55 protein-coding genes, 1 tRNA gene and 2 pseudogenes (2 of these 58 cut by a window edge) are annotated in these 55,505 nt (G+C 70.6%); 29 read left to right on the top strand and 29 right to left on the bottom strand.

Annotated features, from left to right (window positions below; translation table 11 throughout):
- The 3 genes in view from AC5Y4Z_RS24050 to AC5Y4Z_RS24040 are tightly spaced (each overlapping or abutting the next) and all read right to left on the bottom strand, a layout consistent with a single transcriptional unit that may run on beyond the window.
- Nucleotides 1-128 carry the beginning of an acyl-CoA carboxylase subunit beta gene (locus tag AC5Y4Z_RS24050; RefSeq protein ID WP_499967415.1) on the bottom strand. 1,468 nt of this gene lie to the left of the window's left edge, so 128 of the gene's 1,596 nt are visible here — the first part of the coding sequence; the start codon lies at nt 126-128; the stop codon falls past the left edge of the window.
- Nucleotides 125-1,273, bottom strand: a complete 1,149-nt coding sequence (locus AC5Y4Z_RS24045; RefSeq protein WP_499967414.1) for an acyl-CoA dehydrogenase family protein — start codon at nt 1,271-1,273, stop codon at nt 125-127. Before AC5Y4Z_RS24045 ends, AC5Y4Z_RS24050 begins: the two co-directional genes overlap by 4 nt.
- Nucleotides 1,270-2,991 (bottom strand): acyclic terpene utilization AtuA family protein, encoded by a 1,722-nt coding sequence (locus AC5Y4Z_RS24040; RefSeq protein ID WP_499967413.1) that lies wholly within the window; start codon nt 2,989-2,991, stop codon nt 1,270-1,272. The genes AC5Y4Z_RS24045 and AC5Y4Z_RS24040 overlap by 4 nt, the downstream gene beginning before the upstream one ends.
- Nucleotides 2,992-3,251: 260 nt before the next feature.
- On the opposite strand from AC5Y4Z_RS24040, the gene AC5Y4Z_RS24035 reads away from it, so the two are divergent.
- From AC5Y4Z_RS24035 to AC5Y4Z_RS23995, 9 genes are all read left to right on the top strand, one after another.
- Nucleotides 3,252-3,422, top strand: coding sequence for a hypothetical protein (locus AC5Y4Z_RS24035; protein ID WP_499967412.1), 171 nt, complete (start codon nt 3,252-3,254; stop codon nt 3,420-3,422).
- 22 nt (nt 3,423-3,444) lie between these two features.
- Nucleotides 3,445-3,765 carry a DNA-binding protein gene (locus AC5Y4Z_RS24030; protein WP_499967485.1) on the top strand — a complete coding sequence of 107 codons (321 nt, stop codon included), beginning with the start codon at nt 3,445-3,447 and terminating at the stop codon, nt 3,763-3,765.
- Between the two features lie 158 nt (nt 3,766-3,923).
- Entirely contained in the window at nt 3,924-4,097 is a 174-nt protein-coding gene (gene rpmF, locus AC5Y4Z_RS24025) for a 50S ribosomal protein L32 (protein ID WP_007168835.1), read from the top strand.
- Nucleotides 4,098-4,166: 69 nt separating this feature from the next.
- Entirely contained in the window at nt 4,167-4,853 is a 687-nt protein-coding gene (gene mprA / locus AC5Y4Z_RS24020; RefSeq protein ID WP_499967411.1) for a two-component system response regulator MprA, read from the top strand.
- Nucleotides 4,853-6,397 (top strand): HAMP domain-containing sensor histidine kinase, encoded by a 1,545-nt coding sequence (locus AC5Y4Z_RS24015; protein ID WP_499967410.1) that lies wholly within the window; start codon nt 4,853-4,855, stop codon nt 6,395-6,397. The genes mprA and AC5Y4Z_RS24015 overlap by 1 nt, the downstream gene beginning before the upstream one ends.
- Before the next feature lie 73 nt (nt 6,398-6,470).
- On the top strand, nt 6,471-7,970 hold the full coding sequence (locus tag AC5Y4Z_RS24010; protein WP_499967409.1) for a S1C family serine protease: 1,500 nt from the start codon (nt 6,471-6,473) through the stop codon (nt 7,968-7,970).
- Nucleotides 7,970-8,530 (top strand): MogA/MoaB family molybdenum cofactor biosynthesis protein, encoded by a 561-nt coding sequence (locus tag AC5Y4Z_RS24005; RefSeq protein WP_499967408.1) that lies wholly within the window; start codon nt 7,970-7,972, stop codon nt 8,528-8,530. The genes AC5Y4Z_RS24010 and AC5Y4Z_RS24005 overlap by 1 nt, the downstream gene beginning before the upstream one ends.
- A gap of 16 nt (nt 8,531-8,546) precedes the next feature.
- Nucleotides 8,547-8,690, top strand: a complete 144-nt coding sequence (locus tag AC5Y4Z_RS24000) for a hypothetical protein (RefSeq protein WP_499967407.1) — start codon at nt 8,547-8,549, stop codon at nt 8,688-8,690.
- A gap of 143 nt (nt 8,691-8,833) precedes the next feature.
- Nucleotides 8,834-9,268, top strand: a complete 435-nt coding sequence (locus AC5Y4Z_RS23995) for a large conductance mechanosensitive channel protein MscL (protein ID WP_499967406.1) — start codon at nt 8,834-8,836, stop codon at nt 9,266-9,268.
- Nucleotides 9,269-9,275: 7 nt separating this feature from the next.
- On the opposite strand, the gene AC5Y4Z_RS23990 is transcribed toward AC5Y4Z_RS23995, so the two are convergent.
- The 3 genes from AC5Y4Z_RS23990 to AC5Y4Z_RS23980 all read right to left on the bottom strand — a co-directional run bounded on the left by AC5Y4Z_RS23990 (nt 9,276) and on the right by AC5Y4Z_RS23980 (nt 11,027).
- On the bottom strand, nt 9,276-9,941 hold the full coding sequence (locus AC5Y4Z_RS23990; protein WP_499967405.1) for an SAF domain-containing protein: 666 nt from the start codon (nt 9,939-9,941) through the stop codon (nt 9,276-9,278).
- A 66-nt stretch (nt 9,942-10,007) separates the two neighbouring features.
- Nucleotides 10,008-10,358: an FmdB family zinc ribbon protein gene (locus tag AC5Y4Z_RS23985; RefSeq protein WP_499967404.1), complete on the bottom strand. Its 351-nt coding sequence runs from the start codon at nt 10,356-10,358 to the stop codon at nt 10,008-10,010.
- Nucleotides 10,359-10,433: 75 nt separating this feature from the next.
- Nucleotides 10,434-11,027: a 5-formyltetrahydrofolate cyclo-ligase gene (locus tag AC5Y4Z_RS23980; protein ID WP_499967403.1), complete on the bottom strand. Its 594-nt coding sequence runs from the start codon at nt 11,025-11,027 to the stop codon at nt 10,434-10,436.
- 77 nt (nt 11,028-11,104) lie between these two features.
- Here AC5Y4Z_RS23980 and AC5Y4Z_RS23975 point away from each other — a divergent pair, with 77 nt between their 5' ends.
- The 5 genes from AC5Y4Z_RS23975 (at nt 11,105) to AC5Y4Z_RS23955 (ending at nt 15,312) form a co-directional block, all read left to right on the top strand.
- On the top strand, nt 11,105-12,016 hold the full coding sequence (locus AC5Y4Z_RS23975) for a UTP--glucose-1-phosphate uridylyltransferase (RefSeq protein WP_499967402.1): 912 nt from the start codon (nt 11,105-11,107) through the stop codon (nt 12,014-12,016).
- A gap of 56 nt (nt 12,017-12,072) precedes the next feature.
- The gene (glp, locus tag AC5Y4Z_RS23970; RefSeq protein WP_499967401.1) at nt 12,073-13,362 is read left to right on the top strand and encodes a molybdotransferase-like divisome protein Glp; all 1,290 of its coding nucleotides are present in this window, start codon (nt 12,073-12,075) and stop codon (nt 13,360-13,362) included.
- A 16-nt stretch (nt 13,363-13,378) separates the two neighbouring features.
- Complete coding sequence (locus AC5Y4Z_RS23965; protein ID WP_499967400.1) at nt 13,379-14,032, top strand: GNAT family N-acetyltransferase; 654 nt, start codon at nt 13,379-13,381, stop codon at nt 14,030-14,032.
- Between the two features lie 150 nt (nt 14,033-14,182).
- The gene (sepX, locus tag AC5Y4Z_RS23960; protein WP_499967399.1) at nt 14,183-15,187 is read left to right on the top strand and encodes a divisome protein SepX/GlpR; all 1,005 of its coding nucleotides are present in this window, start codon (nt 14,183-14,185) and stop codon (nt 15,185-15,187) included.
- A gap of 49 nt (nt 15,188-15,236) precedes the next feature.
- Nucleotides 15,237-15,312: transfer RNA gene (locus AC5Y4Z_RS23955), tRNA-Ala, on the top strand.
- 77 nt (nt 15,313-15,389) lie between these two features.
- Here AC5Y4Z_RS23955 and AC5Y4Z_RS23950 read toward each other — a convergent pair.
- The 4 genes and pseudogenes from AC5Y4Z_RS23950 to AC5Y4Z_RS23935 form a co-directional block, all read right to left on the bottom strand.
- Nucleotides 15,390-15,801, bottom strand: a pseudogene (locus AC5Y4Z_RS23950) (PIN domain-containing protein).
- On the bottom strand, nt 15,792-16,013 hold the full coding sequence (gene vapB, locus AC5Y4Z_RS23945; RefSeq protein WP_499967484.1) for a type II toxin-antitoxin system VapB family antitoxin: 222 nt from the start codon (nt 16,011-16,013) through the stop codon (nt 15,792-15,794). The pseudogene AC5Y4Z_RS23950 and the gene vapB overlap by 10 nt, the downstream one beginning before the upstream one ends.
- 21 nt (nt 16,014-16,034) lie before the next feature.
- Complete coding sequence (locus tag AC5Y4Z_RS23940; RefSeq protein ID WP_499967398.1) at nt 16,035-16,922, bottom strand: TauD/TfdA dioxygenase family protein; 888 nt, start codon at nt 16,920-16,922, stop codon at nt 16,035-16,037.
- Between the two features lie 76 nt (nt 16,923-16,998).
- Entirely contained in the window at nt 16,999-17,841 is an 843-nt protein-coding gene (locus tag AC5Y4Z_RS23935) for a cutinase family protein (RefSeq protein ID WP_499967397.1), read from the bottom strand.
- A gap of 264 nt (nt 17,842-18,105) precedes the next feature.
- Here AC5Y4Z_RS23935 and AC5Y4Z_RS23930 point away from each other — a divergent pair, with 264 nt between their 5' ends.
- A complete protein-coding gene (locus AC5Y4Z_RS23930; RefSeq protein ID WP_499967396.1) occupies nt 18,106-19,380 on the top strand; it encodes an amidohydrolase family protein in 1,275 nt (424 codons plus the stop codon).
- Nucleotides 19,381-19,453: 73 nt separating this feature from the next.
- Here AC5Y4Z_RS23930 and AC5Y4Z_RS23925 read toward each other — a convergent pair whose 3' ends face one another.
- From AC5Y4Z_RS23925 to AC5Y4Z_RS23915, 3 genes and pseudogenes are all read right to left on the bottom strand, one after another.
- A complete protein-coding gene (locus tag AC5Y4Z_RS23925) occupies nt 19,454-19,783 on the bottom strand; it encodes a helix-turn-helix domain-containing protein (protein WP_499967395.1) in 330 nt (109 codons plus the stop codon).
- Nucleotides 19,780-20,132 (bottom strand): annotated as a pseudogene (locus tag AC5Y4Z_RS23920) (type II toxin-antitoxin system RelE/ParE family toxin). Before AC5Y4Z_RS23920 ends, AC5Y4Z_RS23925 begins: the two are co-directional and overlap by 4 nt.
- 216 nt (nt 20,133-20,348) lie before the next feature.
- Nucleotides 20,349-21,254 carry an IclR family transcriptional regulator gene (locus AC5Y4Z_RS23915; RefSeq protein ID WP_499967394.1) on the bottom strand — a complete coding sequence of 302 codons (906 nt, stop codon included), beginning with the start codon at nt 21,252-21,254 and terminating at the stop codon, nt 20,349-20,351.
- Nucleotides 21,255-21,321: 67 nt separating this feature from the next.
- Between AC5Y4Z_RS23915 and AC5Y4Z_RS23910 the strand changes: the two genes are divergently transcribed.
- The 10 genes from AC5Y4Z_RS23910 to AC5Y4Z_RS23865 all read left to right on the top strand — a co-directional run bounded on the left by AC5Y4Z_RS23910 (nt 21,322) and on the right by AC5Y4Z_RS23865 (nt 30,652).
- Nucleotides 21,322-22,254, top strand: a complete 933-nt coding sequence (locus tag AC5Y4Z_RS23910; RefSeq protein ID WP_499967393.1) for an SDR family NAD(P)-dependent oxidoreductase — start codon at nt 21,322-21,324, stop codon at nt 22,252-22,254.
- The gene (locus AC5Y4Z_RS23905; protein ID WP_499967392.1) at nt 22,251-23,054 is read left to right on the top strand and encodes an acetoacetate decarboxylase family protein; all 804 of its coding nucleotides are present in this window, start codon (nt 22,251-22,253) and stop codon (nt 23,052-23,054) included. The genes AC5Y4Z_RS23910 and AC5Y4Z_RS23905 overlap by 4 nt, the downstream gene beginning before the upstream one ends.
- Nucleotides 23,055-23,058: 4 nt before the next feature.
- Nucleotides 23,059-24,273, top strand: coding sequence for an amidohydrolase family protein (locus tag AC5Y4Z_RS23900; RefSeq protein WP_499967391.1), 1,215 nt, complete (start codon nt 23,059-23,061; stop codon nt 24,271-24,273).
- Between the two features lie 13 nt (nt 24,274-24,286).
- The gene (locus tag AC5Y4Z_RS23895; protein ID WP_499967390.1) at nt 24,287-25,555 is read left to right on the top strand and encodes an amidohydrolase family protein; all 1,269 of its coding nucleotides are present in this window, start codon (nt 24,287-24,289) and stop codon (nt 25,553-25,555) included.
- Nucleotides 25,556-25,639: 84 nt separating this feature from the next.
- On the top strand, nt 25,640-26,209 hold the full coding sequence (locus tag AC5Y4Z_RS23890) for a type IV toxin-antitoxin system AbiEi family antitoxin domain-containing protein (protein WP_499967389.1): 570 nt from the start codon (nt 25,640-25,642) through the stop codon (nt 26,207-26,209).
- A gap of 74 nt (nt 26,210-26,283) precedes the next feature.
- Nucleotides 26,284-26,946 (top strand): nucleotidyl transferase AbiEii/AbiGii toxin family protein, encoded by a 663-nt coding sequence (locus AC5Y4Z_RS23885; RefSeq protein ID WP_499967482.1) that lies wholly within the window; start codon nt 26,284-26,286, stop codon nt 26,944-26,946.
- 133 nt (nt 26,947-27,079) lie between these two features.
- Nucleotides 27,080-28,201: a M42 family metallopeptidase gene (locus AC5Y4Z_RS23880; protein WP_499967388.1), complete on the top strand. Its 1,122-nt coding sequence runs from the start codon at nt 27,080-27,082 to the stop codon at nt 28,199-28,201.
- A 68-nt stretch (nt 28,202-28,269) separates the two neighbouring features.
- Nucleotides 28,270-29,286, top strand: a complete 1,017-nt coding sequence (gene pat, locus AC5Y4Z_RS23875) for an acetyltransferase Pat (RefSeq protein WP_499967387.1) — start codon at nt 28,270-28,272, stop codon at nt 29,284-29,286.
- 6 nt (nt 29,287-29,292) lie between these two features.
- The gene (locus AC5Y4Z_RS23870) at nt 29,293-29,967 is read left to right on the top strand and encodes a DUF5642 family protein (protein ID WP_499967386.1); all 675 of its coding nucleotides are present in this window, start codon (nt 29,293-29,295) and stop codon (nt 29,965-29,967) included.
- Nucleotides 29,968-29,995: 28 nt separating this feature from the next.
- Complete coding sequence (locus tag AC5Y4Z_RS23865; RefSeq protein ID WP_499967385.1) at nt 29,996-30,652, top strand: DUF5642 family protein; 657 nt, start codon at nt 29,996-29,998, stop codon at nt 30,650-30,652.
- A gap of 4 nt (nt 30,653-30,656) precedes the next feature.
- Here the strand turns inward: AC5Y4Z_RS23865 and AC5Y4Z_RS23860 are convergent, their stop codons facing one another.
- A complete protein-coding gene (locus AC5Y4Z_RS23860; protein ID WP_499967384.1) occupies nt 30,657-31,253 on the bottom strand; it encodes an alpha-ketoglutarate-dependent dioxygenase AlkB in 597 nt (198 codons plus the stop codon).
- A gap of 58 nt (nt 31,254-31,311) precedes the next feature.
- Between AC5Y4Z_RS23860 and arcA the strand changes: the two genes are divergently transcribed.
- Nucleotides 31,312-32,526, top strand: a complete 1,215-nt coding sequence (gene arcA / locus AC5Y4Z_RS23855; protein ID WP_499967383.1) for an arginine deiminase — start codon at nt 31,312-31,314, stop codon at nt 32,524-32,526.
- Between the two features lie 47 nt (nt 32,527-32,573).
- Here the strand turns inward: arcA and AC5Y4Z_RS23850 are convergent, their stop codons facing one another.
- On the bottom strand, nt 32,574-33,416 hold the full coding sequence (locus AC5Y4Z_RS23850) for a type IV toxin-antitoxin system AbiEi family antitoxin (RefSeq protein ID WP_499967382.1): 843 nt from the start codon (nt 33,414-33,416) through the stop codon (nt 32,574-32,576).
- A gap of 109 nt (nt 33,417-33,525) precedes the next feature.
- The gene (locus tag AC5Y4Z_RS23845) at nt 33,526-35,079 is read right to left on the bottom strand and encodes a dolichyl-phosphate-mannose--protein mannosyltransferase (protein WP_499967381.1); all 1,554 of its coding nucleotides are present in this window, start codon (nt 35,077-35,079) and stop codon (nt 33,526-33,528) included.
- Between the two features lie 25 nt (nt 35,080-35,104).
- Here AC5Y4Z_RS23845 and rsmI point away from each other — a divergent pair, with 25 nt between their 5' ends.
- Nucleotides 35,105-35,941, top strand: a complete 837-nt coding sequence (gene rsmI / locus AC5Y4Z_RS23840; RefSeq protein ID WP_499967380.1) for a 16S rRNA (cytidine(1402)-2'-O)-methyltransferase — start codon at nt 35,105-35,107, stop codon at nt 35,939-35,941.
- Nucleotide 35,942: 1 nt separating this feature from the next.
- On the opposite strand, the gene AC5Y4Z_RS23835 is transcribed toward rsmI, so the two are convergent.
- The 5 genes from AC5Y4Z_RS23835 to AC5Y4Z_RS23815 form a co-directional block, all read right to left on the bottom strand.
- Entirely contained in the window at nt 35,943-36,980 is a 1,038-nt protein-coding gene (locus AC5Y4Z_RS23835; protein WP_499967379.1) for a hypothetical protein, read from the bottom strand.
- A 112-nt stretch (nt 36,981-37,092) separates the two neighbouring features.
- A complete protein-coding gene (locus AC5Y4Z_RS23830; protein WP_499967378.1) occupies nt 37,093-38,340 on the bottom strand; it encodes an aminodeoxychorismate synthase component I in 1,248 nt (415 codons plus the stop codon).
- Between the two features lie 16 nt (nt 38,341-38,356).
- Nucleotides 38,357-39,262, bottom strand: coding sequence for an RNA polymerase sigma-70 factor (locus tag AC5Y4Z_RS23825; RefSeq protein WP_499967377.1), 906 nt, complete (start codon nt 39,260-39,262; stop codon nt 38,357-38,359).
- Nucleotides 39,259-40,446 carry an NAD(P)/FAD-dependent oxidoreductase gene (locus tag AC5Y4Z_RS23820; protein WP_499967376.1) on the bottom strand — a complete coding sequence of 396 codons (1,188 nt, stop codon included), beginning with the start codon at nt 40,444-40,446 and terminating at the stop codon, nt 39,259-39,261. Before AC5Y4Z_RS23820 ends, AC5Y4Z_RS23825 begins: the two co-directional genes overlap by 4 nt.
- Before the next feature lie 97 nt (nt 40,447-40,543).
- On the bottom strand, nt 40,544-41,338 hold the full coding sequence (locus tag AC5Y4Z_RS23815) for an FkbM family methyltransferase (RefSeq protein WP_499967375.1): 795 nt from the start codon (nt 41,336-41,338) through the stop codon (nt 40,544-40,546).
- 189 nt (nt 41,339-41,527) lie between these two features.
- Between AC5Y4Z_RS23815 and AC5Y4Z_RS23810 the strand changes: the two genes are divergently transcribed.
- Together AC5Y4Z_RS23810 and AC5Y4Z_RS23805 are read left to right on the top strand one after the other, a co-directional pair.
- Complete coding sequence (locus tag AC5Y4Z_RS23810; RefSeq protein WP_499967374.1) at nt 41,528-43,393, top strand: putative bifunctional diguanylate cyclase/phosphodiesterase; 1,866 nt, start codon at nt 41,528-41,530, stop codon at nt 43,391-43,393.
- Between the two features lie 16 nt (nt 43,394-43,409).
- The gene (locus AC5Y4Z_RS23805; RefSeq protein WP_499967373.1) at nt 43,410-45,095 is read left to right on the top strand and encodes a hypothetical protein; all 1,686 of its coding nucleotides are present in this window, start codon (nt 43,410-43,412) and stop codon (nt 45,093-45,095) included.
- Here AC5Y4Z_RS23805 and AC5Y4Z_RS23800 read toward each other — a convergent pair.
- The 8 genes in view from AC5Y4Z_RS23800 to AC5Y4Z_RS23765 are tightly spaced (at most 3 nt apart) and all read right to left on the bottom strand, a layout consistent with a single transcriptional unit that may run on beyond the window.
- Nucleotides 45,078-46,181, bottom strand: a complete 1,104-nt coding sequence (locus AC5Y4Z_RS23800) for a glycosyltransferase family 4 protein (RefSeq protein WP_499967372.1) — start codon at nt 46,179-46,181, stop codon at nt 45,078-45,080. The two genes, AC5Y4Z_RS23805 and AC5Y4Z_RS23800, sit on opposite strands and share 18 nt — an antisense overlap.
- Complete coding sequence (locus AC5Y4Z_RS23795; protein WP_499967371.1) at nt 46,178-47,638, bottom strand: O-antigen ligase family protein; 1,461 nt, start codon at nt 47,636-47,638, stop codon at nt 46,178-46,180. The genes AC5Y4Z_RS23800 and AC5Y4Z_RS23795 overlap by 4 nt, the downstream gene beginning before the upstream one ends.
- Nucleotides 47,635-49,176, bottom strand: coding sequence for a tyrosine-protein kinase domain-containing protein (locus AC5Y4Z_RS23790; protein WP_499967370.1), 1,542 nt, complete (start codon nt 49,174-49,176; stop codon nt 47,635-47,637). The genes AC5Y4Z_RS23795 and AC5Y4Z_RS23790 overlap by 4 nt, the downstream gene beginning before the upstream one ends.
- A gap of 3 nt (nt 49,177-49,179) precedes the next feature.
- Entirely contained in the window at nt 49,180-50,295 is a 1,116-nt protein-coding gene (locus AC5Y4Z_RS23785; RefSeq protein WP_499967369.1) for a glycosyltransferase, read from the bottom strand.
- Nucleotides 50,292-51,389, bottom strand: a complete 1,098-nt coding sequence (locus AC5Y4Z_RS23780; RefSeq protein ID WP_499967368.1) for a class I SAM-dependent methyltransferase — start codon at nt 51,387-51,389, stop codon at nt 50,292-50,294. Before AC5Y4Z_RS23780 ends, AC5Y4Z_RS23785 begins: the two co-directional genes overlap by 4 nt.
- Complete coding sequence (locus AC5Y4Z_RS23775) at nt 51,386-52,627, bottom strand: methyltransferase domain-containing protein (protein ID WP_499967367.1); 1,242 nt, start codon at nt 52,625-52,627, stop codon at nt 51,386-51,388. The genes AC5Y4Z_RS23780 and AC5Y4Z_RS23775 overlap by 4 nt, the downstream gene beginning before the upstream one ends.
- Nucleotides 52,608-54,047: a hypothetical protein gene (locus AC5Y4Z_RS23770; RefSeq protein ID WP_499967366.1), complete on the bottom strand. Its 1,440-nt coding sequence runs from the start codon at nt 54,045-54,047 to the stop codon at nt 52,608-52,610. Before AC5Y4Z_RS23770 ends, AC5Y4Z_RS23775 begins: the two co-directional genes overlap by 20 nt.
- A protein-coding gene (locus AC5Y4Z_RS23765; protein WP_499967365.1) for a glycosyltransferase crosses the window boundary here: on the bottom strand, nt 54,044-55,505 show its 3' portion. 572 nt of this gene lie beyond the right edge of the window; 1,462 of the gene's 2,034 nt are visible here — the last part of the coding sequence; its start codon lies off the right edge, out of view; its stop codon occupies nt 54,044-54,046. Before AC5Y4Z_RS23765 ends, AC5Y4Z_RS23770 begins: the two co-directional genes overlap by 4 nt.

The raw sequence follows: 55,505 nt of genomic DNA, 5'->3' as shown, positions 1-55,505 counted from the left end.
TTGGGGCCGCCGCCCGCAAGCGCTTTGGCGAGTTCGGCGTCGATCTCCTCGAGCCGCGAGGCCGCCGCCGCAGCCGCGTCGGCGTAGGCGGGGGAACTGGGGTCGAGGGTGGACTGCAAGGCGGTCATGATTGGAATCCCAGCGTTTTGGCGGCCAGCGCGGTCAGGATTTCGGTGGTGCCGCCGCCGATGCCCAGGATCCGCATGTCCCGGTATTGGCGCTCGACTTCGGACTCGGCCATGTAGCCCATGCCGCCGAACAGCTGGACGGCCTGGTTGGCGACCCATTCGCCGGACTCGACGGCGGTGTTCTTGGCGAAGCACACCTGCGCGATCAGGTTGGTCTCCCCGGCGAGCTGGCGCTCCACCACGTTTCGGGTGTAGACCCGCGCGACGTCGATGCGGCGCGCCATCTCGGCCAGCGTGTTCTGCACCGACTGGCGCGAGATCAGCGGCCGGCCGAACGTCTCCCGGTCGCGGCACCAGGCCACGGTGATGTCCAGGCAGCGCTGCGCGCTCGAATACGCTTGCGCGGCAAGGCCGACCCGCTCGGCGACGAAGGCCTGTGCGATCTGGGCGAAGCCGCTGTTCTCGGCGCCGACGAGGTTGGCGGCCGGCACCCGCGCGTCGGTGAACGACAGCTCCGCGGTGTCCGAGGAGCGCCAGCCCATCTTGTCCAGCTTGCGGCTGACCTCGAATCCGGGCGTGCCCTTCTCGATCGCCAGCAGCGAAACCCCCGCCGCCCCAGGGCCGCCGGTGCGCACCGCCGTGACGACGTAGTCGGCGCGGACGCCGGAGGTGATGTAGGTCTTGGCGCCGTTGACGACATAGTGGTCACCGTCGCGGACCGCGGCCGTGCGCAGGTGCCCGACGTCGGAACCTCCGCCGGGCTCGGTGATCGCCAGTGCGCCGATCTTCTCGCCGGCCAGCGTCGGGCGCACGAACTCCTCGATCAGCCGGGCGTCGCCGGAGGCGATCATGTGCGGGACCGCGATGCCACAGGTGAACAGCGACGCGAAGACGCCGCCGGGCGCGCCGGCCTGATGCACCTCCTCGCAGATGAGCAGCGAGTCGGCGCCGTCCCCGCCGCCGCCGCCGACGGCCTCGGGAAAGCCCGCGCCGAGCAACCCGGCCGCCCCGGCGCGACGGTGCAACTCGCGCGGCAGGTCGCCGGTGCGTTCCCACTCGGCGGCGTTGGGCAGGATCTCGCGTTCGGTGAACGAGCGCACCGTTTTTCGCAGCTGCTCGCGCTCGGGCGTGCTCCAGATACTCACATCAGCCTTTCCGGGATGTCGACGTGGCGGCCGCGCAGCCATTCGCCCAGCCCCTTGGCCTGGGGGTCGAATCGCGCCTGATACGCGACGCCCTGGCCCAGGATGCCGTCGACGACGAAGTTCACCGCGCGCAGGTTGGGCAGCACGTGGCGGACGACGTCGAAGTCGGCGGCCTCGGGAAGCAGCTCTTTGAACAGCTCGACGGTCAACGTGTTGGCGAGCCAGCGCCATTGGTCGTCGGTGCGCACCCAGACGCCGACGTTGGCCGAGCCGCCCTTGTCGCCGCTGCGGGCCGCCGCGATGCGACCCAGCGGCACGCGCCGGGTCGGCCCGTCGGGCAGGGGCTCCGGGAGCGGTGGCGCGGCGGCGGGGGATAGCTCCAAAGTGTCCGTGGCGCAGGGGATTTCGACGCGCGTCCCGTCGGCGCGCACCGCGACGTGCGGGACGTTTCGGGCGTCGACGTAGCCCGCGGTGAACACGCCGTAGACCTGCCCGTCGCCGGGCGGGGCGGTCACATGGAAGCCGGGATAGCTGGCGAGCGCCAATTCCACCGCCGCCGAAGAGAATTGGCGCCCGACGTTGGCGGGGTCGGGGTCGCGGACCACGCAGTGCAGCAGCGCGCTGGCGGCTTCCTCGGTGTCGGCGTCGGCGTGGTCGGTGCGGGCCAGCGTCCACTGCAGCTCGGCGGGCTTGACGGTCAGCGCCGCCTCGAGCTGGCGGCGCACCAGCTCGGCCTTGGCCTCGATGTCCAGGCCGGTCAGCACGAACGTCATCGCGTTGCGGAACCCGCCGATGCTGTTCAGCGACACCTTGTAGGTGGGCGGCGGCGGCTCGCCGCGCACGCCGGCGATGCGCACCCGGTCGGGGCCGTCGTCCGACAGCTCGATGCTGTCCATCCGGGCGGTGACGTCGGGGTTGGCGTAGCGCGCGCCGGTGATCTCGTACAGCAGCTGCGCGGTGACGGTGTCGACGCTGACCACTCCGCCGGTGCCGGGGTGCTTGGTGATCACCGACGAGCCGTCGGCGTGGACTTCGGCCAGGGGGAAACCGGCGTGGGTCAGATCGCCGATTTCGGTGAAGAACGAGAAGTTGCCGCCGGTGGCCTGGACGCCGCATTCGATGACGTGGCCGGCGACGACGGCGCCGGCGAGCCGGTCGTAGTCGGTGCGGCCCCAGCCGAAGTGCGCGGCCGCCGCCCCGACGATCACCGACGCGTCGGTGACCCGGCCGGTGACGACGACGTCGGCGCCGCCGGCCAGGCAGTCGACGATGCCCCAGGCGCCCAGGTAGGCGTTCGCGGTCAGCGGCGTGCCTAGCCCGAGTTCGGCGGCGCGCGGCTGCAGGTCGTCGCCCTCGACGTGGGCGACGCGGGCCGGGACGCCCAGCCGCTCGGCCAGCGCGCGGATCGCGTCGGCCAGCCCCGCCGGGTTGAGGCCGCCGGCGTTGGCGACGATGCGCACCCCGCGGTCGCGGGCCTCACCCAAGCAGTCCTCGAGCTGGGTCAGGAAGGTTTTGGCGTAGCCGCGCTCGGGGTGCTTCATCCGGTCGCGGCCCAGGATGAGCATCGTAAGCTCGGCCAGGTAGTCACCGGTCAGGTAGTCCACGTCGCCGCCGGTGAGCATCTCGCGCATCGCCGACAGCCGGTCGCCGTAGAACCCCGAGCAGTTCGCGATGCGGACGGCGCCGGCGGTGCCAGCAGCCCCGGAAATAGAGGTCATGCGCGCCCTCCATCCGTGGGAATGCCGGTAACCCCGAACCAACCAACCGACCGGTAGGTGACGATACCGCTAGCGCCCTGCAGCGTGAAGCGTGGGTTGTTGACCTGTCGGTGTTCCGAAGGGGTTCGCCAGAAATATCCGGATATGCAATACATACTCGCGTTATTGTCGGACATGGGCTGCACAGTGGGTAGCTGCAGGCGCGGATCACGCGATCGGCTCGCAAGCATGGCATCGCGGCCGGACGCATCCGGGAGGCGATGTCGAATGCCGTCTTGGTTTCCGAAGACGGCGACTTCGCGACGTACGTCGGCACGGATGCGCGCGGCCTGGAGTTGGAGATCGGAATCGTGCCCGACGACCGCTTTCCCGACCGGTTCGCGGTGATCCACTGCATGCCGGCCCAGTGGCGCGAGCAAACCAGGGATTGAACCGAGATACGGAGTGACCGACATGGGAAAATTCCCGAAGTCCTTGTCAGGGGCCGAGGTAACGGAAACTGATCTCGACCAGGACGACTTCGAGTTCCAGGGCGACCGGCTAACGGAAGAGCGCGCTAGGGAGATCGCTGAGGAGCGCTGGGAGAAAACCGCCAATTTGATCCCCGGCGGCAAGTCGCTGTCCGGCGGCCAGACACACTCGCCGGTGGTCCAGGTACGCGTCTCGGTGACGACCCGGGACAAGCTCGAGGCGATCGCGAAAGCGCGCAAGATGAGCGTGTCGAAGCTTTCGCGCCAAGTACTCGACGAATTCGTCAAACATGCGACGGCCTGAAGTCGGACCAGACGCATCGAGCGGAGTTCGAGCGCCGTTTTGGCGACCGGCTGGTCACCGACTATCCTGATACCCAATCGTCGCACGTCGGCCGGACCGGCCACGTCGCGCGACATGCCCGAAGAAGCCCCCGAACGAGGAGTTAGGCCCCCAAAACCATGGCCGTACCCAAGCGCAGGATGTCGCGCGCGAACACCCGTAGCCGCCGCGCCCAGTGGAAGGCCACCAAGACCGAGCTCGTGGGCGTGACGGTGGCGGGCCAGAAGCACAAGGTGCCGCGCCGGCTGCTCAAGGCGGCCCGCCTCGGTCTGATCGACCTCGACCGCCGCTAGCGGACATCTCGGCAAACACGCGGCGCGTCTCTCAGGCCGCTCTCAGGCGCTAGGGCGAAACTAGTGGCCGTGCGGATTCTTGTCGTCGACGACGATCGTGCGGTACGCGAGTCGCTGCGCAGGTCGCTTTCCTTCAACGGCTATTCGGTCGAGTTGGCCCACGACGGGGTCGAGGCGCTCGACATGATCGCCAGCGACCGGCCCGACGCGCTCGTCCTGGACGTGATGATGCCGCGGTTGGACGGCCTCGAGGTGTGCCGCCAGCTCCGCAGCACGGGCGACGACCTGCCGATCCTGGTGCTCACCGCGCGTGATTCGGTCTCCGAGCGGGTCGCCGGCCTGGACGCCGGCGCCGACGACTACCTGCCCAAGCCCTTCGCCCTCGAAGAGCTGCTGGCCCGCATGCGCGCGCTGCTGCGCCGCACCAAGCCGGAGGATGACGCCGAGTCGGTGGCGATGAGCTTCTCCGACCTCAGCCTGGACCCGGTGACCCGCGAGGTGACCCGCGGGCAACGCCGGATCAGCTTGACCCGCACCGAGTTTGCGCTGCTGGAGATGCTGATCGCCAACCCGCGCCGGGTGCTCACCCGCAGCCGCATCCTCGAGGAGGTGTGGGGATTCGACTTCCCCACCTCCGGCAATGCGCTCGAGGTCTACGTCGGCTACCTGCGCCGCAAGACCGAGGCCGAGGGCGAGCCGCGGCTGATCCACACCGTGCGCGGGGTGGGCTACGTCCTTCGGGAGACGCCGCCCTGATGATCCGGATCCGTCCGCGCCGGCACGCACCGCTGCGAGCCACCAGCTCGCTGTCGTTGCGGTGGCGGGTGATGCTGCTGGCGATGTCGATGGTGGCGATGGTCGTCGTGCTGATGTCGTTCGCCGTGTACGCGGTGATTTCGGCCGCGCTCTACAGCGACATCGACAACCAGCTGCAGAGCCGGGCGCAGCTGCTGATCGCCAGCGGCTCCCTGGCCGCCGACCCGGGCAAGGCCATCGAGGGCACCGCCTACTCCGACGTCAACGCGATGCTGGTGAACCCGGGCCACTCGGTCTACACCGCCAACCAGCCGGGCCAGATCCTGCCCGTCGGATCCACCGAGAAGGCCGTCATCAGCGGCGAACTGTTCATGTCGCGGCGCACCGCGGCCGACCAGCGAATCCTGGCCATCCATCTGCCCAACGGCAGCTCACTGCTGCTGTCCAAGAGCCTTAAGCCCACCGAGGCGGTGATGACCAAGCTGCGCTGGGTGCTGCTGATCGTCGGCGGGATCGGTGTCGCGGTCGCCGCGGTGGCCGGGGGCATGGTCACCCGGGCCGGGTTGCGTCCGGTGGCCCGGCTGACCCAGGCCACCGAGCGGGTGGCGCGCACCGACGACCTGCGGCCCATCCCGGTGTTCGGCAGCGACGAATTGGCCAGGCTCACCGAGGCTTTCAACCTGATGCTGAGGGCGCTGGCCGAGTCGCGCGAGCGGCAGGCGCGGCTGGTGACCGACGCCGGACACGAACTGCGCACCCCGCTGACGTCGCTGCGCACCAACGTCGAGCTGCTGATGGCCTCGATGGAACCGGGGGCGCCGCGGCTACCCGAGCAGGAGATGGTCGACCTGCGCGCCGACGTGATCGCCCAGATCGAGGAATTGTCCACGCTGGTCGGCGATTTGGTGGACCTCACCCGCGACGACGCCGGCCAGGTGGTGCAGGAGACGGTCGACATGTCGGAGGTGATCGATCGCAGCCTGGAACGGGTCAGGCGGCGGCGCAACGATATTCACTTCGACGTCGAGGCGATCGGGTGGCAGGTCTACGGCGACGCCGCCGGGCTGTCGCGCGCCGTGCTCAACCTGATGGACAACGCGGCCAAGTGGAGCCCGGCCGGCGGCCGCGTCGGCATCACGTTGCGCCAGCTCGACCCGTCGCACGCCGAATTGGTGGTGTCCGATCACGGGCCCGGCATCCCGCTGCACGAGCGCCGCCTGGTCTTCGAGCGGTTCTACCGGTCGACGACGGCGCGGGCGATGCCAGGCTCGGGGCTCGGGCTGGCGATCGTCAAGAAGGTGGTGCTCAACCACGGTGGGTTGCTGCGCGTCGAGGACACCGTGCCCGGTGGCCAGCCCCCGGGCACCTCTATCTATGTGCTGCTGCCCGGCCGCCCGATCCCGGTGTCGCCTTACCCGGGGGCCGGCTCCGACACCGAAAGCCTCAAGACCGACCCCGCCATGCCCGTGACGGGCCACTCGGCGAACTCTCGGGAACCGGCGAACGTTATCTCAGTGGACTCTCAGTCCGCGCAGGCAAGGTAGGTCTGCAGTTAGTGTTGGACTCGAGCCCGATCGAGCCCGACGTACCGATATACAGGAAGAGCGACCTAGCGCCATGACGAATGACCCGAGGTATTCGCCACCGCCGCAGCAGCCGGGATACCGTACCGGGCCTAATCAGCCTGTTCCGCCCGCTTATGCCCAGGGGCGCCAGCAGCCGTACAACCCGCAGTACGACTGGCGCTACCAGCAGGCCCAGCCCACGACGCAATACCGTCGGCCCTACGAGCCGTACACGGGCACGGGGCCGGTCCGGGCGCCCGGCGGCACCGGGCCCGGCCCGATCCCCGGCGGCACCGGGGCGGGCCCCATCCCCGGCGGGACGGGGACGGGCCCCATCCACATGCTGCCGCCGATGGGCCCGGGCGGTCCGGCGCCGATGCCCCAAAAGCGTTCCCGCGCAGGGTTATTGACCGCGGGTGCGCTGGCGATCGCGGTGGTGTCGGCGGGTATCGGCGGTGCGGCCGCGACGGCCGTCGAGCTGGGCACGCACGCCACGGGCGGCAACGGGCACAGCATCATCCCGGGCGTGGCCCCCAGCGTTCCGGCCGCGAACATGCCACCGGGCAGCGTCGAACAGGTCGCCGCCAAGGTGGTGCCCAGCGTCGTCATGCTCGAGACCGACATCGGCCGCCAGTCCGAAGAGGGTTCGGGCATCGTCTTGTCGACCGACGGGCTGATCCTGACCAACAACCACGTCGTCGCCGCCGCGGCCAAGCAGCCGGGCGGCCCCGGCGGACCACCCGGCGCTCCGGGCGGTCCCGGTGGTCCGGGGGGTCCGGCTGGTCCGCAACCGAAAACGACGGTGACCTTCTCCGACGGTCGCACCGCGCCGTTCACGGTGGTCGGTGCCGACCCGACCAGCGACATCGCCGTGATCCGCGTGCAGGGCATCTCCAACCTGACCCCGATTTCGCTGGGCTCCTCCTCGGATCTGCGGGTCGGCCAGCCGGTGGTCGCGGTCGGGTCGCCCCTGGGCCTGTCGGGCACGGTGACCACCGGCATCATCAGCGCGATGAACCGCCCGGTGTCCACCACCGGCGAGACGGGCAACCAGAACACCGTGCTGGACGCGATCCAGACCGACGCCGCGATCAACCCGGGTAACTCCGGCGGCGCGCTGGTCAACATGAGCGGCCAGCTGGTGGGCGTCAACTCGGCGATCGCGACCCTGGGCGCCGACTCGCCCGATTCGCAGAGCGGCTCGATCGGCCTGGGCTTCGCGATCCCGGTGGATCAGGCCAAGCGCATCGCCGACGAGCTGATCAGCACCGGCAAGGCGACGCACGCCTCGCTCGGTGTCCAGGTGACCAGCGACAAGGGCACGCCGGGCGCCAAGGTGGTCGAGGTGGTGCCGAACGGCGCGGCCGCGACGGCCGGGGTGCCCAAGGGCGTCGTCGTCACCAAGGTCGACGACCGCCCGATCAGCAGCGCCGACGCGCTGGTGGCCGCGGTGCGGTCCAAGGCGCCGGGCGACAAGGTGTCGCTGACGTTCCAGGATCCCGGCGGCGGCAGCCGCACGGTTCAGGTCACCCTCGGCAAGGCGGATCAGTGATGAGAGTCGATGAGCCCTCGGCGGCCGGATTGTCCGACCTCGGATATACGGTGGCACCCATGGAAACGGGTGCGGAGTTGGTGGTCGGCCGGGCGCTGGTCGTGGTGGTCGACGATCGCACCGCGCACGGCGACGAGGAGGACCACAGCGGACCGCTGGTCACCGAGCTGCTGACCGAGGCGGGATTCGTCGTCGACGGTGTGGTGGCGGTCGCGGCCGACGAGGTCGAGATCCGCAACGCGCTCAACACCGCGGTCATCGGCGGGGTGGACCTCGTGGTCTCGGTCGGCGGCACCGGCGTCACCCCGCGCGACGTCACGCCGGAGGCCACCCGCGAGATCCTGGACCGCGAGATCCTGGGAATCGCCGAAGCCATCCGCGCCTCGGGGCTGTCGGCGGGCATCACCGACGCCGGGCTGTCCCGCGGGCTGGCCGGGGTATCGGGTAGCACGCTGGTGGTCAACCTCGCCGGTTCCCGCTACGCGGTGCGCGACGGAATGGCGACGCTGAACCCGCTCGCCGCGCAGATCATCGGCCAGCTGTCGAGCCTGGAAATCTGACCGCCCAGGTTTTTGGGTGAGCACGCCGTCGGAGCGCGACCGGGCCGGGGCCGGCGCCGAATCGTTTTGGGCAGTCCCGGAGCCGCGCGACGCGGATGACCCGGACGCCCGCGACCATGAGCAGTGGTTGCGGGACAACGTCCCCCCACACCACGGCTGAGCTCACGCTCCGCCGTATCACGGCGCGGTCAACCTTTGGTGACTAATTGCCCGGGGATGTGTGCTAGCCCACAATGGGGCCATACCTTTTGTCTCGGGCGGCACCGCGCTGCCCTGGCATTCGGCGCTACGGGAGGTGTGCGCATGTTCAAGGGATTCAAGAGTTTTGTGATGCGCGGTGACGTGATCACCGTGGCCATTGGTCTGGTGGTGGCCCTGGCCTTCTCGAACCTCGTCAAGGCGTTTACCGACAGCGTGATCAACCCGCTGGTCGCGGCCGTCCAGCCGGGCACCAAGTTCGGACTGGGCTGGCAGCTCGGCGACGACGGCAACAAAGCGACGTTCCTCGACATCGGATCGCTGATCTCGGCGTTCATCTACTTCGTCGTCTTCATGGCGGCCGTGTACTTCATGATCGTGGTGCCCTACAAGCACATTCAGGCCCGCCGCGGGGTCACGGTATTCGGAGAAGAACCGGCGACCAAGGCATGCCAGGAGTGCATGTCGGACATCCCCGAGGCCGCGCACAAGTGCAAATACTGCGCCAGCCCCCAGGGCACGCCGGCGCCGTCCGCCTGATCGCGAATCAATGCAGGGTCAGCGTCACCGCCTGGCCCAGCGTCGACCCCGCCACCGGGTTCGCCACGCGCGCCGGCAGCGCAACCAATACGACGCGGTCGCTGTCCGCGGCCTGAGCCTTCGGCTTGGCTGAAACGAGCACGACGACGGCGTCGGTCGCCACCACTTTGGTGACGGCCGGGGCGCCCGGCGCGTCGGTGGCCGGCGCGGCCAGCACGTCCACCACGTCGCCGACCCGGACCAGGTCGATCAGGGCGCCGTCCGCCAGGTGCAACGGCACGATGCGCGCGCCGGGGCCCGCGGTCGACTCGGCCAGCCGGCTGCCGAGCAACCGCACATCGGTGAGCACCTCCCCCCGGCGCGCGGGACTGGCCAGCGTCGCACCCACCACCGCGGCCAGCTCGGTCGGCGCTCCTTCGGGAACCGTTGTCACAGAACGCCTTTCGAGCCGGACGTCGTCGGCGGTCAACGCGGCGCCCGGGCGCAGGTCGCGCGCGGCCACCACCACGTCGGCGGAGTCAGCGTCGGGGTTCGAGCGCAGCGTCGCGATGCCGGCCAGCACGACGAGCCCACCGGCGGCCACCCGCCGCGCCAGCACGGTGCGGGTCCAGTCGGGGCGCAGCGACGCCGAGATCCGGCGCAGCAGCGCCGGATTCAGCGATGGTTCGCCCACGGCGCAACGGTAACCGCGGGCCGGTGCCGGCGGTGTGGGTCAACAAGCGGGGTTGTGGATAACCGGTCAGCTCGAGGCGGCCGCGGTGGCCGGGGCGGCGGTGCTGGTCGACTTCTCGCTGGAGCCGCCCTTGTCGGTCGAGGCCTTCGTGTCCCCGGACGCGGCCTTGTCGCTCGAGCCGGAGCTCGACGCTGCGGTGTCGGTGGATCCGGTGCCGGAGCTCTTCGACTTCTTGCCGTCCTCGCGGCTGTCGGTGCGGTAGAAGCCGCTGCCCTTGAACACCACGCCCACGGAGTTGAACAGCTTGCGCAGCCGGCCGGAGCACTTCTCGCACGTGGTCAGCGCGTCGTCGGTGAAGGCCTGCACAACGTCGAAGCGGTCGGCGCACTCGGTGCACGCGTAGCTGTAGGTCGGCACGAAAACCTCCGAGAATCTGTCGGGCTGCATTAGCACTCTACCGTCTTAAGTGCTAGAACCGCCACGTGATCGCGATCATTCCCGGCTGAAAAGCGCGATCAGGCCCCGTTCGGGCGTCAGCGCATGGGTCATCGGCACGTCGTGCGGCTCGGCGGGCAGCTCGTCGACGAACTCCGCGTCGCGCACCACCGCGATCAGCCGCGCGGCCGGGTCGCGGGCGTCCAGCGAGCGGTCGTAGAACCCGCGGCCGCGGCCCAGCCGCACGCCCCGGCGGTCTACGGCCAGCGCCGGCACGAGCATCACCGCGGCCTCGGCCAGGGCCGCCGCCGGCAGCAGTGGCTCGGGCGGCTCGAGCAGCCCCCACGGCCCCGGGACGAGCGCGCCCGGCCGGTATTCGCCCCATTGCAGCGGCAAGGGTTCGTCGCTGTCACTGGTCCGCGCGACCGGCAGCAGCACCCGCCCGCAGCGGCGCAGCAACGTGCCGAGCATCTCGATCGACCCCGGCTCGGTGCCCACCGGCACGTACGCGCAGACCGTGGCCGCGCCGTCGACCACCGCCTCCAGCCGCTCGCTGAGGGCGCGCGCCTCGGCCGCCCGCACGTCGTCAGCAACGCGCCGCCGCGCGGCCAGCAGCTGCCCGCGCCACTCGGCCTTGTTCGCGGCTGCCATGCCGTCCACCATGTCAGGCCCGGCGCGCGCGCCGCCACACCGCCTCGGCGCACCTGACGAGGGTTATCGTTTGAACAATGTCCCGCCCAGAAGTTCCGATCCCCTTCACGGCGATCGTCCCCGCGGCCGGCCTGGGTACGCGCTTTTTGCCCGCGACCAAGACGGTGCCCAAGGAGCTGCTGCCGGTCGTCGACACCCCCGGCATCGAGCTCGTCGCCGCGGAGGCGGCCGGGGCCGGCGCGGAGCGCCTGGTGATCGTCACCTCCGAGGGCAAGGACGGCGTCGTCGCGCACTTCGTCGAAGACCTGGTGCTGGAGGGCACGCTCGAGGCGCGGGGCAAGAAGGCCATGCTCGACAAGGTGCGCCGCGCGCCGCAGCTGATCAAGGTGGAGTCCGTGGTGCAGGCCGAGCCGCTCGGGCTGGGGCACGCCATCAGCTGCGTCGAGCCCACGCTGGCCGCCGACGAGGACGCCGTGATGGTGCTGCTGCCCGACGACCTGGTGCTGCCCACCGGCGTCCTGGACACGATGGCGAAGGTGCGGGCCGACCACGGCGGCACGGTGCTGTGCGCGATCGAGGTGGCGCCCGAGGAGATCAGCGCCTACGGGGTTTTCGACGTGGAGGCCGTGCCGGACGACGACAACCCCGATGTGCTGCGGGTCAAGGGCATGGTCGAAAAGCCCAAGGCCGAGGACGCCCCGTCGCTGTATGCCGCTGCCGGCCGCTACGTGCTCGACCGCGCGATCTTCGACGCGCTGCGCCGCATCGACCGGGGCGCCGGCGGCGAAGTCCAGCTCACCGACGCGATCGCGCTGCTGATCGACGAGGGCCACCCGGTGCACGTCGTCGTGCATCACGGATCCCGACACGACTTGGGAAATCCCGGCGGCTACCTGAAGGCTGCGGTTGACTTTGCATTGGATCGTGACGACTATGGCCCGGATTTGCGGCGATGGTTGGTGGCGCGGTTGGGCCTGACCGAGCAGTAACGCCGGTACCCGCCAGGGCCCATGGGGCGGCGCCATGAGGGCAGAGAGGCGCGCTTGTGCGTTCTGTGGAGGAGCAGCAGGCCCGGATAACGGCGGCCGCGGTGGCTCCGCGGCCGATCCGGGTGGCCATCGCCGAGGCGCAGGGGTTGATGTGCGCCGAGGAAGTCGTGACCGAGCGGCCCATGCCGGGCTTCGACCAGGCCGCCATCGACGGCTACGCGGTGCGCAGCGTCGACGTGCTGGGCGTGGGCGAGGTCGGCGCCGACAGTCTCGGTGAGCCACCCGACGAGGGCCCGGGCGACGAAGACCGGCGCGACGGGCTGGTGCTGCCGGTGATGGGCACGATCGAGGCCGGCTCGCGCACGCCCAGTCGGCTGCAGCCGCGACAGGCCGTGCGGGTGCAGACCGGCGCGCCGCTGCCCACCCTGGCCGACGCCGTCCTGCCCATCCGGTGGACGGACGGCGGGACGTCGCGCGTGCGGATCTACCGGGGGGCGCCGTCGGGTGCCTACGTGCGCCGCACCGGCGACGACGTGCAGCCCGGCGATGTCGCCGTGCGCGCCGGGACGATCATCGGCGCGGCGCAGGTCGGGCTGCTGGCGGCGGTGGGCCGCGACCGGGTCCTGGTGCATCCGCGCCCGCGGCTGTCGGTGATCGCCGTGGGCGGCGAGCTGGTCGACATAACGCGCAGCCCGGGCAACGGGCAGGTCTACGACGTCAACTCCTACGCGTTGGCCGCCGCGGCCCGCGACGCCGGCGCGGAGGTCAATCGCATCGGCATCGTCAGCAACGATCCCAGGCAGCTGCGTGAGGTCGTCGAGGGCCAGATCAACCGGGCCGAGGTGGTGGTGATCGCCGGCGCGGTCGGGGGCGCGGCCGCCGAGGCGGTGCGCTCGGTGCTGGCCGAGCTCGGCGAGATGGAGGTCGTGCGCGTCGCCATGCACCCGGGGTCCGTGCAGGGCTTCGGGCAGCTGGGCCGCGAGGGTGTTCCGACGTTTTTGCTGCCGGCCAACCCGGTCAGCGCGCTGGTGGTCTTCGAGGTGATGGTGCGGCCGCTGATCCGGCTGTCGCTGGGCAAGCGCCAGCCGATGCGCCGCATCGTGCAGGCCCGCGCCCTGTCGCCCATTACCTCGGTGGCCGGCCGCAAGGGCTACCTGCGCGGCCAGTTGATGCGCGACCAGGACAGCGGCGAGTACCTGGTGCAGGCGCTGGGCGGCGCGCCGGGGTCGTCGCACCTGCTGGCGACGCTGGCCGAGGCGAACTGTCTGGTCGTGGTGCCCAGCGGCGCCGAGCAGATCCGCACCGGGGAGATCGTCGACGTCGCGTTCCTGGCCCAGCGCGGCTAGGCGCCACCGGCTGCTTATGAACCTGTTGCGCAATAGTTCTCGCCATCCCGGTTGGCCGTTGAATGTCGGCCCGCTGCGGGTGCCGGCCGGCGTCGTCCGGCTGCGGGCGGTGCGGATGCGCGACGGCACGCAGTGGAGCCGGATCCGGTTGGCCGACCGCGCGCACCTCGAGCCGTGGGAGCCCAGCGCCGACGGCGATTGGACGATCCGGCACACGGTCGCCGCGTGGCCCGCGCTTTGTTCGGGCCTGCGCGCCGAGGCCCGCAAGGGCCGGATGCTGCCGTACGTCATCGAGCTCGACGGGCGGTTCTGCGGCCAGCTGACCATTGGCAACGTCACCCACGGGGCGTTGCGCTCGGCGTGGATCGGCTACTGGGTGCCGAGGTCGGCCACCGGCGGCGGGGTGGCGACGGCCGCGTTGGCGCTGGGTCTTGATCATTGCTTCGGTCCCGTCATGCTGCATCGCGTCGAGGCCACCGTGCGCCCGGAGAACGCCGCGAGCCGCGCGGTGCTGGCAAAGGTCGGGTTCCGGGAGGAGGGCCTGCTGCAGCGCTATCTCGAGGTGGACCGGGCCTGGCGCGACCATCTGCTGATGGCGATCACGGTGGAAGAGGTGCAGGGATCGGTGGCGTCGACGCTGGTCCGCGCCGGTCAGGCCAGCTGGGCCTGACGCAGGGTGCGCCGAGTGTGGCTAGCGCGACACGAGTGACACTTGGTGCTTGTGAGAGGGAAATTACAGGTGTGTAATTGTGCTGGTCACTTGGCCCGACCGCGCCGATGAGCCTCGCGGGGGTCAGGAACCAGTGAGGAGCAAGTCATCATGCCAAGCATCCCGCAGTCGCTGTTGTGGATATCCCTCGTGGTGCTCTGGCTGTTCGTGCTGGTTCCGATGCTCATCAGCAAACGCGACGCCGTGCGGCGCACCAGCGACGTGGCGCTGGCGACCCGGGTGCTCAACGGCGGTGCCGCCTCCCGGCTGCTCAAGCGCGGCGGCCCCGCGGCCGGTCATCGCAGCGATCCGCACTGGCAGCCCGAGGAAGACGCGGCCGATGACGAGCTGGTCGAGGACGTTCGGCAGGACGACCAAGACGAGGACACCGACGCCCTGCCGGCGCGTCCCGTCGTCGTGAAGGCCGCCGCCACCGAGGAAATCGAACCCGACTACCTCGACGTCGACGTCGTCGAGGACTCCGGCGCGCTGCCCGCCGGCGCCGGCGCGGAGGTGGCCGAGCCGGAGGAGGCCGACGAGGCCGAGACCGAGGCCGTCGCGCAGCACAGCGAGGACGAGGACGAGTACGAATACGTCGAGGACTCTTCGGGTTTGGAGCCCGAGGACGACCGCGAGGAGGACGAGGACCCGCGGGCGTTCGTCCCGCAGGGCGCCTCCCGGCGGCGCCGGTTCGACCCGAAGACCGCGGCGGCGGTCAGCGCGCGCAAGTACGCCTTCCGCAAGCGGGTGCTGATGGTGATGGCGGTCGTGTTGGTGGGAACGGCCACCGCCGCGTTCGAGATCTCGCGGACGGCCTGGTGGGCGTGCGGCGCCGCCACCGCGGTGACCCTGCTGTACCTGGCCTACCTGCGCCGGCAGACGCGGATCGAGGAGAGGGTGCGCCGGCGCCGGATGCAGCGGATGGCCCGCGCGCGCCTGGGCGTGGAGAACGCCTACGACCGCGAATACGACCTGGTCCCGTCGCGGCTGCGGCGCCCCGGTGCCGTCGTGCTCGAGATCGACGACGAGGACCCGATCTTCGAGCACTTGGACTACGCGATGCCGATGCGCACGTTCGGCTGGCCGCGCGACCTGCCGCGCGCCGTCGGCGAGTAGCCGGCGGTTCGGCTTGTCGCTGTCGAGGCTGGTAGCCTGCTAGCGATCAGGGGCTATGGCGCAGTTGGTAGCGCGTCTCGTTCGCATCGAGAAGGTCAGGGGTTCGAATCCCCTTAGCTCCACCAGGTTTGAGCAGGTCAGAACCCGTCTGATGACGACGGTTCATCCGTGTCAGTTGGGCGTGCTGAGCTAGGAAGTTGGCCTAGAGACGCAGTCTCTCTACGGGCTGCCCGGTAACCGAAGCGATGAGGTCGAAGTCCTTGCCGAGTGCGAGGACGGTTAGGTTTGGCGATCTCAGCGGTCGCGGCTACCAGCAGGTCCGAAATCGCCGGCGCCCGATGCTGGCCGCGATCGGCGAGCATCATCTGCACCTCGACGGCGCGATCCTCGATGGACGGGGTCACGTATTCCACCGGCATCATCGCCAGTGGTGGTGCGGCCGATTCCATTCGAGCTTGTTCGCCAGTCCGAAATGAATACCCGAGCTCCAAGCGCGTGATGGTGCTGATGCGAATCAAGCCCCGGTCGATGCGGTCCACCCAGTCGTGGGCGTTTAGTGCTGCCGCCAGTCGCGTGTAAGCCGACTTGTCGATCAGCCACACGGTCAGCGCCACGCATGCTCCATGACACCGGGGTCGTGGAGGTCGCCGGCCGCGGAGGCCGCGCGACGCAGATCGCCGACGGTCAGGCGAGGCCGATCGGAGAATGGAACGCCACCTTCGGCTTCGAATCGTTGGCGCAAATACTCTTGGCGGGACAGGCCACGAGCAGTCGCATCAGCATCGATACGAGCGAGGGCCGCCTCGGACAAACCCCGGATGACCACGTCTCCCACGCCGGCCACCTCCTAGCGGCTTCTGCTGCGGGCGGGCGCACGCATGGTCTCGACACCGTCTGACTCTGTCGCGGAAATCGTGGTCCGCACCATGTGCCGCGGCTCCGACGTCGGCCAGGGACGGCCGCGGTGCATAGTCGCGCGGTTGTCCCACATCACCACGTCGCCCTCGCGCCACGAGTGCAGATAGCTTTCCCGGGGGGCGGTCGCCGCCTCGACCAGCCGCGCGAGCAACTCCTGCGCCGCTTTGCGCTCCATGCCCTCGATGGCGTAGGCGTGCGAGGCGATGTAGAGCGCCTTGCGGCCATTGACGGGGTTCTTCCAGACAAGACGCCAGCATTGCGCGGGCAGCGCCGCCCGCTCGGCCGGGGTGGCGAGGTCGGGCGCGATTTTGCCGCGCGAGTAGGCGTACTCGTGCCAGGCGAAGGAATTTTCCAGCCGGCCTTGCAACGCCGGATCGAGGCGCTCAAAGGCGAGCCGGGTTGAGACATACTCGGTCTCGCCGCCCCGCCCCGGGATGATGCGTGACGACAGCACCGAAGCCAGCGCCGGCACCGCTTTGAACGAACTGTCGGTATGCCAGAGCTGGTTCGCCTTGTTCTCCAAGGCGATCCGATCATCCTCCGGCACAACGTTGTTCGCCTCGTCGAGGGTCTTGAGGATCACAAGGTTGCTGCCGTGGCCCGCCGACCCCACCTTGGTGACCTCGAGCGGACCGAAGCGGCGCGAGAAGGCAAGCTGCGTGTCATCGGTGACGTCCTGGTCGCGAAGGACCAGAACCGAGTGCTCCTCGAAGGCCGCGCGCACGGCCGCGTATGCGGCCTGGCTTGCCGCAACGTCGTGGATGGTTACCCCACGCAGTTCGGCGGCAAAGCCTGGGCCCAACGGCACGATTTCCATCGGCGACTCCATCGCATTCCGCGTTTGAGCACGACTTTCCACCACAAACGAGCCGCTGACAAGCAAGCCGGCCCAACTAAACCTGATCGGTGACGAACGGCGGCGTTTGTTGGCCCGCCAAGGCGATGAAGTTATATACCGGTGTCGTGTCGTAGGTGTAGTGGGCTGCATTGGGGCCGGCCGCCAAGAACATTCCGCCGTTGACGATCGCTTCTGTGATGGAAATGATTTCGTCAACCGAAGTGGTTGGGTTCACGAGTTTCAATGCGTCACGAAGGATCGCGAAAACGTTTGCACTGGTCGCGTTTTGGACAATATTGTAGATCTGTGTCTCGATTACGCCCGGCCCCGCTTCGGCAGTCCACGGGTCGGTACCGACGGGCGCATCCGCGTAGATGTCGTTACCGACTCCTATCGTGTTGACGAAGTCGCCCCAGAAATGCGTGACCGGCGTGAGTAGGTGGGGTGCCACGTCTGCGGGTGTCATGCACGCCGGACCCGAAATGCCGCCGGTGACAACACCGTCGACGTCGGCTGGCATCGGCCATCCTGCGAACTGGTTGCCCGAAGCGAACCCCGGCAGCCTGAGGGGGTTTCCCCAAACACCGACCGCGACAATGCGATTCGCGATCTGCGGATTCTGCCACGCAATCGTGTGCAGGAACTGACAGACGACGATTGCACCCTGCGAATAGCCGAGCAGGATGATCGAACTTTCCGGATATGACGGCGCGCCCCCTGGCGGGTTGATTTGCGTGCAAAGCCTATTCAGCTCGGCGACACCAGCGTCCACGCTTGGACCCATGGGGAACACGCTGGCCGGGTAGTTACCGACCGGCTGCCAGTAGAACAGATCGGGAAATGCCGCCGCCAGTGCGGCAGCCACGCCGGCGGGTTGCGGTGGTGCGGTGTTCCACATGTCGACATTGGACCCCGAGACCGTCATCACTATGTGCGGCATCATGCACCTCTCACTTGTTCTGACACGCCGAACCAGCGCTCAAAGGTGGCCTTGTGATCGGTCTAATGAGGATCACCACGACGGACCCAACGCCGTGACCGTGCTCTTTCCAGACTACGCGTTCGACGACCAGCACTATGTGAGGCGATCGAACGGCTCAGGGGTTTGGCCCTTCGCGAGTCAACCGATTTCTCCTACACTCGATCTACCGACGGAGGTGCGATGGCTACAACCTGGGACACGCTGGATCGCTATGTCGTCATCTCGACCGACACCCATGCCGGGGCGGACCTGTACGACTACAAGCCGTATCTCCCAGCGCGGCTGCACGACCAGTTCGATGCCTGGGCCAAGGCCTACGCCAGCCCGTTCGACGACCTGATCATCGCCACCGCCCAGCGCAACTGGGACCACGACCTGCGGATCGCCGAGATGGACGCCGACGGGGTCGCCGCCGAGGTGCTGCTGCCCAACACCGTTCCGCCGTTCTTCCCGACCTCCCCGAACATCACCATCAGCCTGCCCCGCACTCGGGACGAGTTCGAGCAGCGATGGGCCGGCGTGCAGGCCCACAACCGCTGGCAGGTCGACTTCTGCTCGCTGGCCCCCGCCCGGCGCCGCGGGCTGATCCAGATCTTCCCCAACGACGTCGAGCTGGCGCTGGACGAAATCCGCTGGGGCGCGCAGCAGGACTGCTTCGGAGGCGTGCTGATCCCGCCGGTCTCGCCCGGCGACCCGCAGGTCGCCCCCCTTTTCCACACCCGCTACGAACCGATCTGGGCGTTGTGCGCGGAGTTGGACCTGACGATCGTGCAGCACGCCGGGGCCGGCAGCCCCGAGATGCCGATGGACCAGCCCGCGTCCAACGCGGTGTTGATCACCGAGATGGCGATCTGGGCGCAGCGCACTCTGGGGCACCTGATCCTGGCCGGGGTGTTCGAGCGGCATCCGACGCTGCGGTTCGTGCCCACCGAGCAGGGAACGTTTTGGGTGCCCGGGCAACTCGCGATCCTCGACGCCATGGTGCCCACGATGAAGTCCGACGCGCACAACCGCACCTACGGAATGTTCGGCGGGTCGTCGGTGGACGAACTGACCCTCACGCCGAGCGAATACACCCAGCGGAACTGCTATTTGGCCACCGAGCTGACGCCTTTCGAGGGCTCGATGATCGACTTCATGGGGCCCGAGCACATCATGTGGGGCAGTGACTACCCCCACGAGGAGGGCTTTGCGCCCCACTCCAAGCTGGCGATCCGCTGGGCCCTGCACGACAGGCCGGAGGACGCCTGCCGAAAGATCTTGGGCGGCAACGCCGGTCGCCTCTACCGCTTCGATCTGGACGCGTTGGTGCCGGCGGCGGCCAAGATCGGGCCCACCGTCGCCGAGGTACACACACCCCTCGAGGACACGGGCTATCAAGCTCCCGCCGCGTTCGGTTTTCGGCCCTTCGAAGGGGGACTGGCCCTCAAGCGCCTGGCTCCCGAACGGCGCTAGTACCAGGGAGATGAGCACCGCGGCTTCAGCCGTGGAGGTGAGCGCGTCAAGTTGGGAAGAAGCTCTCCCTCGGTCAGGCAGTTAGTTCGACGGTGCTCTCCCCGAAATCAGCAATAATCCGCAGGCTCCCACCAAGAGCGGCGACATAGGACTGCAGCGTCCCGAGTTCGGTGTGCGACAGGTCGCCGCTTTCCAGCTTCGAGACCCGCGCCTGTGATACACCCATGAGCGCGGCGACGTCGGCCTGGCGGGCGTGGCCGTGCGCCTTGCGGATGTCGGCGAGGCGCTGGGCCTGGACCGCGTCGTACATTTCCGTGCGCGCCGCGTCGGCTTTGGCTGGGTCCAACCGCCCCTGCGCGATGGCTTCGGCGCGAATCTCACGCCAGTTGCGCGGCATGATCACTCACCTCCCTCGGTCGCGAGCCAGTTCTCGTAGCGTCGCTCAGCTATTGGAACGTTCTTGTCGTACCAGCTTTTCCAGGTACCCGCCTTATCACCGCCGAGCAGCAGGACCGCCCGCCGCCGCGGATCGAAGACGAACAGGATCCGGATGCCGGTGCCCGCGGGACGCAGTTCCTTCATGCCGTGGAATTTCGATCCGTTGACCTTGTCCGCCGTCGGCCGCCCCAGGGTTGGTCCTTCGCGTTCGAGCAGATCGATAGCCCCGTGACCGCGGCCATCGCGTCGTCGTCGAGCGTGAAGTACCAGTGTTCGACCTCCTCGAGCAAGATAATGTCCCAGGACCTCGGCATTAATATAACGCAGACATTATATCAAGATGTCCCCTGCATCGTGGGTTCGTCAGCGTCGGGGCCATCGACAGCAGCCGTCGCGACGCGTCGCCGGCGGCCGGTGCAGTCGGATATTGCCGATCACTATCGACCATGTCGTCATCATGAACCGTTGTACCGACAACCCGGCAAGCGTCGTAGACCATGGTGTCTGCCGTTCGCCGGTCAGTTGTCTGCCTATCCCTCTGCCGCCGCGGGAACGGACTCCTTCGCCAAGGCGGCGCTGAGTCGCCTTGTGGCAGAGGAAAGTTGCGCCCCCAGCCGGGTGACCGCCGCGCCGCTCATCGGCTCGGCGCTGGGCACCAGGCTGAGCATCAGGGCGATGCGCGGCCCGGGCTCGAGGATCGGGGAGTCGATGTGGCTGACCTCGTAGCTGCGGTCTCGGGCGAGGCTGATCGGGAACCACTCTTCCTGATGGATCAGCTCGTCGGTCAACTCCTGCGCCAGCCGGCTCAGCCGGGTGGAACGGACCTCGGCGCTGCGCACGATCTGCGCCAGCTCACGCAGCCGCAGATCGGGCAGGATGTGTAGCCCGACCGCGTAGCCGCGTTTCTTGGCGGCGGTGATCGCGCGGCGATAGCGGTCGCGCACGTCCTCGGGCAGCGCGGCCAGCCAGCGCTCGCGGGCCTCCGGCCCCGCCCAGGCCACGATCGACGACCCATACGGCGGGCGGTGGGGGAACTGGGTGCCGACGGGCATCGGGTGGCCGCCACCGTGCGGGCTGCGGACCTGATCGACGACGGTGGAGTGGTCATCGCTGACCGAGAAGGCCACGCAGTGCGCGCCCGTCGCGGCCGCCAGCTCCGCCATCGCGGAGCGGGCCAACACCAGCGCCGGATAGCGGCCCGCCGCCTCCCGGCCGAGCCGCACCAGCGCCGGGCCGAGGTGGTAGGTCTTGGCGACCGGGTCGCGCAGCAGCCAGCCGGCCCTCAGTAGCTCGGAGAGCATCGAGTGGCAGCTGGCCTTGTGCACGCTCAACCCGCGTGACACCTCCGCCAACGTCATCCCCCGACCGCCGTCGCCCGCCAGCTGCTCGAACAGGTTCACGACCCGTTCGGTCTGCGGGGAGGGGCGCGGCGCCATAGCGCCAATGGTCGCATAATGCGACTTCTTGCGGTGATATACGCGACCGTGTGACCATGACCACACCATGAGTGACCTTCGGGGCAAGGTGGCGGTCGTGACCGGCGGCGCCGGCGGCATCGGCCGCGCGATGGGCAGGCGGTTCGGCCGCGAGGGCATGAAGGTGGTGCTCGCCGACGTCCTCGCCGAGCCGCTGGACGAGGCGACCCGGGCGTTCGCGGACGAGGGCATCGACGCCGCCGGCGTGGTCGCCGACGTCACCGACCACTCCTCGGTCGAGGCGCTGGCCAAGGAGGCTCTCGATCGCTTCGGCGCCGTGCACGTGGTGTGCAACAACGCCGGCACCGGCGGGGTCTCCGAGGGCTACATGTGGGAACACGACCTGGCCGACTGGCGCTGGGGGATCGACGTCAACGTGCTGGGCGTCATCCACGGCATCAAGGCCTTCGTGCCCATCCTTATCGAGCAGGGCGAGGGGCACGTGGTCAACACCTGTTCGGGCAACGGCGGTTTCGCGCCGATCGCCCGCGGCGCGATGGGCGGCCCGGGCCAGGCGGTCTACCCCATGACCAAGGCCGCGGTGCTCTGCCTGACCGAAAGCCTCTACACGCACCTGGCGATGACCGGAACGCGGGTGCGGGCGCACGTCCTGTTCCCCGGCGGCTTTTTGAACACCGGCATCTGGGAGTCGTGGCGGCACCGCCCGCAGCGCTACGCCGCGACCCAGGAGCGCCGCACCCCCGAGCAGACCCTGGCGAACGTCGTGGCCCGGTTCGAGTCCGCCGGCGCACGCGTCGAGTTCACCCCGCTCGAGACCGTCGCCGACCAGGTGGTGGAGGGAATCCGGGCGGACCGCTTCTGGATGATGGGCCCGCCCACGCCCGCCGACGACGTCGTGAGCCGCAAGGCGGCCTCGATCCTCGCGCGCGGCGCGCCCGACTACCTGGTCGACGTCCTCGGCCAAAGTGCCAGCACGGAAACCGAAGGAGGAACGCGGTGAGCAGCAACGCAATTCGATACGGTCCCCGCGCGCCCGAGGCGCAAGTCGACCACGAGATCGACGCCACCAAGGCGCCCATCGCCACCGAGGCGGTCACCGTCGTCTACCGCACCGACCCCGAGATCGTCGCGGCGGTGCTGCCCAAGCCGCTGGAGCCGGCGGCCGAACCCTTGGTGCGGGTCCAGCTGCAGCGCGTCCAGATTGAGGGCATGACGCCGTTCGGGTCGGCGGTGTTCTCGGTGACCGCCCGGCACGGCGAAACCGAGGGCGACTACCCGTTGTTCATGCCGCAGTCCACCGAACAGTCCGTCACGGGCGGGCGCGAAACATTGGGCGAGCCAAAGAAACTGGCCCACATCGAGGTGGACCGCGACGGCGCCCGCGTCGCCGCCGCCGTCGACCGGCTGGGCTATCCGCTCATCAAGGTGAGCGGCCAGGTCACCGGACCGGCGCAGTTGCCGCCCGACCAGATGAACACCGAGTTCTACTTCAAGTTCCTGCGCGCCCCCGACGGCGCCGGCATCACCGACCCCCACCTGGTCTACGGCGAGTACCACCGCCACTACGAGCTGCTTGAGAACATCGACGGGACAATCGAATTGGGGGACTCACCGTTGGATCCGGTGGCCGACATCGTGATCCGGGAGGTCCGGTCGATCACGTGGTGTCGCCGGCGCACCATCCAGGTGGGGCGCATCGCCGCGCGGGTGCCGCAGGAGTGGCTGCTGCCGTATGTGCACCAGCGCTACGACGACGTGGCCCTGCTCGCGGCCCCCAGGCCCGAGCCGGCGCGGGCCTAGCCGCATGGACCGCTACACCGTCATCTCGGCCGACTGCCACGCCGGGGCCGACCTGCTGGACTACCGCGACTACCTCGATCCGCAGTACCGCGACGAATTCGACGGCTGGGCAAGGACTTACGTCAACCCGTTCGGCGACCTTACCGAGCCCGACGCCGAGCGCAGTTGGAACAGCGAGCGGCGCAACGCCGACCTCGATCGCGAGGGCGTCGCCGGGGAGGTGATCTTCCCCAACACCGTGCCGCCGTTCTTTCCCCAGGCGAGCCTGGCCGCGTCGCCGCCGGAGACCGCCCGGGAGCTGGAGCTGCGCTGGGCGGGCCTGCGCGCGCACAACCGGTGGCTGGCCGACTTCTGCTCCCTGTCGCCCGAGCGCCGCGCCGGGGTCGGCCAGATCCTGCTCGGCGACCTCGACGAGGCCGTCGCCGAGGTGGCCCAGATCGCGAAGCTGGGGCTGCGCGGCGGCGTGCTGCTGCCCGGCGTCGCCCCCGGGACCGGCATCCCCCCGCTCTACGCCGAGCACTGGGAGCCGCTGTGGGCCGCGTGCGACGACGCGGGCGTGGTGGTCAACCACCACGGCGGCAACGCCGGACCGAGCCCGACCGACGGGTGGGGCAGCACGTTCGCGGTGTGGGTGTACGAGACGCACTGGTGGGCGCACCGGGCGCTGTGGCACCTGATCTTTTCCGGCGCGCTGGAGCGCCACCCGGACCTCACGCTGGTCTTCACCGAGCAGGGCTCCGGGTGGATACCGGCGACGCTCGACTCGCTCGACGTCGCGGCGGCCCGGTACGGGCGGGCGAACTCGGCGATCGCCCGCTTCGCCGGGCCCACCGCCGGGTCGCTGACGCTCAAACCCAGCCAGTACTGGGCGCGCCAGTGTTACGTCGGTGCCAGCTTCATGCGGCCCGTCGAGTGCGCCGAGCGCCACGGCATCGGCGTCGACCGGATCATGTGGGGCAGCGACTACCCGCACTACGAGGGGACAGCCCCCTACACCCGGGAGGCGCTGCGCCACACCTTCAGCGCCGTTCCGCCCGCCGAGGTGGCGGCCATGCTGGGCGACAACGCCGCGGCCGTCTACGGCTTCGACCTGAAAACCCTTGCGCCCCTTGTCGACCGCATTGGCCCGACGGTGGCCGAGGTCGCCGAGCCGTTGGCGACCGTGCCGGCCGACGCGCGCAGCACCGTCTTCGAACCCGACCCCATCCGCACCTGGTAGCGAAAGGTCCACCGTGAACCCGTACCTCATCATCTCCGCCGACTGCCACGCCGAGCTGCCGACCGAGCAGTACCGCGAGTACGTCGACCCCGAATACCGCGAGGACTTCGAGACCTACCTGGCCGAGAAGGAGGCCGCGGCGCGGGCCGGCGGGTTCATCGACGAGGAGTTCGCGCAAGCGTGGTTCTCCGAGCACGGCGACGGCATCGCCGGCGGTTGGGATGTCGGTCTGCGGGATAAGGAGCTGGACGGCGACGGCGTGGTCGGCGAGGTCATCTTCCCCGACGCCGACGCCGTGACCGGCGTCGCCGGTGCCCCGTTCGGCGCCGGCCTGGGGCAGTCCGGCGACCTCGACCCCGGGCGCGCCATGGCCGGCGCGCGGGCCCATAACCGCTGGCTGGCCGAGCTGTGCGGCCACAGCCCCGAGCGGCGGGCCGGCGTCGCCGTCGTGCCGATCCTGGCCGACGTCGACGCGGCGGTCGCCGAGATCACCCGGGCCGCGGAGTCGGGACTGCGCGGCGGGATCCTGATCCCCGCGCGCTGGGTCGGCTACCCGCCGTATCACGACCGCCGCTACGACAAGGTCTGGGCCGCCTGCCAGGACCTGCAGATGCCCGTGCACACCCATTCCGGTCCCGCCCCGCAGGAGGAGTACGGCGGGCACCTGGGCATCTATGTGACCGAGGTGCGCTGGTGGGGCGCGCGGCCGCTGTGGTTCGCGCTGTGGTCGGGCGTGTTCGAGCGCTTCCCCCGGCTGCGCTGGGGGGTCACCGAATGCGGCGCGTTCTGGGCCAACGACCTGCTGTGGCTGATGGACACGCGGTACCTGCGCGAGCACTCGGCCAAGAAGATGAGCCACCAGATGGAAGGCGACCTGACGATGCCGCCCTCGGCCTACTTCGACCGCAACTGCTTTATCGGGGCCACCACCACCGAGCGCAGGGAGCTGGCGCGACGCTACGAGATCGGTGTGTCGAACATGTTGTGGGGCAACGACTTTCCGCACCCGGAGGGGACTTGGCCGCACACCCTGAAATGGCTGCGCCGCTCCTTCTGGGACATCCCCGTCGAGGAGACCCGCCAGATGCTGGGCCTGGCGGCGGCCGAGGTGTACAACTTCGATCTCGACGCCCTGGCTCCGCTGGCCGAGCGCATCGGCCCGACCCCCGAAGACCTGGGCCAAGACGACGCCGTCAGCGCCCCCAAGTGGGAGGCGGCCCGCCAGACCGGGCGCCACTGGCTGACCGACGCCGAGCCCATCCCCGACCTCGTGGAGAACTGAGGGATACAAGCGGGGCGCTTGAGCCCGCGACGAGCGCATCCGATCAGCGCTGTCAAAACCTTAACATTATGCTAAGGTTTTGACATGGCAGTGGCGACGAAGTTGGAGCGCTTGCGTGAGGTGGCGCTGGATCAGCACGGGTTCGTCACAACGGCGCAGGCCATTGAGGAGGGCGTGTCGCACGCTGAATTGTCCACGATGATCGCCCGCGACCGGTTGGCGCGCGTTGCCCACGGCGTGTACCGGGTGCCGCAAGTTGCGCAGACGGAATTCGACCAGTATCAGCTGGCGGTGCTGTGGACCGGCGCGCCAGAGGCGTGTCTTAGCCACGACACCGCGCTGGCGGCATGGGAGGTGAGCGACATCAATCCCGATCGGATTCATCTCACCGTCGCTCGCCACCGTCGCATCCGGCGTGCCGGTGCGGGGCTTTACGTTGTTCACTACCAGGACCTCGACCCGAGACAGGTCACGTGGTGGCAAGGGATACCGACGGTGCAGGTGTCCACGGCCATCGCTCAGTGCATCACCTCGGGCGTGCCGACCTATTTGATCCGCCAGGCGCTCGACCGGGCCGGCCGCACCAGCCGCCTGCCGAATGCCGACGCCAAAAAGCTCGCCGCAGCGCTGGACGCTCGCGATGGCCACGCCTGAGCCGGCCAACCTCGCGCAGTCGCTGGAACGACTGAAACCGAAGAACAAGCCGCCGTCGTCCGCTCGGGTCCTCCATACCTGGATCGCCCAAGCCCAGGACAATAGATCGTTTCGTGACAGAACTGGACGAGACTCTCGGCGAACCATGGGGACCGCTGACGCTCGTGCGCGGCGACATCGAGACGATCGACGTCCCACATAGGCTCGTAAAGCCGCGGCGCTTCGATATGACCGTGCTGCTCAAAGGTGTCACGTGGAGGCGTGTCCAGATCGAAGTGTCGCCAGACGAAGGACACGCCGGGGCAATGCCCGAACGTGTCTCATCGCCCTCGCTTGCGGGGTTTGGGCTACCCAGCCCGGATCATCTGGTCAGCCTGTCGCTGGCCTACCAGATCGGCCAAAAGGTCCATGCCGCTACGGACCCGCATGACCCGCCCGCGTTGGTCAACGACCGGGCCCGTGACGTGGTGGATCTGCTGTTGCTGCGTGCCTTCACCGAGTCGACTGGGCATCCGTCAGCGGCCGAGATCATCGGGGCGGTAGCGGACATCTTCGCCGCCCGTGCTGCCGAAGCAGAAGCCGCCCATGCCGTATCCCGCAAGTGGCCAGCAAGATTGACCGTCCACCCGCATTGGGGACCAAGTTTCGCGAAAGCCGCTGACTCGGCCGGCCTGGCAATCAGCCAGGCCGACGCGGTGCGACAGGTCAATGACTGGCTGGATCTTATCGACCACTAAGTCGCACCACGCGCACATGCTGAAGGACCCGCAGGCGACTATTCGGCGGTTGCCGATGCCCGATTTGGGTATGGATGCAGTTGTCGACCCGAGGGCTGCCGGCGCGTGCGCTGCGCCCGTGTGAAAGGACGAGATGGCACAGCGCAACGACTTCACCGAGGAACTCTTGAAAGAACTGCTGTGGACCTACGGGCCGGGCGGTCAGGAGGACGAGGTCCGCGCGGTGTGCGCCCGCGAGCTGGAACCCGTCGTCGACGACATGTGGACCGACGACGCCGGCAACCTGATCGGCTTCATCGCGGCCGACGGCGAGGTGCCGCCCGACGACCGCCACCGGTCGGCGGCGACGGCCGGTCCCAGCCGCGCGACGCGGATCATGGCGCACATGGACGAACTGTCCATGCTCGTCAAGCGGATCGAGTCCGACGGCTCGCTGCACCTGACACAACTGGGGACGATGTACCCGGGCAACTTCGGGCTCGGTCCCGTCGCCGTGCTGGGCGACCAGGAGACGCTGACCGCGGTGCTCACGCTCGGCTCCGAACACACCACCAAGGAGAGCCCGCGGATTTACGAGACCAAGCCCGACAAGGGCGACCGATCGCTGGATTGGCACCACGTCTACGTCTTCACCGGGCGCACCCCCGAGGAGCTGCAGGCCGCGGGCGTGCACGCCGGGACGCGGGTGTGCGTCGAACGCAGCAAGCGGACGCTGGTCGAGATCGGGGACTACGTCGGCTGCTACTTCCTCGACGACCGCGCGGCGGTGACCGCGCTGCTACAGGCCGCCCGCCGGCTGCGCGACGGCGGGAAACGGCCCGCCGAGGACGCCTACCTGGTCTTCACCACCAACGAGGAAATCGGCGGGGTGGGCGGCTCGTACGCCAGCGCCAGCCTGCCCGGCACGCTCACCCTCGCCCTGGAGGTCGGGCCCACCGAGCAGGAATACGGGACGACCGTCACCGGTGGCCCCATCGTCGGCTACAAGGACGCGATGTGTGACTACGACAAGGACGTCGCCGACCGGCTCATGCGGATCGCCACGGACCGCGCGCTCGAGCCCCAGGCGGCCGTGCTGGGTGCATTCATGTCCGACGCCTCGCACTCCAAGGCCAACGGGCTGACGCCACGCGCGGGCCTGCTGTGCCTGCCGACGCTGAGCACCCACGGCTACGAGGTCATGTCCCGCGGCGCGATCGACGCGATGGCCACGATCATCGTCGACTTCGTGGTGTCGCCCGACGACGCGAACTGAACTCGCTCGTCCTTGCCCCTCGTCGAACGGACCCCATAGCCTGGGCAAGTCCGACCTTGGCGCAGAAGATGGCAACACAGATCGGCGGGGACATCGCAGTGGCCGAACTGACCGGAGCGCGGGCCGAGGAGCTCGCGACGATGGACATCTTCGAAGGCTGCCCCGCCGCCGACCTCGTCGCGCTGGCGGCGCGCCTGCAACCGCTGCGCGCCGCGGCCGGCCGGGTGCTGATGCGCCAAGGCGAACGCGCCGTGTCCTTCCTGCTGATCTCCTCGGGCACCGCCGAGGTCAAGCACGTCGGCGACGACGGCGTGGAGATCATCGAGCGGGCGACCCCGGGCATGCTGATCGGCGAGATCGCCCTGCTGCGCGACATCCCGCGGACCGCGACCGTTGTCACCGCCGAACCGCTGACCGGATGGATCGGCGACAACGACGCCTTCACTCGGCTGCTGCACATCCCCGAGATCATGCCGCGGCTGCTGCGCACGGTGCGCCAGCGCCTGGCCGCCTTCGTCACGCCGATCCCGATACGGGTCCGCGACGGAACCCTGCTGTTGTTGCGCCCGGTGCTGCCCGGCGACGACGAGCGAACCATCCACGGCCACATCCACTTCTCCAGCGACACGCTGTACCGGCGGTTCATGACGGCCCGCCTGCCGACTCCGGCGCTGATGCACTACCTGTCGGAGGTGGACTACGTCGATCACTTCGTCTGGGTGGTGACCGACGGGAGCGACCCGGTGGCCGACGCCCGCTTCGTCCGCGACGAGAACGACCCGACGGTCGCCGAGATCGCGTTCACCGTGGCCGACGCCTATCAGGGCCGGGGGATCGGGAGCTTTTTGATCAGCGCGCTGTCCGTCGCCGCCGGGCTAAACGGGATCGAAAGATTCTCCGCACGAATGCTTTCCGACAACGTGCCGATGCGCGCGATCATGGACCACTACGGCGCGGTGTGGCAGCGCGAGGACGTCGGCGTCATCACCACCGTCATCGACGTGCCCCACCGGCTGAGCTTCGGGCGCCACATGGCCGACCAGATCAAGCGCGTCGCCCGCCAGGTGATCGAAGCGGTCGGCTGAACGGGCATGCGGCCGTTATGGATTGGCGTTCCGGCGGTGCTGCTGGCGGCGTGCGCGCATGCGCACGCCCCCGCCCCGTCGGCCGCGCCGGCGAAGCCGCCGCCGGCCAACAACACCGCCGTCAACCCGGCCAACATCAAGCGGGTGGTTCGCGAGCTGCCGCCCCACTACGAGGTGACCACCGGCATCCCCCGTGGGGCCTCGCCGCGGGTGATCTGGAGCCTCGGGGCCGACGCCGGCGCCAAGCCGCCGCGGTGCGCGGACCTCGCCGACCCGGGCGACGGGCGTGACCAAGGCGCGCAGGGCTTCTCCGCCTCGGGCGCCGGCGGCATCGTCGACGCGGTGGTGGTCGCTTTGCCGGGGCCGGCCGAGCTCGACCCGGGCGTCGTGGCGGCGTGCAACCGCTGGACCATGAGCGGCGGGCACTCCACGGCCGACGTCCGCCTCGTCGACGCGCCACCCATCGACGGCGCGCCGACCGTGGGCATGGTGGCCGACACCAAGTCGTCGGTGGAGTCGGGCACCGAAATCGATTCGCGCGCATACACCTTCGTCGCGTATCTCGGCAATTACTACGCGTTTACGACGCTGACGACGGACCCCGGATCGGCGCTGCCCGGCCTGCCGCCGCAATTCGCGGCCGATCTGCTCGTCAAAACGGTGTCCACGTTGCGCAGTTGAGCGCCCCGCGTTGGGTAGATTGGCCACGATGTTGAAGGTGTTGCTCGCGGCCGCATCCGTGTGCGCGCTGGCCGGCTGCTCGTCGGGCGGCGCTCCCGCCGCGGACAAGGCCGACATCGGCAAGGTCGCCGACGTGAGGTCTAGCTTTCCCCCCGACTATCACGTCACCGACATCTCCGAGCGCGGCATCGACCCCAAGCTGCTCTCGGCCCGCAAGCTGCCCGACGGGCTGGCGTTCGACCCGGCCAACTGCGCGAAAGTGGCCGTGGGACCGGACATGCCGCCCGACTTGCAGGGCAACATGGCCGCCGTTTCCGCCGAGGGCAACGGAAACCGGTTCGTGGTCATCGCCGTGGAGACCTCAAAGGCATTGCCGCTCAACGACCCCGGGAAGGACTGCGCCAAGGTCGCGTTCGCCGGGGCCGGGGTGCGCGGCGGCATCGAGGTGATCGACGCGCCGCACATCGACGGGACCCACACCACCGGCGTGCACCGCGTCCTGCAGGCGGTGGTCGCCGGCGGAGCGCGCACCGGCGAGCTGTACGACTATTCGGCCCAGTTCGGCGACTACCAGGTGATCGTCATCGCCAACCCGCTGGTCATTCCGGACCAGCCGGTGGCCAAGATCGACACCCAGCGCGCCCGCGACCTGCTCGTCAAGGCGGTGGGCGCGGTCCGCGGCTAGGCCGTCAACGCACGTCGCGCGGGCGGAACTGTATGCTGACCCGCGGCCCGGTGGGCGCCGACGTCTTGGGCACCGCGTGCTCCCAGGTGCGCTGGCAGGACCCGCCCATCACCAGCAGGTCGCCGTGGGCCTGCGGCAGCCGCAGCGACGGGCCGCCCCCGCGCCGCCGCATCGCGAAAGTGCGGGTGGCGCCGAGGCTGACGATCGCCACCATGGTGTCCTGCGAGCTGCTGCGCCCGATCGTGTCGCCGTGCCAGGCGACGCTGTCGGAGCCGTCGCGGTAGCAGCACAACCCCACGGTGGTGAAGGGCTCGCCGAGCTCGCCGGCGTAGATGTCGTTGAGCCGGCGCCGCAGCCGCCCCAGCATCGGGTGGGGCGGTTCCTCGATCGCCAGGTCGTGGAAGCTGACCAGCCGCGGCACGTCGACCACCCGGTCGTACATGTGGCGGCGTTCGGCGCGCCACGGCACCGTCGCCAGCAGCTCGTCGAGCAGGTCGTCGACCCCGGTCAGCCAGGCGGCGCGGATCTCGATGAAGGCGCCGTCGCCGAGCTGCCTGCGCTCGGTGGCCTCGAAAAGCGAGCCTTGAACGGCGGTCCCCACGCACCACAGTTTATCGCACATCCGTTCGATGCGGGTCCGACCGGCTACCGTTTTCAGCGTGGGCGTCGTCGAGCTGGGCACCAATTCCGAGGTGGGCGCGCTGCGCGTCGTCATCCTGCACCGACCGGGCCCGGAGCTGCGCCGGCTCAACCCGCGCAACAACGACCAGCTGCTGTTCGACGCGGTGCCGTGGGTGGCGCGCGCCCAGGAGGAGCACGACCGGTTCGCCGGGCTGCTGCGCTCGCGCGGCGTCGAGGTGCTGCTGCTGTCCGACCTGCTGACCGAGGCGCTGTCGCACAGCGGCGCCGCCCGGATGCAGGGCGTCGCCGCCGCGGTGGACGCGCGCCGGCTCGGAACGCCGCTGGCGCAAGAGCTTTCGGCCTACCTGCGGGCGCTGGACCCGGTCAAGTTGGCCGACGTGCTGATGGCCGGCATGACGTTCAACGAGCTGCCGCCGGACACCCGCACCGACGTCTCGCTGGTGCTGCGGATGCACCACGGCGCGGACTTCGTCATCGAGCCGCTGCCCAACCTGGTGTTCACCCGGGACTCGTCGATCTGGATCGGGCCGCGGGTGGTGATCCCCACCCTGGCGCTGCGCGCCCGGGTCCGCGAGGCGTCCCTGACCGACCTCATCTACGCCCATCACCCCCGGTTCACGGGGGTGCGGCGCGCCTACGAGTCGCGCACCGCGCCCGTCGAGGGCGGCGACGTGCTGTTGCTCGCCCCCGGCGTCGTCGCCGTCGGGGTCGGGGAGCGGACCACCCCGGCCGGCGCGGAAGCGTTGGCGCGCAGCCTGTTCGAGGACAACCTGGCGACCACGGTGCTCGCGGTGCCGATCGCCCAGCGCCGTGCGCAGATGCACCTGGACACCGTGTGCACGATGGTCGACACCGACACCGTGGTGATGTACGCCAACATCGTCGACGCGCTCTCAGCGTTCACCATCCAGCGCACCCCCGGCGGCGTCGTCATCGGCGACGAGGCGCCGTTTCTGGAGGCCGCCGCCAGGGCGATGGGCATCGACAAGCTGCGGGTCATCGACACCGGGCTGGACCCGCTCGTCGCCGAGCGCGAGCAGTGGGACGACGGCAACAACACCCTGGCCCTCGCCCCCGGCGTGGTGGTCGCCTATGAGCGCAACGTGCAGACCAACGCGCGGCTGGCCGACGCGGGCATCGAGGTGCTGACGATCGCGGGGTCCGAGCTGGGCACCGGCCGCGGCGGCCCGCGGTGCATGTCGTGTCCGGTCGCCCGCGACGCTCTTTTTTAGCGCCGAGATTGCCGTCGTGGTTGTGGCCGGGGGCCTAATCACAGCCGTCACGGCAATTTCGGTGCGCGGGCCAGAGCCTCGCGCGCCCGTTGAACGACGACATTCGGCCGGTCCTCGTTGATCACCTTGATCACCTGCCAGCCAAGGCGATGGGCCATCTCGGCTCGCCGGATGTCGCGCACATACTGCCGCCGATCGGTCCGATGCTGGTCGCCGTCATATTCGAGGGCGACCATCGGTCCTTCCCATCCCATGTCGAGGTAGGCCACGAGTTGGCCGTCGGTGACACGGATCTGCGTGGTAGGCCGCGGCAAGCCGGCGTCGATGAGAACGAGCCGCAACCAGCTTTCTTTCGGCGACTGAGCCCCGCAGTCCATCAGCGACAGCGCGGCTTGGCATCGGCGCACGCCCCGTGCGCCCTTGTGGCGGTCGATCAGCGGCATCACCTCCGCGGCGGTGACACCGGTCGCTGCTGACAGCGCGTCGAGATTGGCGACCGCGACACCGCGCGGGAGATGTCGCGCGAGATCGAACGCCGTTCGGGTCGGATTGGTCACAGTTAGCCCGGCAATTTGCGTGACCTCGTCTGCGCCGATTTGTTCTCGGCGAACGATGAGGCCGGGGGGCGGGTGGTTGAACGGTCCGACGATCTCGATCGGGGTGAAATCGTCGACCCATCTGGCGCCGTGCAGCGCGGCGGCGGCGCGGCCCGCGATGATTCCTCGACGACCTGACCACAACCACGCCGCGTAGGTGTCGGTTCGCAGCGACCTATCCGCGTTCCTCGGTAGGTACACGTCGTGATGGAGTCTTCGGTAGTTCCAACGCAGCTGGCCGCGGGTAAGCGCGCCCCGCGCCATCGTCTCGCTCCCCAGAATGACCCTGGCCACGCGCACATCCTGGTCGCACGCCCCGACAATTCGCCGAGGTTGCGGCCAGGGTTGTGGATGGGGGTGGATCCACAGCCGCCACGGCAATCTCGGCGCAACGCGGAGGAAATCACCGCCAGCTGGGCAGCCAGATCTCCATGTTCCACGTCTGCTGGGAAATCGGCAGCCCCGTGAGCACCGGGAACAGCCAGGCGAAGTTGGTCACCACCAACGCGACGTAGCAGCTCACCGCGATCAGCCCCAGCGTGCGCCGCTCGGGGTTCTGGCGCCGCGCGTAGAGAACGTCACCGCAGATCAGCGCGAGGGCCATCGCCAAAAACGGCGCCATCGTCGCCGCGTAGAAGAAGTACATCTGCCGGTCGATGTCGGCGAACCAGGGTAGCCACCCCGCGCAATAGCCCACCAGGACCACCGCGTAGCGCCAGTCGCGGCGGACCAGCGTCCGCCACAGCGCGTAGACCAGCACCGGCACCGCCAGCCACCACATCGCCGGAGTGCCCACCAGCATCTCGGCCTTGACGCACGACTGCGGGCCGCAACCGGGCACGTTCTGCTGGTCGATGGCATACAGCACCGGGCGCAACGACATCGGCCAGCTCCACGGCTTGGACTCCCACGGGTGGTAGTTGCCGGCGGAGTTCGTCAGCCCCGCGTGGAACTGGAAAGCCTTGGCGCTGTAGTGCCACAGCGAGCGGATGGCGTCGGGCAGCGGCACCACCGAGTGCGGACCGATCGACTGCCCGACCTCGTGGCGGTCGATCGCGGTCTCCGAGGCGAACCACGGCGCGTAGCTGGCCAGGTACACCGCGACCGGGACGACCACCAGCGCGTAGGCCGTGGGGATCAAATCGCGCCCGCACACCCCCCGCCACGGGCTGGGCACCTGGTACTGGCGCCGGGCGGCCACGTCGAACGCCAACGACATCGCGCCGAAGAACAGCACGAAGTACAGGCCGGACCACTTTGTGCCGCAAGCCAATCCGAGCGACACCCCGGCCCCGAACCGCCACCAGCGCACCCCCAGCCGCGGGCCCCAGGGGGTTTCGGCGCTGCGGCCCTCCAGCAGCGCGACGTGCATGCGCTGGCGGACCTGGTCGCGGTCCACGATCAGCGCGCCGAACGCCGCGACCACGAAGAAGGTCAGCAGGCCGTCGAGCAACGCGGTGCGCGCGGTGACGAAGCTGACGCCGTCGCAGATGACCAGCACCCCGGCGATCGCGCCGACCAGCGTCGAGCGGCTGATCCGCCGCACGATCCGCATCACCAGCGCCACCATCACCACGCCGAGCAGCGCGCCGGTGAACCGCCAGCCCACCCCGTTGTAGCCGAAGAGCGCCTCGCCGATCGCGATCAGCTGCTTGCCGACCGGCGGGTGCACGACCAGGCCGAACCCCGGGTTGTCCTCCACGCCGTGGTTGTGCAGCACCTGCCAGGCCTGCGGCGCGTAGTGCTTCTCGTCGAACACCGGGGTGCCCGCATCGGTGGGCGAGCCCAGGTTGAGAAACCGGGTCACCGCCGCCAGCACGGCGATCACGCCGGTGACCACCCAGCCGCGGATGTGGTCGGTGGGCCCGAAGTCGGCGACCGGAACCAGCGGCCCCGGGCTGACGACGGGAACGACGCGCTCCACCGTCACGGAGGTTTCTTTGGGCGGGGCGGACATCGGTGTCGATCGTAGGCTGTCGCACATGACCTCCGGGCGCCTATTGCTGGGCGCGACCCCGCTGGGCCAGCCGTCGGATGCCTCGCCACGCCTGATCGACGCGCTGGCCCGCGCCGACGTTGTGGCCGCCGAGGACACCCGCCGGGTGCGAACTTTGGCCAAGGCGCTCGAGGTGGCGATCACCGGCCGGGTGGTCAGCCTCTACGACCGGGTCGAGGCCGCGCGGGCGCCCGCGCTGCTCGACGCGATCAAGGCGGGCGCGACGGTGCTGGTGGTCAGCGACGCCGGCATGCCGCTGATCAGCGACCCCGGCTACCGGCTGGTGACCGCCTGCGTGGAGGCGGGGATTCCGGTGACGTGCCTGCCCGGGCCGTCGGCGGTGACGACGGCGCTGGCCGTGTCCGGCCTGCCGTCGGAGCGGTTCTGCTTCGAGGGTTTTGCCCCGCGCCGCAAGGCCGCGCGCCGCACGTGGCTGGCGTCGCTGGCCGACGAGCGGCGCACCTGTGTGTTCTTCGAGTCGCCGCGGCGGTTGGCGGCGTGCCTGCGCGACGCCGCGGAGGAGCTCGGCGGCGCCCGCCGGGCCGTGGTGTGCCGGGAGCTGACCAAGGTGCACGAGGAGGTGGTGCGCGGCTCGCTCGACGAGTTGGCGACGTGGGCGGACGACGGGGTGCTCGGCGAGGTCACCGTCGTGTTGGCCGGCGCGACGCCGCGCGCCGACCTGCCCGCTCTGGTGGCCGAGGTGGAGAAGCTGGTCGCCGGCGGGGTCCGCGTCAAGGACGCCTGCAGCGAGGTGGCCGCGGCGCATCCGGACGTGCGCACGCGCCAGCTCTACGACGAGGTGTTGCGGCTACGCCGCGAGTGAGTCAGCCCGAGCAGATCCCGATGGGACCGAATCCCGGCGTGCACAGCCGCGGGAGCCCGATCGCCGGCGGACCGGGCAGCGGGGGCGGCGCCGGCAGGGCGGGCGGCGCCGCCGGGAGCGGGGGGAGCGCCGGCAACGCCGGAAGGGCCGGCGGGGCCGCGGGCAGCGCGGGCAGCGCCGGCAGGGCGGGCGGCGCCGCCGGCAGCGGGGGCAGCGCCGGTGCGGCCGGAAGCGGGGGCAGGGCGGGTGCGGCCGGCAGGCCGGCGGGCAACGCGGGCAGGCCGGCGGGCAACGCGGGCAGGGCCGGCAGGGCCACGTGCGAGGCGGCCGCCGCCACCGCCGGGATGGCCGCCGCCGCGCCCGGGATGGCCGCCGCGGCGGCCGGGACACTAAATCCCGGGATGGCGGGCAGGCCCAGCGTGAAGTTGCTGGGCAGCAGGCCCGCGTTCTTGAGGTAGACGAGCGCGATGGCGGCGGTGCTCAGCGTGGCCACCGCGCCGGTTCCGATGCCCACCACGCTTCCGCCCACGCCCACGACGCCCTGCACGACGGACAGGGCCACCGCCGCGTTGTTGGGTATGGCCGCCGCGGCCGGCAGGCCGGCCAGCGCGGGCAGCACGAGGGCGGGGTCGGGCAGGCCGCCCAGGTCGGTCGGGATGCCGCCGGGCAGGCCGACGCCCGGCACGCCGGCGCCGGGTGCGCCGCCGATGCCGGCCCCCGGCGAGCCGCCGATCCCGGGCACCGCGGCGGCGGCCGCGGGCCCACCGCCGGCCCCGGGCGGCGCGGGCGGCGCCACGACGTTGGCGGCCTCGGAGAACGGGGTGGCCGGCCCGCCCGCCTGCGCGGCGGGCGACCCCTGCGCCGGACCCGACGGGGCGGGCGCCTCGGGCATGATGACCGACGCCACCTTCTCGCAGACGACGCCCTTGCCGCACGTTCCCGTGGCGGGAATGGGCGTGCTGACCGAGGTCAGCGGCGTAACCGCCAGCGTTCCGCCCACGAAGGCGGACGCCGCGGCGCCCAAAACGGCGATTCTCATGACGGCCCCCTCTGGCTGTCGACTCGCGTGCCGGCGCGGTCAATCCCTGAAGCTTAGGCGGCCGCGGCGCCCGGCGCGGGGGGTTAGCCGAAATTCATCGACCGGCCGCCCGCTAGCCGACCGGCGCCGCCGCGGCCACCGGCGGCACCCCCACGATCGGGGCGGCCTTGTCCAGGCACTCCTGCCATTCGGCGTCGGGATCGGAATCGGCGGTGATCCCGCCGCCGACCCCCAGCACGGCGCCGCCGTCGGCGCCGAACTCGACGGTGCGGATCGCGACGTTCAGTTCGCACCCGGCGATCGGGGAGGCCAAACCGACTGTGCCGCAGTAAATTCCACGGCTGTTGTATTCCCATTGCGAAATGAGCTGCCGCGCACGGTGTTTGGGGGTGCCGGTGACCGAGGCCGGAGGGAAGGCGGCGTCCAGCAGCGCCGCCGTCGGGAGTTCGGGGGGCACCCGCGCCGAGACCGTGGATACCAGGTGCCACACGCCGGGCGCGCGACGCACGACCAACAGCTCGGGCACGGTGACGCTGCCCACCACCGCGACCCGGCCCAGGTCGTTGCGCACCAGGTCCACGATCATGATGTTTTCGGCGACGTCCTTGGTCGACGCGCGCAGCGCCGACGGCCAGGCGTCCAGCGGCAGGGTGCCCTTGATCGGGCTGGAGGTCACCACCGCCCCGCGCCGGCGCAGGAACAGCTCCGGGGACAGCGACGCCACCGCCCCCCACGGCCCCGCCAGATAGGCGGCCCGGGCCGGGGCGGTGCGGTCGACGCCGTCGATGAAGAAGTCCAGCGGCGCGCCGTGGACCGTTCCGGTGAATTGGGTGCACACGCAGGCCTGATAGACCTCGCCGGCGCGGATCGCCTCCAGGCAGGCCAGGACCCCGCCGCGGTGCGCGGCCCGGTCGGCGGCGCCCCAGTCGATGCGGCATTCTCGCGGCGGCGACGCCCCGGCCGCCAACGCGCCGCTCAGCCAGCCGGGCATCGCGGCGCCGGAGAGGCTTTCGTACCACCACTGCCCGCCGCGGTCGCGGCGCAGCACGCAGTCGGTCCAGCCGCCCGCGGCCGCGGGAATCCGGTTGGGCAGCCCGCCGGCGCCGGGATCGGGGTAGGACAGGTAACCGAGCCAGCCGCCGCCCACCGCCTCCGAATCCCGGGGGGCCTGGCGGACCGCGAACGCGTCGGCGGCGTCGGCCGGCCGCGCCGACAGGCTGGGCGCGATCACCGCCAGCGAGCCGAACCAGTCGCCGGTCAGCGCGGCGGGCGGCGGCAGCCCGAGCCCGGCGGCGGCGTCGCCGACGGCGCGCAGCACCCCGGGCGCGGCGCCCAGGTCGCCAAGCCGCTCGGTTCGCACCGCCCTAGTCTGCCGCTCACCCGCGGCTGATGTCGCGGGCGGTGGCCAGCGCCGCCAGCTTGCGCGGGTTGCGCATCACGTAGAAGTTGGTGATCTTGCCTTCGACGATCTCCAGCGTGATCACCCCCTCGAGCTGTTCGCCGAGGTAGAGCAGCACCGCCGGGGCGCTGTTGCACGTGACCGTGTCCACCCGGAACGGGGCCATTTCCGAGGCCCGGCGGACCAGCCCGGCGATCGCGCGGGCCACCCGCTCGGCGCCGACCACGGGACGGCGGGCGGCGCTGACGATGCCGCCGCTGTCGGCCGTCCAGGTGGCGTCCGGCGCGAGCATCGTCATCAGCGTTTCGACGTCACCGCCGGCCGCGGCGGCCAGGAACTGCGCGGTGATCTCGGCGTTGCGCTCGGGGTCGACCGTGTCGAAGCGCTTGCGCCGCGCCCGCACGTGTTCGCGGGCGCGGTGCGCGACCTGGCGCACGGTGGGCGCCGGTTTGCCGACCGCCGCGGCGATCTCGCCGTAGTCGAAGCCGAACACCTCGCGCAGCACGAACACCGCCCGCTCGTCGGGGCTCAGCGTCTCCAGCAGGACCAGCATCGCCATCGAAACCGATTCCGCCAGAACGACATCGGCCGACGGGTCCTGGTCGTCGAGCAGCAGCGGCTCGGGCAGCCAGGGTCCCACGTAGTCCTCGCGGCGGCGGGCGTCGGCGCGCAGCGCGTTGAGCGCCTGGCGGGTGACCAGCTGGGCCAGATAGGACTTCGTGTCGCGCACGGCCGACAGGTCCACGGCCGCCCACCGCAAGTAGCTGTCTTGCAGCACGTCGTCGGCCTCGGTCGCCGAGCCGAGGATCTCGTAGGCGATGGTGAACAGCAGCGGCCGCAGCAGCGTGAACCGTTCGGCGTGCTCGCCGCCGGCGGCCGTCATCGCGCCACGGGCCGCGGGTCGGCCGCCGGCTCCACCGGCCGGGAGCCGCCCTTGAACCAGAAGTAGGTGCCGGGCTTGGCCGCCTCGCGCCGGATGGCCCACAGCGTGGCCTTGCAGACGGCCTCCTTGACCGACGCCGTGAGCCGGCCGCCGACGGCCACGTTCACCGGGGTGTCGTCGGCGCGGGCGAACTGCAGGGTGGCGCGGGAGCGGCCCAGGCTGATGCATTGGCCCGTGAAGGCCTGGTTGATCGGCGCGGGTGTGGTCCCGCCGATGCGGCTGAGCACGGTCCTGGCGGCCTGGACGCCCAACGGCCCGGCGGCCTGGCAGCTCATCCGCAGCGGCCGGCCCGACGGCGCGGCCGCGTCGCCCGCGGCGACGATGCGCTGGTCGTCGACGCTGGTCAGCGTCTCGTCGGTGAGCAGCCGGCCCAGCGCGTCGGTGCTCAGCCCGCTGCGGGCGGCCAGGTCCGGCACGGCGAAACCCGCCGTCCACACCGTCGCGGCGCTGGGCAGCACGGACCCGTCGGCCAGCACCACCGAATCCCAGCGCACCTCGGCCGCGGCCGCGGATTCCAGCACGCTGACGCCCAGCTTGCGCAGTTGTTTGCCGACCGAGCGCCGGCCCCGGTCGCTCAGCGACGGGCCGAGGATGCCGCCGCACAGCAGGGTCACCGGGCGTCCCTGCTCGCCGAGCTCGGAAGCCGTTTCGATGCCGGTCAGCCCGCCGCCGACGACGGTGACGGGCATGGCCAGCGGCAGGTCGGCCAGGGCGTAGCGCAGCCGCTGCGCGCTTTCCAGGTCGGCCACCGAGTGCGCGTACTCGGCGGCGCCGGGCACCGTGTCCGGCACCGCTCCGGTGCTGCCGACGGCGTAGACCAGGTAGTCGTAGTCCAGTACGCCGCCCGAGGACAGCGCCAGCCGCCGGTCGACGGCGTCGATGCGCTCGACGGTGTCCACGACCAGCGCGATCTCGTCGCCCAGCAGGGTGTCGTAGTCGGCGATCGCGGCGCCGGTGTCGGCGGCCAGTTGGTGCAGGCGGATCCGCTCGACGAAGACCGGGCGCGCGTTGACCAGGGTGACGTCGAGGTCGGCAAGCTGCCGCAGGTGGTTGGCGGCCAGCGTTCCGGAGTATCCGCCGCCGACGACGACGACATGGGTTCTTGGGGCGGCCAGTTCGGTCATTTCCTGTCTCCTCTCATGGGACTCGTGCCCTTGAGACACCGCAGGCCGGCCCGGCGTGACAGGCCGGCGCTGTGAGCTGGCTCACTCGCGTCGGCGGTCAGCCGCCCGTGGGGAGGAAGACGAAGTTGTTGACGTAGACGCCGTGGGCGGCCCAGCCGTCCTCGCGGCCGCCGATGTTCGCCGGGTTTTGGTGGCGGGCCGCGTCGAACTCCTCGACGGGCCGGCGGCCCTCGCCGGCGTCGAAGTAGCCCTCGTAGCCCAGCCCGCTCAGCAATTCGGTGATCGCGGCGACGGCGTCGGGGTGGTGGCGCTCCTCGGCTTCGACCAGGACCGCCGGCCGGTTGCGCGCGAGTGTGCCTGTCGCACCGCGCAATACGGCCAATTCGTGGCCCTCGACGTCGATCTTGACCAGCCCCACGTCGTCGAGCCCCAGATCGTCGAGCCGCTTGACCGGCACGTCGATGCTCGCGATCGCGCCGCCGCCGGCGTCGCCCAGGGCGTTGTCGGTGTCGATGGTGCTGCGGCCGGGGTCGGATTCCACCACCCGCATGGTCGTCACGCCGGGCTTGTCCGACAGCGCAACGGCTTCCACCCGCACCGGGGCGCCGACCGCGCCGAACATCGTCGCCAGGTCGCGGGCCTGCGCCGGCCGCGGTTCGAACGCGATCACCGACCGCGACGACGCCAGCATCGCGATCGTGAATTCGCCGACGTCGGCGCCGATGTCCAGTGAGACGCGGTCGGGATCGCACAGCGAGGCGACCAGTTGCACGTCCGGTCGCGATTCGCCGAGGCGCTGCAGGATGCCGTACTTGCGCCGCCAGAACAGGCCGGGAGCCAAGGTCTTTGCCGCCGGCGCGAGCCAGCGTTTCGCCGAGCGTGCGACTGGCATCTGCGGTGCTCTCCGTCCTGGTCGGGTCCCGTTCCAGCGGGGCTGAGCCGGGTCGCACATGATACGCTTCCAGCCTATTCGCGACCTGCCCCGGGCCGGATGCGACCGACCAAACTGGAAGACGAATTTCCTGATTGGGCCCCCGACAAGGCCGCGCCCAGCTGGACCTGTGCCCCCTCGGAGGAGTCCTTGCCTCGCAGCCTGGATCTCGTCGTCACCTCCGTGGCCACCCAGCTGATGGAGGCCACGGGATCGACCGCGACCAAGGTCAGCGAACGGGTGCTCGCCCAGCTCGTCGAGCAGTTCGATCTCGACGCCGGCTTCCTGCGCCACCACGACCACGACATCCGCGCCTCGGTGCTGGTCGCCGAGTGGCCGCCGCGCACCGACGTTCCCGACCCGGATCCGCTGGCCGTCGTCCACTTCACCAGCGCCGACCCGGTGCTGGCCCAGTGCGAACACGGCCGCAAGCCGGTCGTGATCCGGCCGGAGCAGAACAACCGCGCGCTGCCGCGCCGCCTCGGGGGCGCCAAGCAGCCCACGTCGCCGTCGGTGGCCGCCGCGCCGCTGGTCTCGGGCGAGATCACCACGGGCGTCCTCGGTTTCGTCAAGAACGGCGCCCGCAAGTGGAAGCAAGAAGAGATCAACACGCTGGAGGCCGTCGCCGCCCTGTTCGCGCAGCTGCAGGCGCGGATCGCGGCCGAGGAAAAGCTGCGGTATCTGGCCGAGCACGACGACCTGACCGGCCTGTACAACCGGCGCGCGTTGGTGGCGCACCTGGCCGAACGGCTCGCGCCCGGAAGCCCCGGTCCGGTCGCGGTGTTGTACCTCGACCTGGACCGGCTCAAGCCGATCAACGACTACCTCGGCCACACCGCGGGCGACTGGTTCATCCGGGTGTTCGCGCAACGCATTCGGGTGTGCGCGGGCAGCCAGAGCATGATCGCCCGGCTGGGCGGCGACGAGTTCGTCGTCATCCCCGACCCGCCGATGTCGACGGGGACCGCGGAGTCGTTCGCGCGGCGCCTGGGGGCCATGCTGCGCGAGCGGCTGGCCATCGGCGGGCACATGATCACCCGCACCGTGAGCATCGGGCTTGCGGTGGGCATGCCGGGGCGCGACAACAGCACCGACCTGCTGCGCCGGGCCGACGAGGCCGTGTTGACCGCCAAGCGCGGCGGCGGCAACCAGGTGGCGCTGTCCACCGATGACATGTCGCTGAAGTCGGCCTTCCGCAACGACATCGAGCTGCACCTGCAGGGCGACATCGACAGCGAGGCGCTGCTGCTGCACTACCTGCCGGAGGTCGACCTGTGGACCGGGGCCATCGTGGCCGCGGAGGCGCTGGTGCGCTGGCGGCACCCGATCTGGGGGCTGCTGCTGCCGGACTCGTTCATCGGGGTGGCCGAGTCGACCAACCTCGCCGGGGAGTTGGGCCGCTGGGTGATGCGAAGCGCCTGCGCGGAATTCAGCCGATGGCGGGCCAATGGCGTTGGGCAGAGCGCGATCCTGCGCATCAACGTGTCGCCGATCCAGCTGATCACCCGCGGCTTCGTGCGCAGCGTCGCCGACACCATCGAGGAGTTCGGCATCGACGGCGGCTCGGTGTGCCTGGAGATCACCGAACGCGCCGTGGTGCACGACATCGAAACCACCCGCAAGACGCTGGCCGAGCTCAAGGAGGTCGGCGTCCAGATCGCCATCGACGACTTCGGCACCGGCTACGCGGTGCTGTCGCACCTGAAGTCGCTGCCGGTGGACATGCTCAAGATCGACACCGGCTTCGTCCGCGACCTGGGCACCAACGCCGGCGACCTGGCCATCGTCCGGGCCATCATCGGGCTGGCCGAGGCCTTCGGCCTGCAACTGGTCGCCGAGGGAGTCGAAACCCCCGCCGCCGCACTGACTTTGATGCAGCACGGGTGCCACCGCGCGCAGGGGTTCCTGCTGTCGCGGCCGGTGCCGGGCAACGCGATGGAGGCGTTGCTGTCCGCGCGGTGGATGCCGATGCCGTTCCTCGCCGACCGCGAGGCGCTGTCGTTAGGTGCGATCTAGCCCGGTGTTGCGTTCAATGAAAAAGGGCAAAAGGGCGCTTGTCGCCGTACTCGCGTGCACGGCGCTGCTGCTGAACGGCTGCGGTGGTCACCCCAACCCCGGCCCGCTGTCGGCGATGGTCTTTCCGGCCATCCCCGCCACCGTCCAGGAGATCCCGAACCCGCTGCGCGGCCAGTACGAGGACTTGTTGGTTCCGCTGTTCCCGCAAGGCAATCCGGCGCAGCAGCGGTACCCGGCGTGGCCCGCCTCCTACGACGCCGGCCTGCGCCTGTCGTGGCGACAGCTGCAGCCCATCGACCCGCACACCCTGCCGCCCGACGCCCCCGACGACCGCAAGTTCGACTTCAGCGCGATCGACGACGCGCTGACCAAGCTGGGCGCCCGCAACATGCGGCTGATGCTGCGGGTATACGCCTACAACTCGTGCTGTAACGCCTCGTATCCGAACAACACGAACCTTGCCGTGCCCGACTGGGTACGCGCGGCTCCCGGCACCACCACCGACTATTCGTCGCCGCCGAACAGCCCGACGCCCGGGGTGACGCAGGTGGTGCCCAACTGGAACAACCCCGCCTACCTCAACGCGTTCGGGGATCTGCTGGCCGCGCTGGGCCGCCGCTACGACGGCGACGAGCGGCTGAGCGTGTTCGAGTTCTCCGGCTATGGGGACTTCAGCGAGAACCACGTCGCGTACCTGCGTGACGCGCTGAACGCGCCGGGTCCGTCACCCGACGACAGCGAGGCGATGCTGGGGTATTACAGCCAGTTTCGCGATCAAAGCATCAACAAGGCGTCCATCGGGCAGCTGGTCGCCGCGAACGTCGCCGCGTTTCCCCACACGCAACTGGTGGTCACGCCTCAGAATCCCGAGATCGTGCGCGAGTTGCTGGCCGACGACGTGACCAACAAGCTGTCCGCGCCGGTGGGCATCCGCTCGGACTGCCTCGGGGTGCAGGCGCCCCTGCCGGCGTGGGCGGAGACCAACGACTCGCACTACGTGCGGGCCAACGACGGCGTCGTCAACGCGATCAAGCAGCGGATGGCCGCCGCGCCGGTGATCACCGAATGGTGCGAGCTGCCCGGCGGCACCGACCCGCGGTCCTACTACGAAAAGGGTCTGCACGACGTCGTCCGCTACCACGTGTCGATGACGTCGAGCGCCAACTTCGCCGACCGCGACTCCAATTCTGCGATGGACCCGAAGCTGTTTCTGCTGTGGGCCCAGGCCAATACCGCGGCGGGCTACCGGTATTCGGTCGAGGCCCGGCCCGGCTCGCAATCGATACAGGGCAAGGTGGCGACCATCTCCGTCGTCTGGACCAACTACGGCTCGGCGGCCGCCACCGAGCACTGGGCGCCGGGCTACAAACTGGTCGACTTCTCCGGGACGGTGGTGCGCAGCCTGCCCGCGACGGTCAACCTCAAGACGCTGGTGCACGACGACACCAGCTCCTCCCGCGAGGAGGCCGTCCCGGCGTCGTCGACCGAGACCGTGCGCATCGACCTGGCGGGCCTGGCGCCAGGACACTACACGCTGCGCGCGTCGGTGGACTGGCAACAGCACAAGCCCGGCGCGTCGCACGTGGTGAACTACGCGCCGATGGCGCTGGCCCGCGACGGCCGAGATCCCGCGGGGCTGTATCCGATTGCGACCCTGGACATCCCGCGCGACACCACGACGCCGTCAGCCAACGGTCAGTGACCTGTCACGCTTGGCGTGGGCGGACCACAGCGCGGCCAGCGACCCGTACCAGCGGGTCAGCCCGAAGTCGGTGGCGCGGTCGCGAGCGGCGGCGCCCAACCGGGTGCGCAGACCCTCGTCGGTAACCAGGGCGGTGAGCGCGCCGGCGATCTGCTCCGGCGCGCCGGGCTGCACCACCAGGCCGGTGACCCCGTCGCTGATGGCCTCGCCGATGCTACCGACCGTCGTGGTCACCGGCGCCAACCCGTAGGCCATGGCCTCCAGCAGCGCCATGGGCAGGCCCTCTTCGTGGCTGGGCAGCAGGAAAACGTGTGCGGCGCTGAGGAGTTCGTCGCGGGCGGCCGGGTCCAGCCAGCCGGCCACGTGAACCGTCTCGGCGAGGCCGGCTGCCGCCACCGCGGCGCGCACCGCGTCGGCGTCGCCGTCCCCGGCCAATGTCACGCGCAGCCGGGCGCGGATCGCCGGATCGAGCGCGGCCACGGCCGAGACGATGTCGTAGCTGCCCTTGCGGACCCCCATCCGGCCCAGCGCCACGGCATGCACGCGCTCGACGCCCGCCTGGCCCACCGGGGCGGGCGGGATCCGGACGGCGTTGTGCAGCACGCTGATTCGATCGTCATCCAGCCGCAGCCGGCTCGCGTACTCCTCGACGTGGCGCTCCCCGAGCACCAGCCAGTGATCGGCGACGAGCGCGCGGCGCACCGCGCTCCGCGCCGCCGGCGAGAGCCGGTCGAACCAGCCGCCGAAGTCGTAGCTGTGCCCGTGCACCACGGCAGGCACGCCCGCCCGCCGCGCCGCCCACAGCGGCGCCGCCTTGCGCAGCACGCTGCCGCCGTGGGCCAGGTTCACGTGCAGCACGTCGGCGCGCCCGCGCAGCAGCAACCAACTGGCCCACAGCATTCCGCGCACGCCGACCAGCAGCCTGACCCACCGCGCGCTGTCCACGTAGGTGGGCACCGCCGTGACGCGGATGCGTTCGTCCGGGTGTGCGGCCAGCAATGCGGCCACCGTCGCCATGCCGCCGCGGCTGTTGTTGGCGGCGGGCGCCGGCCCCACCACCAGCACCCGCAGTCGTTGGGCGCTCACCGCGGCGACCCGACCAGCTGAGGCGCGGGTTGCTCTTCCGCGCCGGACTGCCGCGGAAGTCGGGCGTACGCCAGCGCCGCGCCCAGCGCCATACCCAGGGTCAGCGAGTTGGCCGGGTCCTCGGGGAGCGGATCGACGATGCACATCACCAACAGCCCGACGCTGACCGCCGCGGCGACCTTCGCCGGCGCCGACACGCTGCGCAACGCCCGGGCCAGCGGCGTGAGCGCGAACGCCGCGAACGCGGCCATGCCGGCCGCGCCGGCCTTGGCCAGCCACCACAGGTAGAAGTTGTGCGCGTAGGTGGTGCCCAGCGTGTTGGTGAACTCGTCCGGGTCGTTGCCGAACGGCTGCTGGTAGGCATAGCCGAGGCCGTGGCCGAACACCGGGGCCTGGGCGATCGCGCGGTCGAGGTTGGCGTCCTCGGCCAGCCGGGCCAGCGTCGAGGAGTCGGCGGCGAGCGCCTGCTTGGACACCCCGCCCAGCACGCGGTGGGTGAACCCGGCGATCTGGTGGCCGAGCCATTCGCCGGCCGTCGAGTGCTGCAGCAAAAACATCGCACCGGGCACCGCCACCGCCAGGATCACCGCGCCGGCGATGACCAGCCTGGCCGCGCGGCTCAGCGACGACCAGCTCAGGGTGACCAGGAAGGCCACCACCGCGGCCACCCCCACGCAGATCAGCGTGTTACGGGAGAACGCGAGCATCGAAATGATCAGGGCGGGTGGGCCATACACGAAAAACGTCAGGGGTCTGACCCGGCCGACGATGCCGGCCGCGACGAGCACGGTGAGCACGGCGATGGACGGCGTGAGGGTGTTGGTGATGATCCGGATGGCGGCGTCGCCCGTCGTCCCGTCCAGGCTTTCCGCCCGGCCGGCCAGGTGGATCACGTGCAGCGAAGACAACACGGCCAGACCCGCCGATATCCACAGGGTGAAGCCGATCGCCTGCACGACCCCCTTGACGTAGCCGCCGTAGACCATCAGCACCGCGAGGACGAACCCGGCGACCATCTCCAACAGGAACGTCGCCTCGTGGATGATCGACCGCGGGTTGTGTCCCGTCGCGAACCCGACCGCGGCGAAGTAGACGACCGTCGCGGAGAACATCAGCGGCAGTGCGAAATCGGAGAGGCGTGGCCGCACCAGCGGTATCAAATAGCAGATCGCGAGGAACAGCGGCACGTGGTGGCCGTAGATCGCCACCGGGCCAATGACTTTGCCGGGCGGCAGGCCCTGGGGCAGCGACGCGAACGCCAAGAAGAGGCCGAGCCAGATCATGGCCTCACGCTTGGTCCAGTAGACGATCACCGAGAACGTCGCCCCGATCAGCATCACCCCCTGGGTGGTGTTGCGCACCGACAGCACGCCGAAGGCGAAGCAGCCCAACGCGAATACCGTCAGGATGGCCCCCGACATCGCCAGCCGGTGCCGGCTGCGCAGGTACAGGATCACGCCGAGCGGCCCACCTTCGCCCGGTAGGTGCGGGCCGACGCCCTGGCGTGCCGCGGCATCCGAGCGTCGGTCAGCACGGTGCCGACGACGTCGGCGCCCGCCGCGCGCAACGCGACCAACGCGTCGCGCAGCTCGTCCTCGGTGGTGCGCCCGGCCCGCACGACCAGCACCGTGGCCTGCACCGCCCCGGCCAGCAGGCCGGAGTCGGCCGTCGCCAGCACCGGCGGACCGTCGACCACCGTGCGGTCGAAGCTGGCCGACACGTCGTGCAGCACCTTGTCGAGCACCTCCGGCAGGTAGGCGCTGCTGGGCAGCGTGTCGCGGCGCACCGCGCGCGCCGCCAGCACGAAGAGCCGCGGAATCGACGTCGGCTTAACGGCTTCCGTCGCGATGTCGGGATCGGCCAGCGCGTTGCCCAGCCCCTCACCGGAGTCGACCTTGAGCAGCCCCGCGATCACCGGGCGGCGGGTGTCGCCCTCGACGAGCAGGGCCTCCTCGCCCGACTCGGCGAACGCCCGCGCCAGGTTCACCGCCGTCGTCGTCGTCCCCTCACCGCCGAACGGCGACGTCAGCAGGACCCGGCGCGTCCCCGGCTCCATCGCGCGCAGCAGCCGCGCGCGCAGGCCGCGGACCGCGTCGTCGAACGAGATGTTGGTGCCGAATCGCGGTGCGGTGCCGCGCTTTCCGGGCAGTTCGGCCAGCGTCGGCAATTCCGAGAGCCGTTCCAGCTTGGCGCGGTCGCGCACGGTGCGGTCGGCGGCCTCACGGGTCAGCGCCACCCCGGTCCCCAGGAGCAGCCCGGCGGCCAGCCCCATGGCCATGTTGCGCGCCGGCACCGGCTTGATCGGGCTGTCCGGGACGCCCGGCTGCTCGATCACCGTGGCCCTGGCCACCGGGACAGTCGGGGACGGCTGCGGCGGCAGACCGGTGGGGGAGACCAGCGGCGGGGCCTGCGGGTCCGGCAGCGGGGGCGTTTCGGCGCCGGGCTGTGTCGCGGGCTGGCCGTCGGCGTCCTGCGACGGCGGCGCCTGCGGGGCGGGCGGCTGGGGCGGGGGCGCCAGGGGCGGTCCGCTGCTCACCAGCGCGACCGGATCGCGCGGGGTGACGCCGAGGGTGCCGACCATCCCGGCGAACGTGTCGGCCATCGCCTTCGCCAGTGCCGCGGCGCGATTGGGGTCGGTGTCGGTGACCGAGATGGTGAACAGCGTCGACTTGGCGGTGAAGTCCACGTGCGTCTCGGCGGCCAGGACGTCCGCACTGACCGGCAGATGGAACTGTTTGACCGCGCGCTCGGCCACGGCGTGCCCGCCGGCGATCGCCGCGTAGGACGACAGCCGCTCCTGGACGGCCTGCGTTCCGGAGTACACCTGGGCCAGGTCGGTCTCCCCGGAGAACGAGATGAGGACGGTGGCCGCCGACTGGTAGCTCTTCGTCTGGAACGCGGTGACGGCCGCGGCCCCGGCCAGGCAGGCCAGCAGCGCGCCGGCGAACAGCTTCCAGTGCGCCACCAGCGTCCGGACAAACGTGCGGAAATCCATGAACTAGAACCTTTCTCGGCGCCGCGCGGTGTTCTCGAGTTCACGCGCGCCGAACGGCGGCCGGGTGACCAGCACCTCGGCCAGGACATCGAACAAGCGGTCCGCGACCTCGTCGACGCAGAATCGCTGTGCGTAGTGGCGCGCCGCCTCGGCCCCGCGGCGCGCCGCCACGGCGGGGTCCGCCAGCGCGTCGAACGCGGCGGCCAGGCCGGCCACGTCGTCGACGCCGACCGCCGGGCCGCCGGGCGGCTGGTACTCGGGCAGGGCGCCGACGGTGGACACGATCGGCATCACGCCCAGCTGCATGCTGAGCACCTGCACCCCGCTCTGCGAGGCGCGCCGGTAGTGGGCGACGGAACCCTTTGCCGCCGAAAGTGTCTCGACGACGTCGGCGTAGTGGTAGGCGCCGGATCGCCACCGCACGTGCGGCGGCAACTGGGCTCCGCTCGCCCCGATCGGCCCGTCGCCGACGAGCACCAGGTCGTCACCGCGCCACCCGCCGCCATCGACGTGGCGTTGCCAGGCCTGCAGCACCACGTCGATGTTCTTGTACGGGTTGAGTCGGCCCGCCATCACGAAATCGCGGCGGCCGCCGGCGCCGACGGGCGGCGGAACGAGGGCCAGGTCGAGGTCGCTGGTGAGCGGCAGCACGTGCACCGGCGTTCCGTCGACGTCGCGGCGGGTGCTGATGGCGGCGGCGACGTAGTCGCTGTAGACGATCGTCGCCGCCGAGTGGGCGCCCCAGCGGTCGAAAACCGCGCGCTCGTAGGCCGGTCGGCGCTCGCCGGCGTCGTGCGGCCGGTCGTCGTGCACCAGCTGCACCCGCGGCACGGTGCCGGCCAGGGCGATCCACCGCGGATCGCGAACCAGCTCGGCGACCACCACGTCGGGCCGGTGGCCCCGGATGCGGCGCCAGGCGGCGAAGCTGGACGGCCACGTCCCGGCCGTGCGGACGCGCGGGTCGAGCACCAGCTCGTAGTCGCGGGCGGCGTCGGATTCGGGATGCTGGTCGGAGGTCACCAGCAGCACGTCGGCTCCACGCCGCCGCAGCGCCTCGGCCTGGACGCGCGCCAGCGGCCGCATCCACGGCGAAAGCCACAGCACCCGAATCGGATTCATGGTTGCGACCCGGCCCCCTCGGCGCCCGGGTCCACCGACCAGCGCCCGTCGAGTTGGGGATAAACCCGGCGGACCTCGTCGTAGAGGTCGGGCAGGGTCAGCATGACGCGGTCGGGCTCGGCCGCGACGAGCTGTTCGGGGGAGATGATCGCGATGTCGGTGCCCGGAATCCTGCGGCCCTGCTTTGCCGGAGACGCGTCGGCGACCGCCCGCAGCAGGCGCCGGTCGACCCCAGCGATGGTGAACAGCGACGTGACCCGCGAGCCGGCGCCATACCCGTACACCGTGCGCCCGTCGTTCGCTTGCGCCACAAGCCAATCGCGCAGCTGTTTGACGTGATGCTCGGCGGCGCGCTGCAGGTCCCGCACCACCGCGGCGTCGGTGATGCCGAAATCCCGCTCGCGGGCCAGGATGTCCTTGGCGCGTTGGTCGGGTTCGGCGTCGCCGTGCACGGCGGCGACCAGCACCGTGCCCCCGTAGAGATCGAACTCCCACGCCGAGGCCACGCTCATGCCCGCCGCGGCGAGCAGCCGGGTCAACGCGGTCAGCGAATAGTAGGCGAAGTGGCCGTGCCGCAACGCACTCCACTGCCCCTGGCCGACGATCGTCAACAGCGAGTGAAACTGCAGCAGCAGCACGCCGTTCGGCGCCGTGGCCTGCGCGCGCACCGCGAAGGCCAGCCGCTGGTCCGGCTCGTGCATGATGCCGAACGAGTCGAGCACGACATCGCCGCGCTCGGCCTCGCTGAAACCGCGCTCCGCCAGCAGCGGCAGCCACGTGCCGCCGTGCGGGCTGCCGAATTCCCGCACGGTGGCGCCGCGCAGCCAGCCCGCGTCGGCGACGCGGCGGACGGCGTCGGCCGCCTGGTCGCGCAGGGCCTGCGGCTCGATGCCGCGCGGCTCGGCGGCCGCGGTGTTGTCGTCGGCCAGCTGGGCCAGCCCGCAGCCGCCGCACACCTCCATCGCCAGCGGATGGGACGACTCGTCGGGACGAACCGGCTCGGCGGCCGGCGGGAAGTCGTCGCCGGCCGGCACGGCCCCCAGGTCGAGGACTCCGCGAAGGTCGGTGCCGCCGCACCCCCGGCAGGTGCTCATCGCCGTACGCTACCGCTTTGCGCGGTGTGCAGGGTCGGAAGCGGAAACACAAGCCGCCCGCCCCATTCCGCGATGTAGCCGAGCTGCTCGGTCAGCTCGGCCTCGAGGTTCCACGGCAGCGCCAGCACCACGTCCGGGCGGTCCTCGGCGATGCGCTCCGGTTCGTAAATCGGGATGCGCGCCCCGGGGGTGAAGCGGCCGTGCTTGTACGGGTTGCGGTCGACGGTGTATTCGAGCAGATCGCTGCGGATCCCGCAGTAGTTGAGCAGGGTGTTGCCCTTGCCGGGCGCGCCGTAGCCGACGACGCGCTTGCCTTCGGCGCGGCACTGCAGCAAGAAGCGCAGCAGCTCGTGGCGGATGGCCTCGGTCCGCGGGCGCATCTGCAGGTAGCCCTCGACGCTGTGCAGCCCCGCGGCCTCCTCGGCGCGCATCACCTTCTCCACCCGCTTGGTGGGCCGTTCGGCGATGTCGGCCGAGCGGGCCCAGACGCGCAGCGACCCACCGTGGGTGGGCAGCAGTTCGACGTCGACGACGGCCAGCCCGGAGGTGGCCAGCGCGCAGATCGCGGAAAACAGCGTGTAGTACTGGAAGTGCTCGTGGTAGATCGTGTCGAACTGCCCCAGCCGCACCAGGTTCAGCGCGTGGTGCACCTCGATGCTCAGCCAGCCGTCGTCGTCCATCAGCTTGCGCAGGGAGCGGGTGAAGCCGCGCAGGTCGGGGATGTGCGCGTACACGTTGTTCGCGACGACGAGGTCGGCCGGGCCGTGTTCGTTGCGGACCTTCGCCGCGATCTCCTCGTCGAGAAACGCCGTGATGGTGGGGACATCGCGCGCGCGGGCGGCGGCGCCGACGTTTTCCGACGGCTCGATGCCCAGGCACGGCACCCCCGCCGCGACGAAGTGCTGCAGCAGGTAGCCGTCGTTGCTGGCGACTTCGACCACCCGCGAGCCGGGCCCGAGCCCGAGCCGGCTGGAGGTTTCCTCGACGAAGGTCTTGGCGTGCTGGACCCAGCTGTCGGAATACGAAGCGAAGTAAGCGTATTCGGTGAACGTCTCCTCCGGTGTGATCGCCGCCGGTATCTGCAACAGCAGGCAGTCCGCGCACACCCGCAGGTGCAGCGGATAGGTGGGCTCCGGCAGGTCGAGCTCGTCGGCGGCGAGGAACTTCTCGCACGGCGGAGTGGCGCCGAGGTCCAAAACACTGACCAGTCGGTCCGAATCACATAACCGGCAAAGCATCTGACTCCCGATTCTCTATGCCGCTGGGCGTTTGGGTGAGGTCTGCGAGCTGCTGGGCGTGCCGCCGCGTGTTGTGGTAAAGCAACTTGCCGAGGCCGTTCTGGTAGAGCCACAGGCTGTTCTGCTGGCCGGCGAAGGACTCCTCGCCGGACATCGCGCCCCACGGCACGAAACCGCTGCCCAGCCCGGCGGCGAACACCCCCGGAATCGACCGGCCGTCGGCGGCCAGCAGCCGCGCGTTCGGCCCGACCGACGGGCCGTCTTGCGCCACCGGCACCCGCCGGCCGCGCGCGTCGTAAATGGGCAGGGCCGCAAGGCGATAGCCCAGCGCCGGAACCACGAGGTCGGCCTCGTCGAGCAGGCGCAGCAGCTGCGACCGCGACAGGCCGCCGATCGGCAGGGCGACCGCACGATCGTCCGGGCGCGCCCCGGGCTTGCGGTGCATGCGTCGCCACACTTCGCGCCCGTCGCCCTTCAGGCCGCCGAGCCGGTGCACGCGCCCGGTGGCCTGGCAGACGTCGGATTCGCAGAACTCGTAGAAGTCGGCGTGGGCCTCCTCGCGCGACCAGTACGCGGGGCGGGGTTCGCTGCGATGCAGGATCTGCACGCCGCGCGCGCCGAACTCAACGCCCGGAACCCGTTGCAGCAGCATCCATGCCGACGCGAACGCGCTGTGCGCGCCGCCCACGACGACGACGCGCGGGCTGCGGTTGGCGCGGGCCAGCCGGCGCGCGACCTCGGCCGCGCCGCCGCGGGTCAGCAGGCGGTGGCTGGAGACGATCTTGTCGCGCCACAGCCCGAGCGAGACGCCGGGCGCGATCTCGATCGTGGACCACGACCCGTTCGGGCACCCGCCGAGCGCCAGCACCGCGCTGGCGGCGCGCACGACCGAGCGCCGCCCATCCTGCGCCGCAAGGGAAACGGCGACCGAGCCGTCCGGCTGCAGGCGTATGGCCATCGCCCGGGTGCCGGTGAACGCGCGGCTGTCGGGGTGGCGGTCGAACTGCGCCAGGACGGCCGCGCCGAGGCGCCGCTCGAAGCGGTCCACCAAGGACAGCGGCGGGTACTTCGCGCGGAAGCGCTCCAGTTCGCGCACCACCGGATCGGCCCGCAGCTCGGTGAGGAAGGGCGAGCGCTGCCGGCCGTCCAGGCACTCCAGGAAGGAGGCGCCGCGTGAGTCGGCGTTGAGCGGGTACTGTCCAAGCGAACCGCCCAGCTCGTCGGTCTGCTCGACCAGGGCGACCCCGCTGTCCAGCCACGCGTCCAGCCGGCCGTGCCGCGCCGCCCAGACCAGCGGGCCCGTGCCCGCGGGGCCGCCGCCCAGGATCACCGTCTCGTACGACGGCGCCCGTTCGGCGACGGCATGCTCGCGAATTGGCGTGCGGCGCAACGATTTGAGGCCCAGCCGGAAGCCGCTCACAGCACCGCCTCGATCGCCTCGACGTAGTCGTCGGCCATGGCCTCCACCGTGTAGTGTCGGCGCATGCGCTCGTAGCCGCGTCGCCCCACCGCGGGGAGCTCGTCGGGCCGCGCCAGGATCTCGGCCAGGCGCTTCCGCCACGCCGGCAGCGAGGCGGGTTCGACGACGAATCCCGCCTCGCCGAAGCCCAGCATCTCCGGGACGGCGCAAATCGCGGACGCCGCAACGGGTACGGCCCGCGACATCGCCTCGAGGATCGCCACCGGGAAGGCCTCCGAGCGGCTGGGGACGCACAGTAGGTCGGCCTCGGCCAGCGCGGGCTCGGGCCCGGCCGACCAGCCGCGCCACTGCACCCGGTCCCGCAACGCGGCGGGCGTGCGGGCCTGGAGCCGCTCCCGGTCGGGGCCGTCGCCGAAGATGGAAAGCCGCCACGGCAGGTCGCTCAGCCCGACGAGGGCCTCGATCAGCAGGTGCGGGTTCTTGTGTTCGACGATGCGCGAGAGCATCACCAGGTGCGGCGGCTCGCCGGGTGCCCGGACCCGCGGCGCGGGCTCGCCGGTCAGCGCGACACCGTTGGGCGCAACGAACCGGCGCGTGCCGAGCCGGTGGTGCTCGGCGAGCATGTCCCAATGCCGTTGGGCCAGAACGACAAAACCGTCGCTACGGCGCATCGCCGCGGCCAGCGGCCACGAGTAGATGGGCCGGTCGGCCTCCGGCGGCACGTGCGGCGCCACCAGCCAGCGCCGGGCGCCGCGCGTCGCCGCGCCCGCGGCCCGCCAAAGCGTCGCGAACCCCGTTTCGGTGTTGGTGTCGCCGCTGATCAGCACCGCCGGGCCGGCGGGAACGTCGACGACCGGCGCCCACCACGGCTGGCGCACCACCCGCACGGTGTGCGGGATCTCCTTCAGCAGCGGGCCGAACCGCTGCATGCAGACCAGGGTGACCGGATAGCCGCGGCGGTCCAATTCCGTTGCGAGAAGTGCCTTCTGACGCTCGGCGCCGCCGTAGACCAGTCGGTTGGTGGTGATCACGATCGCCGGCTTGCCGGTTCGGCCCGCCGCCATCGCGGTCAGGTCGCGCCGGCGCGCCTGGCGCTTCGAGCGTTGCAGCCGGTCCAGCAGGGTGGTTCCGGCGAGGTACAGGTCGGCGTGGTGCACGCCGTCCTGGTGCTCGAGCAGCAGCGCGATGTTGGCGCGCAGCATGTCCTTGTTGCGGCGGCGCTCCGGCGTCGACACCTCCGCACCGTGCATGGCGCCTGGTTCCGGCGACCCGTCGCCGTGCGCCGGGTTGCCGTGGTCGGTGTCGACCTCGTCGGCCAGCAGGATGCGCCAGCCGGCCGCGGTGGCGCGGGCCTGCCAGTCGGTCTCCTCGCCGTAGAGGAAGAATTCTTCGTCGAAGCCGCCGATTTCGTTCCAGGCCGCGCGGTTGATGGCCAGGCAGGCGCCGCCCACATAGCCG

It is taken from the genome of Mycobacterium sp. NGS63 (assembly GCF_059812295.1).
Note: the sequence above shows the minus strand (reverse complement) of the source record. Positions and strands in the feature narration are given on the sequence as shown.

Excerpts from the sequence above, each read along its gene's own strand:
- AC5Y4Z_RS23835 (WP_499967379.1), bottom strand. The coding sequence starts at position 36,980 with ATGAGAATCGCCGTTTTGGGCGCCGCGGCGTCCGCCTTCGTGGGCGGA.
- pat (WP_499967387.1), top strand. The coding sequence starts at position 28,270 with ATGGCAACACAGATCGGCGGGGACATCGCAGTGGCCGAACTGACCGGA.
- AC5Y4Z_RS23785 (WP_499967369.1), bottom strand. The coding sequence starts at position 50,295 with ATGAATCCGATTCGGGTGCTGTGGCTTTCGCCGTGGATGCGGCCGCTG.
- AC5Y4Z_RS23845 (WP_499967381.1), bottom strand. The coding sequence starts at position 35,079 with ATGTCCGCCCCGCCCAAAGAAACCTCCGTGACGGTGGAGCGCGTCGTT.
- sepX (WP_499967399.1), top strand. The coding sequence starts at position 14,183 with ATGCCAAGCATCCCGCAGTCGCTGTTGTGGATATCCCTCGTGGTGCTC.
- rpmF (WP_007168835.1), top strand. The coding sequence starts at position 3,924 with ATGGCCGTACCCAAGCGCAGGATGTCGCGCGCGAACACCCGTAGCCGC.
- AC5Y4Z_RS23995 (WP_499967406.1), top strand. The coding sequence starts at position 8,834 with ATGTTCAAGGGATTCAAGAGTTTTGTGATGCGCGGTGACGTGATCACC.
- AC5Y4Z_RS24030 (WP_499967485.1), top strand. The coding sequence starts at position 3,445 with ATGGGAAAATTCCCGAAGTCCTTGTCAGGGGCCGAGGTAACGGAAACT.
- AC5Y4Z_RS23805 (WP_499967373.1), top strand. The coding sequence starts at position 43,410 with ATGAAAAAGGGCAAAAGGGCGCTTGTCGCCGTACTCGCGTGCACGGCG.
- AC5Y4Z_RS23935 (WP_499967397.1), bottom strand. The coding sequence starts at position 17,841 with ATGTGGAACACCGCACCACCGCAACCCGCCGGCGTGGCTGCCGCACTG.
- rsmI (WP_499967380.1), top strand. The coding sequence starts at position 35,105 with ATGACCTCCGGGCGCCTATTGCTGGGCGCGACCCCGCTGGGCCAGCCG.
- AC5Y4Z_RS23865 (WP_499967385.1), top strand. The coding sequence starts at position 29,996 with ATGTTGAAGGTGTTGCTCGCGGCCGCATCCGTGTGCGCGCTGGCCGGC.
- AC5Y4Z_RS23910 (WP_499967393.1), top strand. The coding sequence starts at position 21,322 with ATGAGTGACCTTCGGGGCAAGGTGGCGGTCGTGACCGGCGGCGCCGGC.
- AC5Y4Z_RS23965 (WP_499967400.1), top strand. The coding sequence starts at position 13,379 with ATGAACCTGTTGCGCAATAGTTCTCGCCATCCCGGTTGGCCGTTGAAT.
- AC5Y4Z_RS23825 (WP_499967377.1), bottom strand. The coding sequence starts at position 39,262 with ATGACGGCCGCCGGCGGCGAGCACGCCGAACGGTTCACGCTGCTGCGG.
- AC5Y4Z_RS23980 (WP_499967403.1), bottom strand. The coding sequence starts at position 11,027 with ATGGCAGCCGCGAACAAGGCCGAGTGGCGCGGGCAGCTGCTGGCCGCG.
- AC5Y4Z_RS23940 (WP_499967398.1), bottom strand. The coding sequence starts at position 16,922 with ATGGAAATCGTGCCGTTGGGCCCAGGCTTTGCCGCCGAACTGCGTGGG.
- AC5Y4Z_RS24010 (WP_499967409.1), top strand. The coding sequence starts at position 6,471 with ATGACGAATGACCCGAGGTATTCGCCACCGCCGCAGCAGCCGGGATAC.
- AC5Y4Z_RS23880 (WP_499967388.1), top strand. The coding sequence starts at position 27,080 with ATGGCACAGCGCAACGACTTCACCGAGGAACTCTTGAAAGAACTGCTG.
- AC5Y4Z_RS24035 (WP_499967412.1), top strand. The coding sequence starts at position 3,252 with ATGTCGAATGCCGTCTTGGTTTCCGAAGACGGCGACTTCGCGACGTAC.
- AC5Y4Z_RS23915 (WP_499967394.1), bottom strand. The coding sequence starts at position 21,254 with ATGGCGCCGCGCCCCTCCCCGCAGACCGAACGGGTCGTGAACCTGTTC.
- AC5Y4Z_RS24040 (WP_499967413.1), bottom strand. The coding sequence starts at position 2,991 with ATGACCTCTATTTCCGGGGCTGCTGGCACCGCCGGCGCCGTCCGCATC.
- AC5Y4Z_RS24005 (WP_499967408.1), top strand. The coding sequence starts at position 7,970 with ATGAGAGTCGATGAGCCCTCGGCGGCCGGATTGTCCGACCTCGGATAT.
- AC5Y4Z_RS23815 (WP_499967375.1), bottom strand. The coding sequence starts at position 41,338 with ATGCCAGTCGCACGCTCGGCGAAACGCTGGCTCGCGCCGGCGGCAAAG.
- AC5Y4Z_RS23870 (WP_499967386.1), top strand. The coding sequence starts at position 29,293 with ATGCGGCCGTTATGGATTGGCGTTCCGGCGGTGCTGCTGGCGGCGTGC.
- AC5Y4Z_RS23890 (WP_499967389.1), top strand. The coding sequence starts at position 25,640 with ATGGCAGTGGCGACGAAGTTGGAGCGCTTGCGTGAGGTGGCGCTGGAT.
- AC5Y4Z_RS23900 (WP_499967391.1), top strand. The coding sequence starts at position 23,059 with ATGGACCGCTACACCGTCATCTCGGCCGACTGCCACGCCGGGGCCGAC.
- AC5Y4Z_RS23780 (WP_499967368.1), bottom strand. The coding sequence starts at position 51,389 with ATGAGCACCTGCCGGGGGTGCGGCGGCACCGACCTTCGCGGAGTCCTC.
- AC5Y4Z_RS23975 (WP_499967402.1), top strand. The coding sequence starts at position 11,105 with ATGTCCCGCCCAGAAGTTCCGATCCCCTTCACGGCGATCGTCCCCGCG.
- AC5Y4Z_RS23820 (WP_499967376.1), bottom strand. The coding sequence starts at position 40,446 with ATGACCGAACTGGCCGCCCCAAGAACCCATGTCGTCGTCGTCGGCGGC.
- AC5Y4Z_RS23775 (WP_499967367.1), bottom strand. The coding sequence starts at position 52,627 with ATGCTTTGCCGGTTATGTGATTCGGACCGACTGGTCAGTGTTTTGGAC.
- AC5Y4Z_RS23790 (WP_499967370.1), bottom strand. The coding sequence starts at position 49,176 with ATGGATTTCCGCACGTTTGTCCGGACGCTGGTGGCGCACTGGAAGCTG.
- AC5Y4Z_RS23930 (WP_499967396.1), top strand. The coding sequence starts at position 18,106 with ATGGCTACAACCTGGGACACGCTGGATCGCTATGTCGTCATCTCGACC.
- AC5Y4Z_RS24015 (WP_499967410.1), top strand. The coding sequence starts at position 4,853 with ATGATCCGGATCCGTCCGCGCCGGCACGCACCGCTGCGAGCCACCAGC.